Consider the following 56071-nt stretch of genomic DNA (forward strand, 5'->3'; position numbering starts at 1 on the left):
TCGTCCTGGCAGGCCGCACCGCCCTCGGCCTCACCGCCTGACCCCCCACACACCACTTCCCCCACACACCACTTCCCCCCCCCCCCACGCCACCCCCACTTGCCCCCTCGCCCCCATCGAAGCAAGAGAGTTGGAACCGTCTTGACCACAGCCGCCGCCGCCCGCACCACCGACGAGACCGTCGACGCCTTCTTCGCCGCGTTCGGCGCGGGAGACTCCGAGGCCCTGCTCGGCCAGTTCGCCGACACCGTCGACTTTCATGTCGTCGGCGCCCCGAACGTGCCCTGGACCGGCTCCCGTTCCACCAAGGACGAGATCGCCGAGTTCTTCGGGCTCTTCCCGCAACTCCTCAGCGGCCCCGAGTCGTTCGAGGTCACCACGCGGGTCACGCAGGGCGAGGACGCCGTCGTCATCGCGAACTGCGTCTTCGAGGTGATCGCCACGAAGAAGAAGTTCCACAACCGGTACGCGCTGCACTTCACCGTCGTCGACGGCCACATCGCCCGCTACCACATGTACGAGGACAGCTACGCGATCCACGAGGCGTTCACCGCCTGATCCGGCGCCTCCCCGTACCCGTCACCCCCGTAGTACCCGTCACCCCCGTAAGCGAGAGAGAGAAGCACATGTCATTCCCGGCCATGCCCAAGGCTGTCCACCAGTTCTACGCCGGTTCGCTGGCCGCCGACGCCGAGCTGTGGGGCGCGGGCTTCGCCGAGGACGCCCTGTTCTACGACCCGGTCGGCAGCGAGCCGATCCGTGGCCGTGAGGCGATCCTCGCCAAGCTGCGCAAGGTGATCCCGCTGTTCGACCCGTTCATCGGCATCACCCCGATCGAGGCGTACACCACCGGCGGCGAGACCGCCGTGTCCTGGCGCGGTGCCGTGGTGACCACCGACGGCAACCCCGTCAACTGGTCCGGCATCTCGGTCTTCCGCCTCGACGAGGACGGTCTGATCGCCGAGGCCCGTCTGTACTTCCACCACGGCGTCTTCTCCGTGCAGGCGCAGCTCGCCGGCCACTGAGCCAGCCCGCCGCCCGCGCCGGCTTGTCCGGGCCGGCGCGGGCGGCGGTCATCGAATCCGAAGGGGGAGGATTTTCATGCAGGCCGACGGCCTCATACAAGGACTTCGACTCGACAGCGTCGACGACGTCCTCGGGGAGCGCCACACGCGCTTCTTCGGGGAGGGCTTCAAGCGGGTGAGCTACTCGCTGGCCGACATCACGGTCGTACCCGATGCGACGGGTACCGGCGATGCGACAGGTACCACCGGTTCGACGGGGGCCGCGGGCTCACCGGGTGCCGAGGGCTCGACGGGGCAGGTGCATGCCACCGTGGGGATCCACCTGCCCGACACCTGGTCGCGCAAGGGCGAGACCCTTCAGCGGCCGCACCTGTCGACCCTCGACGGGATGATCGTCGCCGCACGGCTCACCGGGGTGTACGTCGCGCACGCACGACGCCTCCCGGCCGACGCGCGGTTCCGTGTCCGCGGACTGCGCATCAAGGCCGGCAACGCTCCCGACGAAGAGGGTCTCGAACGGTTCCGGGTGTCCGCCCGGCTCCGCTCGACCGTCGTCTCTCCTGACGCCCCCGGTCAGTCCATCACCACCATGGACTGCACGGTCGGCGCGATGAGTGTACAGGTCGAGGCCGAGCACCCCACGGGTGAAGAGCACTTCGCGGAGGGCTCCTACGCCGACTCCGCGGAACTCGACGGGCCCTGGAACACCGCCCCGTTCGGGGTCTCCCACCATGAGCGCGCCCAGTATCTGGAGGACGTGCGCGCGGACGCCTCCGAGGGCACGGCCGACGCCCGGCTCACCCTCGTCGACGGCCAGGACGTGGCGAAGGGCCAGGGACCCACGGCAGTCGATCTGTTCGTCTGCGCGCTCCAGCTCGGGCAGGTGCTGCTCTACGAGTTGGACGACCTGACCCGCGCCGAGTCCAACACGCTGTGGATGCGCCGGACCACGATCGAGGCCGTCCCCGCTTCCGACGGGCCCCGTTCCGACGGGCCCCGTTCCGACGACCGCTTCCGGGTCGCGCTCGGACGGAGCACCGCTCTGCCCACCGCCGAGGGCACCTGGCGCACCGCGGTGATCACCGCGTCCCTCGGGGACCTGCGGATGAGCTGCAACGTCGCCCATCTGCTGCCCTGAGCACCGCCGCCGACCCTTCAGGAAGCGATCACCGTGGACAACACAGCCGTCGCGCTGGTCGGCCTGGGCAGCTATCTGCCGCCGCAGCGCATCACCAACGAAACCCTCTGCGCCCGCCTCGACACCACCGACGAGTGGATCACCAGCCGCACCGGCATCCGGAGCAGGTACTGGGCCGGTCCCGGTGTCTCCACCGGTGACCTGGCGGTCGAGGCCGGGCACCGCGCCCTCAAGTCGGCCGGGCTGGAGGCCGGGGCCGGCGCGGTCGACCTGGTCGTCCTGGCCACCACCACACCCGACAACCCCTGCCCCGCGACCGCCCCCGACGTGGCCTCCCGGCTGGACCTCGGGCACGTCCCGGCCTACGACATCGCCGCCGTGTGCTCCGGATTCCTCTACGCGCTCGCGGCCGCCTCGTCGCACATCCACGCGGGCCTCGCGCGAAGAGCCCTGGTCATCGGCGCCGAGACCTACTCCACCATCCTCAACCCCACCGACCGCACCACCAACGTCATCTTCGGCGACGGCGCCGGAGCGGTCGTGCTCTCCGCGGTGCCGGGCGAGGAGACGGACGGGAACGGACTGCTGCTCGACATGGACCTCGGGTCCGACGGCAGCGGCCGGAACCTGATCACGATCCCGGCCGGCGGCTCACGCCAGCGTGCCACCACGCCGGCGCCCGCCGCCGACGAGCACTACTTCACGATGCAGGGCAAGCAGGTCTTCACCCAGGCCGTCAACCGGATGACCGAGTCCTCGCAGACCGTGCTCGACCGGCTGGGCTGGAGTGCCGACCAGGTCGACTGGCTGGTGGGCCACCAGGCCAACGTACGGATCCTCAACGCGGTGGCCCGCGGGCTCGGCATCCCCGAGGAGCGCGCGGTCATCAACCTCGACAAGGTCGGCAACACCTCCGCGGCATCCATTCCGCTGGCGCTCGCCGACGCGGCCGCCGACGGCTCGCTCACGCCGGGCGCCCGGGTCCTGCTGACCGCCTTCGGCGGCGGCCTCACCTGGGGATCGGTCGCGCTCACCTGGCCGGACATCATCCCCGCCTGATCCGCGGCCCGCTCCGCCCCGTCCCACCCCGCCCCCACCACGAACTCCCGTGCCCCAGAAAGGCGATCCCACATGACCACGTCCACGCTGCCCCTGGCCGACGTCCTGCTCGACATTCTGCGCACCGACTACGAGGTTCCGGAGGCCACCGACGTCGACACCAACTTCGAGAGCCTGGAGTTCGACTCCCTGGTCCTCGTCGAGTTCGCCGTGGCCCTCTCGCGCCGCTTCGACGTCGACATCGAGGACCACGAGCTCCAGGAGGCCGGCACGATCGCCGGCACCGTGGAACTCCTCAAGTCCAAGGGCATCCAGGGCTGACCGGCCCGCCGCCCCGGTCCGGCGCCGTCGTCCACGGCGCCGGACCGGGGCGGCACCTTCCTCCCGAGGAGAGACCATGAGCCCCCGCCGCCTCGCCTTCTTCGACGTCGACGGAACCCTCACCACGGCCACCACGATCTTCCGCTTCCTGCGCTACTACCTCGCCGCGCAGGGTCACGGCCCCCATGTGTACGAGCAGCGGCGCCAGGAACTGAAGGCCATGACCGCCGTGGGCGTGCCCCGCGAGGCGACGAACCGGGCCTACTTCGCCAACTTCCGCGACGCCGACGCGGCGACCGTGACCCGGCTGGCCCGCACCTGGTTCGAGGCGGAGCTGGTCCGGGGCGGTCTGCTCAACGGCAGCGCGGTCGACGCCCTGCGCGGCCATGTCTCGCGCGGCGAGACCGTCGTCCTCGTCTCGGGCTCCTTCCCCGCCGTGCTCTGGCCGCTCGCCGAGCATCTGGGGGTGACGGACATCTGGGCCACGCTGCCCGAGATCACCGACGGGCGATACACCGGGCACCTGCTGAGGGAGCCGATGATCGGCGCGGTCAAGGCCGACGCGGCCCGGCTGGCCGCCTCGGTCCACGGGGCGAGCCTCACCGACTGCTTCGCCTACGGCGACCATCTGTCCGATCTGCCGATCCTGGAGGCGGTGGGTACGCCCGTCGTGGTGGCGGGCGACGCACGGCTGGACGAGCACGCGCGGCTGCGCCGGTGGACGGTCCTGCCGGGGGCTCCCGCCGCGCCGGAGCTGGCGCTGGGCGAGTGCGTGGAGTCGTCCCGGGAGCCTTCCCCGAGCTAGCGGGGCTCGCCGTGCGGTGCGGGGCCGTCGGGTTTGTGCCGCCCCGGCGGCGGGTGGGTTCAGGGGGCCGTGGCAGGTGGGTCAGGCGGCCGTGTTGCCCAGGAGACGCATGGTGTGGGCCGCCGACGCCAGGGTCATGTGCCGGTGCCAGCCGCAGAAGGACCGTCCGACGAAGTCCCGCGTCCCCGTCCGGCCGGCTCCGAGGCTCTGGTCGAGGGCGACCCGGCGGGTCAGCTTCGTCAGCCGCATCAGCTCCGCCGGGGCCGCCTGGGCCAGGTCGGACACCCAGATCTGCGCCGGGGTCTCCTGGCCGGGGTGCCATTCGCCGAGGAGCAACAGCGGCCGGTGGGCGCCCAGCCGGTCGTCGGGCAGCCGGACCCGTACGGCGGCCACCCATGAGGTGTGCGTCAGGCCGGGGTTTCCCGGGTCCGTCCACTCGACCTCGCGCCGGGCGGAGCGGACGGCTTCGAGGATGCCGGCGGCGGACGCGGGATGCCCGGGTTCGAGGATGTTCGGGGCCGACGAGGGGTGCCCGGGTTCGAGGATGCCGGCGGCGGACGCCTGATGCCCGGGTTCGAGGATGTTCGGGGCCGGCGCGGGATGCCCGTGGACGCGGAGCGGTGCGGGGTCGTCCACGACGAAGCGGTCGGCCGCCGAGGTCCGGGCCAGCACGGGCAGTCCCGCGGTGACGAAACGGCGGGCGGACTGCCAGTTGGTGTCGCCGCGCAGATCCATGAGCACCGGCCGGGGCGGAAGCTGCCAGTCGCGGGCCGCCTCCAGGACGGCGGCGGGGCCGCACTGGTCGATGGGCGCGTAGCTGAGAGCGGGCGGGATCTCGGCGCGGCCGCGCAACTCGTCGTCGTCCATCCAATGGCGTGGCATGAACAGTTTCCAGTTGACCGGTGCGCTGAAGCCGGGGGAGGCGTACCACGCGGCGAAGGCCCGCTGGCCGCCGACGACCCGGCCCGCCCGCGCATCGAAGAAACGATCCACCCCGACCGTGTGCTCGCCGACCTTGGGAATGGTCACGGCGTGCAGTACCCAGGCCTGCGCCGGGCGCAGCCGGTCGAGGAACCCGGCGTGCGCGGCCCGCATGGGCGCCCAGTCCCAGGTCGAGCCGCTGATGAAGTGGTGCAGCCGCTGTTCCTCGTCCGGCAGGCCGAGGGAGAGGGCGATGTTGCGGACGGACTTGCGGCCGTCGGCCAGGAGCAGGCCACGCAGATAGTGCTCGCCGCGCACCCGCTGGTCCCGTCTGCTGAGCGAGGAGAAGAGCGTCTCCAGCAGTTCCTCGCGGTGCCGTCGCACCTCGTCGCGACGCTGCTGCGCGGGTGGGACGCGTCTCGGGTCACGGTGGACGGCGCTGTGCCGTACGCGTGCGGGCGTCGGGTGGACCACGGTGTGCATGACAGTTCCCCCTTTGATACCTGCCCCCGTCGGGAGCGGCCATCGTTGAAAAATATAGAGCACTCGTTTTGTTTTGGCATCCGGGATGAGGGAGGGACACGTCGACGGGTCGCCTTCGGGGTGGTACGGGGGATTTGTGCAGAGGGGCGGTGCGGTCGCCGACAGGCCCTAGGTGCGGCGGTTCGCGATGCCGCGCTGGATCAGGGACCACAGGCGGGTGACTTCGAGGCCCGGGTCGGGGCAGTGCTCCGGCCGGCGGGTGCGCGGGTATGCCTCGGCGGCCGTCATCAGACGGTCCGCCAGGGCCGTAACCAGCCCGGGTTCGACCTCGGGAGCGAGCTCGCCGCGGGTGTCGGCCTGCTCGACGAGTTCGGTGAGCCGCGGGGTCCACGCGTCGTGCCAGTGCGCGGCGATGTCCGGCCGTTCCCGGGCCAGCAGGGCGCTCGCCCGGACGACGACGTCCTCCCGCAGCAGCACGGTGAGGGCGCGCAGCAGCGTTCCCACCGCGTGCAGGGGGGAGTCGTACTCCTGGGAGGCCGCCTCGGCGGTGGCGCGCGCGGTCGCCGAGCCGGCCTCGACGACGGCCTCGGCCAGCCCGGTCTTGTCGCGGAAGTGGAAGACCAGGGCCCCGACGGAGACATCGCTCGACCGGCAGATGTCGGCGAGGCTGGCTCCCCGGTAGCCCTGGGCGTCCATACGCTCGGCGGCCCCACGGATGATGGCCTCGCGGGTACGCGCCGCCCTGACCTGCACCGTCGCACTCCTTCCCTGGGTCCGTCTGGAAGGTATACGAGCAACGCCCTGGATTCAAAGCGATCGTTCTTTATTTTTTCGCCCGGAGGGGGTTGACCCCGCTGACCCCGTAAGGGGCGCGCGGAATGCGTGGGGCAAACCGGGCGCCCCCCTCGCGGCGGCGGTCAGTGCGTGGCGGTCGCCCCGCCGTCCACCGGTACGGCCGCTCCGGTGATGAACGACGCCCGGTCGCTGCACAGCCAGGCGGCGGCCCGGGCCACCTCCACCGGGTCCGCCATCCGCCGCTGGATGGAGGCCGCGGCGAAGGTCTCCTCCAACTCCGGTGCCTGCTGGAGGACCTGGGCCATCATCTCGGTGCGGGTGGCGCCCACGACCAGGGCGTTGACGCGGATGCCCCGGTCGCCGTAGTCCGCGGCGGCCGCCTTGGTCAGGCCGATGACGGCGTGCTTGGCGGCCACGTACGCCGCCGAGGCCCCGGTGGCCGCGGTGCCCGCGACGCTGGAGGTGTTGACCACGGCTCCGCCGCGACCGGAGGCGAGCATGACGGGTATCTGGTGGCGCAGACAGTTCCAGACGCCGCGCACATTGACGTCCAGGGTCCGCTCGTACGTCTCGTCGTCGATCTCGTGGAGCGGCCGGCCCGCGGTGGCGTAACCGGCGTTGTTGAAGGCGGCGTCGAGGTGGCCGAAGGTCTCGACGGCGTGCTCGACCGCGCGGGCCACGTCCTTGGACTCGGCCACGTCGCCGGGTACGGCGAGGGCGCGGCCGCCCGCGGCCCGGATCTCCTCGGCGAGCGCCTCGAGGGGCTCCGCGCGCCGGGCCATGAGGACGACCGCGGCTCCCTCGGCGGCGAAGTGCCGGGCCGCGGCGGCCCCGATGCCGCTGGAGGCGCCGGTGATCATCGCGACTCTGCCGTGCAGCACGGTCACTCCTCCCACGTCGTGCCGGCGGCGGTGCGGGCGTCGATCCGCCGCAGCAGGTCCTCGTCGATCCGGTCGAGGCGGTCCACGAGGTGGCGTACCCCGGCCTCCCGCATCAGCCGGCGCTGGAAGCCGTGCGCGAAGGAGCTGGGCAGGCCGACGAACGGGGTGTTCAGGGCGCGCGCGGCCTCGGCGACGCGGGCCACGTCGTCGACGAAGAGGGCCTCGTCGTGCTTCAGGCCGAAGACGTCCGTGGTGATCTCGTGGATGCCGGGCCGGATGTCGTTGGTGCACACGTAGCCCGGGCCGTCGAAGAGGTCGGCGTGCTCCCCGAGGAAGCGGTCGAAGTGGTCCTTCGACAGTCCGCCGTAGCAGACGGTGCGCAGGCCCAGCCGGCGCAGGAGCCGCAGCAGTTCCACCGCGCCCTCGTTCACCACGACCGGGTGGCTCGCCACGTACCGGTCGCGGTCCTCGAAGTAGGCGGCCAGGGCCTGTTCGCCGGTCAGGCCCCCGCCGATCGCCTCCGCCATGCGCTGCCCGGCGATGTGCTGGGGCTGCGAGAAGATGGCGCGTTCCGTGTCGGCGGTGTACTCCCCGCCCCTGCTGACGACGAAGTGGTGGATGACCGGGCTGAACGTGTCGTTCAGCAGCACGCCGTCGATATTGAGTGCGGCCAGCCGCAGCTTGGTGAATTCCCCCATGTTCCCTCCCGAGAGCGTTGCTTGACGTACGGGCCTCCCGAACGACCGTGCGCACTCGTCGGTGCGCTCGGCGTTGCCCGTGCGTCGTTGCCCTGGGCAGGCGTCGGCGGCAGTCGTCGACTCCGCCGATGCCGCTGGTCACCAGGCCGCCGGAGTGCGCGGCCGGCGCGCGGGGGGCCGGTCAAGCAGTCGAACTTGCTTCCGGAAGAGTGCCATAGACGGCCGCTCGGCCGCGTTCGGGATCGATCACCACGCGGATCGCGAGGGCGGGCACGGCGATGCCCGGGAGCAGCAGCTTCCACATGCGCACGGCGCGTTGGGGGAGGTCCGCGCGGCCGCTGGCGGCGGAGGCGAAGAGCTGCATGCCGGTACAGGTCTCGACGACGAGTTCGGCCAGCTCCCGCGGATCCACCCCGGCCTGGAGTTCGCCCCGTTCCTCGGCCGTGACCAGGCACTCCTGCATGATCGTCGCCCACTCCTCATAGGGCCGGGCGGCGTCCTCCATGCCGAACGCGCTCTGTTCCGTGGTCAGGCGTACGCCGGCCCGCAACAGGGTGCTGGTCTGGAGCTGGTGCGACCAGATCATGGTGATGTCGACCAGCCGCTGGAGCCCTTCCGAGGTCAGCAGCGGGACGATCGTGTCGGACTGGGCCTGCATGACCGCGCGGGCCAGGCTCTCCTTGGAGCCGAAGTGGAAGTAGAGGGCGCCGGCGGTGGTGCCGGAGCGCTCCAGGATGCGGTTGATGCTCGCCCCGGCATAGCCCAGTTCGTCGAAGACGGCCGCCGCGGCATGCAGGATCGCCTCGCGGGTCTCCATGGCCCGTTGCTGCTTCAGCTGTCTCATTACCCCTCCAAAAACAGAACGATCGCTATATTCTCCGCGTATGGGCGTTGTGTCCAGAGGTTTCCCAGATGTCCTTGAGAAATGCGCGATCCTGCGCGTGTTCGGTGGAACGTCCATGGCCGCCGCCTTGGCAGTGTATTGGCTATGTCTTTGCCGGGCCATGGTCATGCAGAACCGAGCGCTCTTTATGTTTAGTGGGTCCCCGGCCTCCGTGTGCGGTCGGGGTTGGTCACTCAGGGGGGAAGGTTCGCGTGTCCAGTACTGCTCAGCTCACGCCGGACGTCACGGCCGGGATTCCGGTCACAGGCGAATACGTGCACAAGGTGGATGTGTCGGAGGTCCTCCTCACGGAGGCGCGGGCCACGGGGGCCGACACCTACCGGATCAGCGCCGACTGGCCGCGGAGCCACGGTTTCTACACCTCCCGTCATGGCCTGCACGACCCTCTCCTGCTCGCTGAAACGGTCCGCCAGACGGTGCCCCTGCTCAGCCACGCCGGCTATGGCGCGCCCTTCGGCCACCGCCAGTCATGGAGCAGTCTGAACTATGCGCTCACGCCCGCCGCACTGGCCGTCGGCGAGGGTGACACCGAGGTCGAGCTGCGCATCGCCTGCCAGGATGTCGTGCGCCGGTCCGGTCGGCTGGCCTCGATGAACCTCCAGATCGAGGTGTTGCGGGACGGTATCCGCGTCGGCACCGCCCGCACCCGCTTCGCCAACCACGCCCCGGCCCTCTACGAGCGTCTGCGCGGCCCCTACGCCGACCTGGCCCGGGCCACCTCCCGGGCGCTCCCGCCGGCCCCGCCGGTGGAGCCCGCGCGCGTGGGGCGCGCACACCCGGCCGATGTCGTCCTCGCCGCCTCCGACGTGCCCGGACGCAGCCGGCTGCGGGTCGACCTGAGCCACCCGGTGCTCTTCGATCACCCGGTGGACCATGCGCCGGGCATGCTCCTGCTGGAGGCGGCCCGCCAGGCCGCGCAGGCCGTGGCCCACCCGCGGCCCGTCGTGGCCGTCGGCATGGACACCCTCTTCGCCCGCTACTGCGAACTCGACGTGCCCTGCTGGATCCACGCGGGCCTGCTGGACTCGCCCGACCGGAGCACGACCCGGGCGGTGGTGTCGCTGGTGCAGAACGATCTGTGTGTGTTCTCCAGCGTCATCACCTTGATGGAGATACCGGGGGCTTAGAGGGCGGCTGCGGCGGTGGGGGCGGGGCCTTCGGGACCTGGGGGCTAGGGTCGCGGGGATTTGGGTCCTGGGGACTTGGGGTCTCGGGTCTCTGGCTCTTCGGGTCTCTGGCTCTTCGGGTCTCTGGCTCTTCGGGTCTCCGGGTCTTCGGGTCTCCGGGTCTTCGGGTCTTCGGCTCTCCAGGCCTCCGGCTCTCCGGTTTTCGGGTTTCCGTGGTGAACATGGGCCTCGTGCAGGGGAGTTGTTTCACGTGAAACGGCCTCCGGCCTGGGCGCGGCACGCCGTGGCATCCGCCGAGTGGGGGGCGCAGTTGTCCACAGACCGGGAGTTGTCCACAGGGACTGACATCTTTCGGCCGACGGACGGTACGGTCGGCACGAATTGATCGACGTTCGTGTGCGGGGGAGGCGGTCGCTGTGACTGGGTCCGGCGTGGCAGAGACGAGTGGGGCACGCAGGCTCCCCAAGGTGAGCGGCTTCGCGGAGTGGCCTCTGGCGGGGTTGCCCAAGGAAGAGGGCAAGGCCCTGCGCGACGGGGTGCCGCGGTCGTCGCACGCCGCACTCGACCTGGACCCCTCGCGCCCCGACGCGGTGGCGGCCGTCGAGGAGTCCAGCCAGGGCCGGCTCCCCGAGCTGACGCCGATAAGGGTGGGCCGGATGGCGGCCACGCCGTTCGCGTTCCTGCGCGGCTCGGCGGGTCTGATGGCGTACGACCTGGCCCGCACGCCCATGACGCGGGTCCGCGCCCAGATCTGCGGTGACGCCCACGCGGCCAACTTCGGTCTGTACGGCGACGCGCGCGGCGGCCTGGTCATCGATCTGAACGACTTCGACGAGACCGTCGAAGGGCCCTGGGAGTGGGACCTCAAGCGGCTCGCCGCGTCCCTGGTGCTCGCGGGCCGGGTGGCCGGCGCCGACGAGGACACCTGCCGCAAGGCGGCCCTCGGCGCGGCCGGTTCCTACCGGCGGACGATGCGGCTGCTGGCCAAGCTCCCGGTCCTCGACGCGTGGAACGCGATCGCCGACGAGGAACTGGTCTCGCACACCGACGCCCACGATCTGGTGGGCACTTTGCAGCGGGTCTCCGAGAAGGCGCGGGCCAACACGAGCGGGCGGTTCGCGGCGAAGTCGACCGAGCCGACCGAGAACGGCGGGCGGCGTTTCGTCGACGCCCCGCCGGTGCTGCGTCAGGTGCCGGACGAGGAGGCGGCGGCGGTGGCCGCGTCCCTGGAGGAGTACCTGGCCACGCTCTCCGAGGACCGGCACCCCCTGCTGGCCCGCCACGCGGTGCAGGACGTCGCCTTCCGGATCGTCGGCACGGGCAGCGTGGGCACGCGTTCGTACGTCGTGCTGCTGCTGGACCACCGGGGCGAGCCGCTGGTGCTCCAGGTGAAGGAGGCGCGCGCGTCGGCCCTGGTCCCGCATCTGGCGACGGCGGGCTTCGAGGCGCCGGAGGCCGGCCACGAGGGACGCCGGGTGGTGCTGGGGCAGAAGCGGATGCAGGTGGTCAGCGACGTCCTGCTGGGCTGGACGACGGTCGCCGGACTCCCCTTCCAGGTGCGGCAGTTCCGCAACCGCAAGGGCAGCGTCGACCCGGCCGCGCTCGCCCCCGACCAGGTCGACGACTACGGCCGGATGACCGGCGCGCTGCTGGCCCGCGCGCACTCCCACAGCGCCGACCCGCGTCTGATCGCCGGCTACTGCGGCAAGAACGACGAACTCGACGAGGCGATCGCCACGTTCGCCGTCGCCTACGCCGACCTCACGGAGGCGGACCACGCGGACCTGGTGAAGGCGGTACGGGCGGGCCGGATCGCGGCGGAGACGGGGGTGTGAGGACGGTGGACGCCCAGTGAGGTACGTCGATCTCGACGGGGTGGTGGGGGACCTGACCGGGGTTCTGGACCCACGGCCCTACCTGGAGCAGCTGCCCGCGCTCGTGGAGCGGCTGCCCCCGGGGGCCCGCGCCTTCGCCACCGACCCCGGCCACTACGCCTTCTCCGGCAAACGGTGCGTGAAGGACCTCAAGCCCGGCGAGGCCCGCCGCACCGGGGACGACGACATCGAGATCCGCTTCGGCCACAACTGCTGGAAGCACGACGAGGACCTGATCGTCCGCTATCGCGGCGTCGCCCGTTTCCAGGCCGATGTCCTCGATGTCTGCGCCCTCGACGATCTGGGCGACGTCGTCCTCGACGAGATCCTTCCGCACCCCCAGGGCTGCACCCACGAAATAGCCTGCCGCCCGGGCACCCTCGTCGTGGTCTGCCGGGACCTGGAGGCGGAGTGGGTACCGGCGGACTGCCCGCAGGCGCGGGGCTGAGCCGGGCCGGCGAGGATCGCCGGCCGGACCTCCGGCGAGGCTTCCCGTGGGCGAGAGCTTCCCTGGTCGGGCGAGCCGTGGCCTAGGCTGGTCGGGTGACGACCCCCGAAGCTGAGCAGCCACGGCCCGAGGAGCGGCTGGAACAGGCCGTTCGGGCCGCTGAGCAGGCGTTGATCGAGTTCGAGATCGCGGTGGAGACCTTCCGCGTCGAGGTCGAGAACTTCTCGCGGCTCCACCACCAGAAACTCGGTCCGATGTACGCCCGGCTCGACGAGCTGGACGCGCAGATAGCGGAGGCCAAGGCCGCCCGCACCGGCGACCCCGAGGACGTGCGCAAGGCCGAGGAGGCGCGCGGCCGGGTGCTGCCGATGCCCGGGGTCGAGGAGCTGTTCCACGGCTGGATGGACGAGAACGGCCTGTTCCCGGAGGCCGCGGCGATGCTCACGGACCAGTCGGTGCGCCCCCCGGAGCGGGTGCGGCCCAGCGAGGAGGCCCGCAAGCTCTACCGCGAGCTGGCCCGCAAGGCTCACCCCGACCTGGCGCAGGAGGACGACGAGCGGGCGCGCCGCGACGAGTTCATCGCCCGCGTCAACGCCGCCTACGCCCGTGGCGACGAGGCTCTGCTGCGGGAGCTGGCCGAGGAGTGGGCGGCCGGTCCGGCCCCCGCCGAACGGCGCCCGACCCCCAGCGAGGAGCTGTACGTCCGCCTCGAGTGGCTGGCCGAGCGCAAGGAACTGCTCACGATGATCGCCCGCGATCTGGAGGAGAGCGCCATCGGTTCCATGCTGCGGATGGCGCCGGACGACCCCGACACCCTGCTCGACGAGATCGCCGACAAGCTCCTGGCCGAGGTCTCCGGGAAGGAAGCGGAGCTGGCCCAGCTCGTCGGGTGATCACCCGATGCCCCATGCCCCGCCGCCCGCCGGACCCGGTCCGGTAGCGTCGGGGGTATGAGTTTCGGAGCTGGTGTGCCCACGGTCGAGGTCGGTGGCCTCAAGGACGACGACTTCCTGCTGGACGTCCGCGAGGACGACGAGTGGCGGGCGGGTCATGCCCAGGGGGCACTGCACATCCCCATCAGTGAGTTCGTCGCCCGCTACGGCGAGCTGACCGAGGCCGCCCCGCAGGACGGGCGGATCCATGTGATCTGCCGTTCCGGCGGGCGCTCGGCCCAGGTCACGATGTATCTGGTCCAGCAGGGCATCGACGCGGTGAACGTCGACGGCGGGATGCAGCTCTGGCAGGCCGTGGGCCGCCCGGTCGTGACGGACGACGGACAGCCCGGCGGCGTCCTCTAGTCCTGCGGTCCTGCCCGTACCCGTGGGGTCAGCCGAGGGGATGGGCGGCCAGCAGGTCGCCCAGCGCCTCCTCGTGCGCCGCCGCCGGCCCGAGCGACAGCTGCAGGTGCTTGGCCCAGGCGTGGTACCGGTGCAGCGGATAGTCGACGTCGGCGCCGAAGCCGCCGTGCAGATGCTGCGCGGTCTGCACGACCCGTCGTACGCCGTCGGAGGCCCAGATCTTGGCGACGGCGATGTCCCCGGAGACGGGCAGCGCGCCCGGCGCCCCGGAGGCGATCCGCCAGGCGGCCTGCCACAGGGTGACCTCCATGGCGCGCAGGTCGATGTAGCGGTCGGCGGCCTGGACGGCGACCGCCTGGAAGCTGGCGATCGGGTGCCCGAACTGCTCCCGCTTGCCGGCGTACTCGCTGGTCATGGCCAGCACCCGTTCACCGAGGCCCAGCGCCAGCGCGCAGGTTCCCGTGGTGAGCAGCGCCCGCAGGTGTTCCCAGGCGCCGTCGGCGGTGATCATGTCCTGGGCGGCGACCCGGGCCGACTCCAGCCGCAGCTCGCCCAGCCGCTCGCCGGTGGTGGAGATCTGTTCGGCCAGTGCGGTCCCCTCGTGTCCGCGTGCCACCACCGCGAGGACGCTCCGGTCGTCGCCGGTGCGTGCGGGCACGACGAGGAAGTCGGCCTCGTACGCCCACGGCACGGCCGTCTGCACCCCGTCCAGTACCCAGTCGTCGCCGTCGGGCCGGGCGGTCACGGCGAGTTCGGCCGCGTCGTGCCCGGTGCGGCCGTGGGCGGCGACGGTCAGCACGACCTCGCCCCGCCCGGCGCGGGCCAGCAGCGCGGACCGCAGCTGCGGCCCGCCGTGGGCCTGTACGGCGGCAGCGGCGGCGCCGCTCTCCAGCAGCGGTACCCGTGCCAGCACCTTGCCCGCCTCGCGCAGCACCAGGCAGAACGCGACGGCGTCCAGGCCGGCCCCGCCGTACTCCTCGTCGAGGAGCAGGCTCAGCAGGTCCGCGTCGGCGAGCCTGGCCCACAGCGTCCGGTCGAGGTCGTCGGCGACGGGGCGGCCCTGGGTGAGCGCGGGGCTGGGCACGCCGTCCGGCGCGACCCCGGCGAGCACTCCGCGCGCCGCCTCGGCCGCCGCCTGCTGCTCCTCGCTGAAGGTGAAGTCCACGGCCTGTCCTTCCGACGGGTCAGCTGATCTGACGGGTCGTCAAGATAGAACAGGTTCTAGGAGAAGGGAACGGCCGGGCGGCCACCCTCCCGCCGAAGCGCCGCCCCGCCCGGTCCGTCCGACCGCCCCGCCCGGCCCGTCCGGCCTTGCCCGACCTGTCCCGACCGATCGTTCGGTGTACGTGGTTCCCCCGACAGGCGGCCGTCGTAGGGTGGGCCCCCGCTGTGGACGAGCTGAGGGCGCCCCGTGTGGACAACCTCACGGCTCCGGGACCGACGGGCGGCACGGGAGAGGGCTGCGCCGAACGGGTGAGGGTGGGTACCGTTCGCGATTGCGCGACGCAGCGGGAAGACGACCGGAATCGGGGAACGGGGCGGAATGGACGCGTACGACTCAGGCTCGGACGCCACGCAGGGGGCGAAAGCGGCACAGGAGCCACAGGCGCCGCCCGCACCCGCCGTCCTGCCCGGCATGGCCGTCGACTCCCCCGCCACGCCCGTCGACTCCCCCGCACCCGGCGCCCCGCCCGGCTCCCCCGAGCCCCGTACCGGTGTGGCCGCGCTCTCGCCCCGCTATCAGATCGGCGCCGCCCTGGCCCTCGCCGTCGTCGCGGTCGCCGTCTGCGTCCACCTCGGGATGGTGTTCCTGCACGTCGCGCCGTCGAACACGGTCACCAAGACGCACGGCGAGGCGATCGACGACTGGATCTACCCGGAGTTCGAGCAGAACTGGAAGCTCTTCGCTCCCAACCCGCTCCAGCAGAACATCGCCGTCCAGGTCCGCGCCCAGATCCGCACCCCGGACGGAAGCTCGCGCACCACCGGCTGGTACGACCTGTCCGCGCAGGACGGCCGGGACATCGACGGCAACCCGGTGCCGAGCCACACCCAGCAGAACGAGCTGCGCCGCGCCTGGGACTTCTTCACCGCCAGCCATGACTCCGACAACCGCGCGGTCGGCCTGCGCGGCACGCTCTCCGAGACGTATCTGCGCCGGATCGTGGTGCTGCGACTGGAGCGCGGCGGCGCGACCGGCGCCGACGGTGTCGTCGAGCGGGTCCAGGTCCGCTCCAGCTCCACCAACGTGGACCCGCCGGACTGGAGCACCGAGAAGGTGTCGTCGCAGGCGGTGTACCGCGTGCTGTCGTGGTGGTCGGTGCTGCCCGGCGAGGCCGAGGGAGACGTGAAGTGAACCGGTTCACCCTGTCGGTGTCGGCCGCCATCGCCCGGGTCACCGAGTCGGCGCTCGGCCCCTACCAGAGCGCCATGATCCGCATCGGCTTCAGCGCGACCTGGCTGCTGTTCCTGCTGCGCGAGTTCATCCACCGCGGCGAGCTGTACGGCCCCGACAGCCCGTGGGGCTGGGAGCTGGCCCGGCAGCTGATCGACACCAACGGGGCGTTCACCCTCCTGCTGTGGTCGGACGGCCGGGGCTGGTTCGAGGCCGTGTACGGGCTCGCGCTGCTGTCGAGCGCGGCCCTGCTGGTGGGCTGGCGCACCCGCACCATGTCCGTGCTGTTCATGGTCGGCGTGCTGTCGCTGCAGAACCGCAGTGTCTTCATGGGCGACGGCGGCGACAACGTCGTGCACCTGATGGCGATCTACCTCGTGTTCACGCGCTGCGGCCGGGTGTGGTCGCTGGACGCCCGGCGGGAGCGCCGGGCGGCCGAGGCACGCGCGCGGGGGGAGCGGGTCACCGACGCGGTCGGGCCGGTCCTGTGGGGTGTCCTGGGGTTCGCGCTGGTCGTGCTGACCGCGACGGGCGGTTTCCACAGCGCCTGGACGGTGCCCGCGCTGCTGTGGGCGGTGTGGAGCTGCCTCGGCCTGTGGTGGGTCGTCGGGCGCCGCGCGCGCTCGGCGGAGCCGCGCATCCTGCTCGACGTGATCGGCAACATCCTGCACAACTCCGCCCTGGTCGTGATCATGGCGGAGGCCTGTCTCATCTACGCGACGGCCGGCTGGTACAAGGTCCAGGGCTCGCGCTGGCAGGACGGCACCGCGGTCTACTACCCGCTGCAACTGGACTACTTCTCGCCCTGGCCGCTCCTCGGCGACCTGCTGACGAGCAGCGGCACGATGGTGCTGCTGGTGACGTACGGGACCGTGATCGTGCAGGTCGCCTTCCCGTTCACGCTGTTCAACCGGCGGGTGAAGAACGTCCTGCTGGCGGTGATGATGCTGGAGCACGCGGCGATCGCCGTGATCCTCGGGCTGCCGTTCTTCTCCCTGGCGATGATCGCGACCGACGCGGTGTTCCTGCCGACGTCGTTCCTGCGGCGGCTGGGCCGATGGGCGGCACGCGCGCGTGCGCGGCTGTTCTCCCGTGAGGGCCGGGCCACCGTGCCGGAGCCGCGTGCCCCGGAGAACCCGCGGCCCAGCCACGTAGGCTTCGAGGCATGACCGACCCCCTTGGCCGGTGGCGGCGGCTGGCGCCCGACTCGGTGCTGCTCGACGGTTTCCACGCCCTCAAGCACGCCGTGCGCTTCGGCGCCGAGATCCCGGTGGCGGTCACCGCCGACCGGACGGCGGCGCTCGCCCTCGCCGACGAGCTGGCCCCCGATGTACGCCCCCGGCTGGACGCGCTGCTCACGGAGGTCCCGGAGGCGGTCTACGCGTCCCTGGTGCCCCGCCCGCACCCCACCGCGGTCGCCGCGCTGGCGGTGCGTCCCGCGCGCGCGGCGCACCTGGAGCGGCTGGCCCGCACCCCGCGCGGCGCGCCGGTCGTGGTCCTGGACCACCCGCGCAACCTCGGCAACGCGGGGGCGGTGATCCGGCTGGCCGCCGGTTTCGGGGCGACCGGGGTGGTCACCACCGGCACCCTCGACCCCTGGCATCCGACCGTCGTGCGCGGCGGGGCGGGGCTGCACTTCGCGACGGCCGTGGAGCGGCTGGCCGTCGACGAGCTGCCGCCGGGGCCGGTGTTCGCCCTCGACCCCGAGGGCGACGACATCCGGGGCGTGAAGCTCCCGGACGACGCCCTGCTGGCCTTCGGCTCGGAACGCAGCGGGCTCTCCGCGGACCTGCGCGCGCGGGCCGACCATCTGCTGTCGCTGCCGATGCGCCCCCAGGTCTCCAGCTACAACCTCGCGACCAGTGTGGCCATGACGCTGTACCACTGGAGCGCGACCGGGGGCGCACCCTCGTAGGGCCTACGCCTCGCGGCGCACCTCCACCACCCGGAAGCGGTTGGCGACGAACGCGCCGTCGGTGAGGGCCGCGTTGGCCGCCGGGTTGCCGCCGGAGCCGTGGAAGTCGGAGAAGGCGGCCGTCTGGTTGACGTACACCCCGCCGGTGAGGTTGAGGGACAGCTGGGCGGCCTCCTCCAGGCAGACGTCCTCGATCGCCCGCTCGACCTCCGCGTCGGTCGTGTACGCGCCGACCGTCATCGCGCCCTTCTCGCGGACCGTGCGCCGCAGCAGGGCGACGGCGTCGGCCGCCGAGTCGACGGCGACGGCGAAGGAGACCGGGCCGAAGCACTCGTTCATGTAGGCGGCCTCGTCGTCGGCGCCCTCCCAGTACTTGCGCGCCCCGTCGAGCCGCACGATCACCGGAGTGCGCACGATCGCGTCCGGGAACTCCGGGTTGACGACCTCGCGGGAGGCCAGGGCGACCTCGCCGAGGCCCGCCGCGGCCTCCAGCCGGGCCTTGACGTCCGGGTTGACGATCGCGCCGAGCAGGGCGTTCGCGCGCGCGTCGTCGCCCAGCAGGCCGTCCACGGAACGGGCGAGGTCGGTGACCACCTCGTCGTAGGTCTTCGGGCCCTCGTCGGTGCGGATGCCGTCGCGGGGGATCAGGAGGTTCTGCGGGGTGGTGCACATCTGGCCGCTGTACAGGGACAGCGAGAACGCCAGGTTGGCGAGCATCCCCTTGTAGTTCGCGGTGGACTCGACGATCACCGTGTTGACGCCGGCCTTCTCGGTGTAGACCTGCGCCTGGCGGGCGTTGGCCTCCAGCCAGTCGCCGAAGGCGGTCGAGCCGGTGTAGTCGACGATCCGGATCTCCGGGCGGGTGGCCAGGGTCTTCGCGATGCCCTCGTCCGGCCGCTCGGCGGCCAGCGCCACCAGGTTCGGGTCGAAGCCGGCCGCGGCCAGCACCTCCCGCGTGACCTGCACGGTCAACGCGAGCGGCAGCACCGCGCGCGGGTGGGGCTTGACCAGGACCGCGTTGCCGGTGGCCAGGGAGGCGAACAGGCCCGGGTAGCCGTTCCACGTCGGGAAGGTGTTGCAGCCGACGAGCAGGGCGATCCCGCGCGGGACGGCGGTGAAGCTCTTGGTGAGGGACAGCGGGTCGCGCTTGCCCTGGGGCTTGCTCCACTCCGCGGTGTCGGGGGTGCGGACCTGCTCCACGTACGCGTACGCCACCGCCTCCAGGGCGCGGTCCTGCGCGTGCGGGCCGCCGGCCTGGAACGCCATCATGAAGGCCTGGCCGGAGGTGTGCATGACCGCGTGCGCGAACTCGTGCGTGCGGTCGCTGATCCGCTTGAGGATCTCCAGGCAGACCACGGCGCGGATCTCCGCGCCCGCGTCCCGCCAGGCCCGCTGTCCGGCCGTCATGGCGGGCAGCAGCGTGTCCAGGTCCGCGTGCGGGTACGTCACGCCGAGCGGGACGCCGTACGGCGAGACCTCGCCGCCGACCCAGTCGTCCGTGCCGGGCTGGCCGAGGTCGAGGCGGGTGTCCAGGACGGCGTCGAAGGCGGCCTTGCCGGCCGCCGCGTCCAGGCTGCCGTTCTCCCCGTAGGCCTTCGGGTGCTCCGGGTGGGGTGACCAGTACGCGCGGGTGCGGATCGCTTCCAGGGCCTGGTCGAGCGTGGGCCGGTGCTGGGCGATCAGATCGTGCGTGGTCAGTTCGGCGGCGGCCATGCGGGACCAACTCCTCGTCGTGAGAACTCTGCTTCGAGCCCATGACTCGGCGGAAACCTGGGCAGGAACCACCAGTCAGAGTTAGAGTAACCGAACGATCGGTCGGGGCAAGGGGGCCTGCCGCATCTGTGGAAAACCCCGTGCGGGAGGATCGCGCACATGACAGCACTCGACCTCAGCAGCCCCGTGGCCGTCGTCGGCACCGGCACCATGGGCCAGGGCATCGCCCAGGTCGCGCTGGTCGCGGGCCACCTCGTACGGCTGTACGACGCCCTGCCCGGACGGGCCCGGGAGGCCGCCGACGCGATCGGCTCCCGCCTCGACCGGCTCGTCGAGAAGAGCCGGCTCTCCGCCGCCGACCGGGACTCCGCCCGCGCCCGGCTGCTGCCCGCCGGGACCCTCGCCGACCTCGCGGACTGCTCCCTGGTCATCGAGGCCGTCGTGGAGGAGCTGGACGTCAAACAGGACCTGTTCCGGGCCCTGGAGGACATCGTCGGCGAGGACTGTCTGCTCGCCACCAACACCTCGTCCCTGTCGGTGACGGCCGTCGGCGGCGCCCTGCGCAACCCGGGCCGCCTCGTGGGTCTGCACTTCTTCAACCCCGCGCCGCTGCTGCCGCTGGTCGAGGTCGTCTCCGGGTACGCCACCGACGTCACCTCGGCCACGCGCGCGTACGAGACCGCCCGCGCCTGGGGCAAGACCCCCGTCGCCTGCGCCGACACCCCCGGCTTCATCGTCAACCGCATCGCGCGGCCCTTCTACGCCGAGGCCTTCGCCGTCTACGAGGCCCAGGGCGCCGATCCCGCCACCATCGACGCGATCCTGCGCGAGTCGGGCGGTTTCAGGATGGGTGCCTTCGAGCTGACCGACCTGATCGGACAGGACGTCAACGAGTCGGTCACCCACTCCGTGTGGCGGTCCTTCTTCCAGGACGTGCGCTTCACGCCCTCGCTCGCCCAGCGCCGCCTGGTCGAGTCCGGCCGTCTCGGCCGCAAGACCGGCCGGGGCTGGTACGACTACTCCGACGGGACCGCGGACGCCGAGCGGGCCGAGCCGCACACCGCCGAGAAGCACCGGCCGCCCGCCTACGTCGTCGCCGAGGGCGACCTGGGCCCCGCGTCCGAGCTGCTCGCGATGATCCGCGAGGCGGGCATCCAGGTCCGCGAGGAGGAAGAGGACCACGGCACCCGCCTGGTGCTGCCCGGCGAGGGCCAGCTGGCCCTCGCCGACGGCCAGACCTCCGTGGAGTTCCGCGACGTCGTCTACTTCGACCTCGCCCTCGACTACCGCAAGGCCACCCGCATCGCCCTGTCCTCCTCCCAGGACACCTCCGCGCAGGCCCTGTCCGAGGCGATCGGCCTGTTCCAGGCCCTGGGCAAGGAGGTCAGTGTCATCGGCGACGTCCCCGGCATGATCGTCGCCCGCACGGTTGCCCGGATCGTCGACCTCGCGCACGACGCCGTCGCCAAGGGCGTGGCCACCGAGGAGGACATCGACACCGCGATGCGCCTCGGCGTGAACTACCCCCTCGGCCCCTTCGAGTGGAGCCGCCGCCTGGGCCGCTCCTGGGCCTGCTCCCTCCTCGACGACCTGCACGAACGCGACCCGTCCGGCCGCTACGCGCCCTCCCTGGCGCTGTACAGGCACTCCTACGCCACCGGGAAGCGGGAGGGTGCCGCGTGAGCACCGCCAAGCGCGACACGTACACCCCGGAGACCCTGCTCTCCGTCGCCGTCCAGGTGTTCAACGAGCGCGGCTACGACGGCACCTCCATGGAGCACCTCTCCAAGGCCGCCGGCATCTCCAAGTCGTCGATCTACCACCACGTCACCGGCAAGGAGGAACTGCTGCGCCGGGCCGTCAGCCGCGCCCTGGACCGCCTCTTCGGGATCCTCGACGAGGAGCACGCGCGCGTGGGGCACACCGCGGAGCGCCTGGAGTACGTGGTGCGCCGCATGGTCGAGGTGCTGATCGGCGAACTGCCCTATGTGACGCTGCTGCTGCGCGTGCGCGGCAACACCGACACCGAGCGGTGGGCCCTGGAGCGCCGCCGCGACTTCGACCACCGGGTCGCCGACCTGCTGAAGGCGGCCGCCGACGACGGCGAGGTGCGCGGCGACATGGAGGTCCGGCTCGCCACCCGGCTGGTCTTCGGGATGATCAACTCGATCGTCGAGTGGTACCGGCCGGGCGGCCGCGGAATGGCCGAGAAGGACGTGGCCGACGCGGTGGTGCGGCTGGTCTTCGAGGGCCTGCGCACGACCGGCTGAACGCGTCGTGGGCGCCGGATCCGGCCCCGGTCGGTCCCGGCGCCGACTCCGGCTCCGGCGCGGACCTCGGCCCGGCTCGACGCCGCCCGCTCACCCCTGCGGTTCCAGGTCCTCCTCCTCGAACACCAGCAGGGTGCGGGTGCTGAGCACCTCGGGGATCGCCTGGAGCCGGGTGAGCACCACCTCGCGCAGCGCCCGGTTGTCCGGCGTGTGCACCAGGAGCAGCACGTCGTAGTCCCCGCCCACCAGGGCGATGTGGGAGGCACCGGGCAGCCGGCGCAGCTGCTCGCGCACGGTCCGCCAGGAGTTCTGCACGATCTTCAGCGTGATGTACGCGCTCGTCCCCTGCCCGGCCCGCTCATGGTTGACGCGGGCGCCGAAGCCGCGGATCACGCCGTCCTCGATGAGCCGGTTGATGCGCGCGTAGGCGTTGGCGCGCGACACGTGCACCCGCTCGGCGACCGACCGTATCGACGCGCGGCCGTCGGTCTGGAGCATCTGGAGGATGTCCTGGTCGATCGAGTCGAGCGGACGCGGCGGCGGTATCGCGGTCGCGTCCTCGGGGTCCTCGGCCATGGAGTCCTCGGCCATTTGTTCAGGTCCCATGTCCCCCCGCCTCTCCGCCATGGACGTACTGCGTCCATCTCAGGCTGTGGAGAACCGTTTGTCCACAGCCTGAGGCCGCCTGTAGCCAAAATGTGCCGACGACCGAACAATCGGTAGGTGAGGCGTGTCACAACCGACACGTCTCCCGTAGCCGCTCCCACGAGGAGGTGCCGTCATGACGGTCATGGAGCAGCGGGGCGCTTACCGGCCCACCCCGCCGCCCGCCTGGCAGCCCCGCACCGACCCCGCGCCGCTGCTGCCCGACGCGGAGCCCTTCCGCGTCCTCGGCACCGAAGCGGCCGCGCAGGCCGACCCGGAGCTGTTGCGGCGGCTGTACGCCCAGCTGGTGCTCGGCCGCCGCTACAACGCGCAGGCCACCGCCCTCACCAAGCAGGGCCGGCTCGCCGTCTACCCCTCCAGCACCGGCCAGGAGGCCTGTGAGGTCGCCGCCGCGCTGGCCCTGGAGGACCGTGACTGGCTCTTCCCCAGCTATCGCGACACCCTCGCCGTCGTCGCCCGCGGTGTGGACCCCGTCGAGGCCCTCACCCTGCTGCGCGGCGACTGGCACACCGGCTACGACCCGTACGAGCACCGCGTGGCCCCCCTGTGCACCCCGCTGGCCACCCAGCTGCCGCACGCCGTGGGCCTCGCCCACGCCGCCCGGCTCAAGGGCGACGACGTGGTCGCGCTCGCCATGGTCGGCGACGGCGGCACCAGCGAGGGCGACTTCCACGAGGCGCTGAACTTCGCCGCCGTCTGGCAGGCCCCGGTCGTCTTCTTCGTCCAGAACAACGGCTTCGCGATCTCCGTGCCGCTGGCCAAGCAGACCGCGGCCCCCTCCCTCGCCCACAAGGCGGTCGGCTACGGCATGCCCGGCCGCCTGGTCGACGGCAACGACGCGGCCGCCGTCCACGAGGTGCTGAGCGAGGCGGTACGGCGCGCCCGTGAGGGCGGCGGCCCCACCCTCGTGGAGGCCGTCACCTACCGCATCGAGGCGCACACCAACGCCGACGACGCGACCCGCTACCGCGGGGACGCCGAGGTCGAGACCTGGCGCGAGCACGACCCGATCCTGCTGCTGGAACGCGAACTCACGGCGCGCGGGCTGCTCGACGACGACGCCCGGCAGACCGCGCGGGACGCCGCCGAGACGATGGCGGCCGACCTGCGCGCCCGGATGAACCAGGACCCCGTCCTCGACCCGGCGGACCTGTTCGCCCACGTCTACGCCGAGGACACCCCCCAGCTGCGCGAACAGCGTGCCCTGCTGCGCGCCGAGCTCGACGCCGAACAGGAAGGCGGCCACTGATGACGACCGTCGCCCTCAAGCCCGCGACCATGGCACAGGCCCTCACCCGCGCGATGCGCGACGCGATGGCCGCCGACCCGTCCGTGCACGTTCTGGGCGAGGACGTGGGCACCCTCGGCGGCGTGTTCCGGGTCACCGACGGGCTCGCCAAGGAGTTCGGCGAGGACCGCTGCACCGACACCCCGCTCGCCGAGGCGGGCATCCTCGGCACCGCCGTCGGCATGGCCATGTACGGCCTGCGGCCGGTCGTGGAGATGCAGTTCGACGCCTTCGCCTACCCGGCGTTCGAGCAGCTCATCAGCCATGTCGCCCGGATGCGCAACCGCACCCGCGGCCGTATGCCCCTGCCGATCACGATCCGCGTGCCCTACGGCGGCGGCATCGGCGGCGTCGAGCACCACAGCGACTCCTCCGAGGCGTACTACATCGCCACCCCGGGCCTGCACGTCGTCACCCCCGCCACGGTCCCCGACGCCTACGGCCTGCTGCGTGCCGCCATCGCCTCCGACGACCCGGTCGTCTTCCTCGAACCCAAGCGCCTGTACTGGTCCAAGGACACCTGGAACCCCGAGGAACCGCAGACCGTCGACCCGATCGGCCGCGCGGTGGTGCGGCGTCCGGGCCGCAGCGCCACCCTGATCACGTACGGGCCGTCGGTCCCGGTCTGCCTCGAAGCCGCCGAGGCGGCCCGCGCCGAGGGCTGGGACCTCGAGGTCGTCGACCTGCGCTCCCTGGTGCCGTTCGACGACGAGACGGTCGCCGCCTCGGTCCGGCGGACCGGCCGCGCGGTCGTCGTCCACGAGTCGGGCTCCTTCGGCGGCCCGGGCGGGGAGATCGCGGCCCGCGTCACGGAGCGCTGCTTCCACCATCTGGAGGCACCGGTGCTGCGCGTCGCCGGCTTCGACATCCCCTACCCGCCGCCGATGCTGGAGCGCCACCACCTGCCCGGCGTCGACCGCATCCTGGACGCCGTGGCCCGGCTTCAGTGGGAGGCGGGGAACTGATGGCACAGGTCCTGGAGTTCAAGCTGCCCGACCTCGGCGAGGGACTCACCGAGGCGGAGATCGTGCGCTGGCTGGTCCAGGTCGGCGATGTCGTCGCCGTGGACCAGCCGGTCGTCGAGGTCGAGACGGCCAAGGCGATGGTCGAGGTGCCCTGCCCCTACGGCGGTGTCGTCACCGCCCGCTTCGGCGAGGAGGGCACCGAACTGCCCGTCGGCGCCCCGCTGATCACGGTCGCGGTCGGCGCGCCGGCCTCCGGCTCGGAGACCGAGGGGTCGGGCAACGTGCTGGTGGGTTACGGCACGTCGGAGGCGCCCGCGCGCCGCCGGCGGGTCAGGCCGGCCCAGCCGGCACCGGCGGCACCCGCCGTACCCGCCGCACCCGCAGTACCCCCCGCGCCCGCCGCGTCCGTGGTGCGGGCCGACAGCCTCGGCCCGGCGGACGGGCCCGTCCCCGTGATCTCGCCGCTGGTGCGGCGGCTCGCGCGGGAGAACGGCCTGGACCTGAGGGAGCTGCACGGCACCGGCCCCGAGGGGCTGATCCTGCGGGCGGACGTGGAGAACGCGCTGCGGGCGGCCGTCCACGCCCAGGCCGCCCCGGCTCCCGCCGCCCCGGCCGCCCCCGCGCCGTCCGTCTCCTCCGCGCGCGCCGAGGGCCGCCGTGTCCCGCTCAAGGGCGTCCGCGGGGCCGTCGCGGACAAGCTCTCCCGCAGCCGCCGGGAGATCCCGGACGCCACCTGCTGGGTGGACGCCGACGCGACGGAGCTGATGCGGGCCCGCGCCGCCATGAACGCGGCCGGGGGCCCGAAGATCTCCCTGCTCGCGCTGCTGGCCCGGATCTGCACCGCCGCCCTGGCCCGCTATCCCGAGCTGAACTCCACGGTCGACCAGGAGGCCAGGGAGGTCGTCCAGCTCGACCAGGTGCACCTCGGCTTCGCCGCGCAGACCGACCGGGGTCTCGTCGTGCCGGTCGTCCGCGACGCGCACGCCCGGGACGCCGAGGGGCTCACCGCGGAGTTCGCCCGGCTCACCGAGGCCGGCCGGGCCGGGCGCCTCACGCCGGCCGAACTGACCGGCGGGACCTTCACGCTGAACAACTACGGCGTGTTCGGTGTCGACGGCTCCACGCCGATCATCAACCACCCCGAGGCGGCCATGCTCGGCGTCGGCCGGATCATCCCCAAGCCGTGGGTGCACGAGGGCGAGCTGGCCGTGCGCCAGGTCGTCCAGCTCTCGCTCACCTTCGACCACCGGGTGTGCGACGGCGGCACGGCGGGCGGCTTCCTGCGGTACGTGGCGGACTGCGTGGAACAGCCGGCGGTGCTCCTGCGCACGCTGTGACGGCGCCGCCGCCCCGCTCCCCCGCCGTCCCCGCACGTCGTGACGGCGGGGGAGCGGGGCGGGTCCGTCCCCGCACCCGGTGATTGCGCGGGTGCCGCCGCGTTCCCTGTGATCGAGGAGGCCCGCATACTCAGGGGGTGACCTCGTTCGAACACCCCGGCGCCCCGTACGACGCCGTCGTGCTCGCCGGTGGCGGCGCCCGGCGGCTCGGCGGTGCCGACAAGCCGGGGGTACGGGTCGGCGGGCGGGCCCTGCTCGACCGGGTGCTGGCCGCCTGCGCAGACGCGCACACCACCGTCGTGGTCGCCGGCCCCCGCCCCACCGCCCGCCCCGTGCGCTGGGCGCGCGAGGACCCGCCGGGAGCGGGCCCCGTCGCCGCCCTCGACGCGGGGCTGCGCCGCACCACGGCCGACGACGTCCTCGTCCTCTCCGCCGACCTGCCCTTCCTCGCCACGGAGACCGTACGGCGCCTGCGGGACGCCCTGCGCTCCGGCGGGGCCGAGGGCGCGCTGCTCACCGACGCCGACGGCCGTGACCAGCCGCTCGTCGCCGTCTACCGCACGGCCGCCCTGCGCCGCGAGCTGGCGGTGCTCACCGCCGGCCACGGCGGACTCACGGGGCTGCCGCTGCGCCGGCTGACCGCCGGACTCGACCTCACCCGCGTCCCCGACCCCGTCGCGTCCTTCGACTGCGACACCTGGGACGACATCGCCACCGCCAGGGCACGGATCAGGGAGCATGGCCACGTGTTGGACGAATGGATCTCCGCAGTCAAGGACGAGCTGGGTATCGACCTCGAGGTCGACACCGGCGTCCTCCTCGACCTCGCCCGGGACGCCGCCCACGGGGTGGCCCGGCCCGCGGCCCCGCTGACCACCTTCCTGGTCGGCTACGCGGCCGCACAGGCCCGGGGCGGTCCCGAAGCGGTCGCCGAGGCCGCCCGGAAGGCCACCGCGCTGGCGCTGCGCTGGGCGGCGGAGGCCGAGGAAGCAGAGAAGGCCGAGAAAGCCGAGCGGTCCGAGACGGACACCGCCGCCGGGTCCGGCGGTCCGGGACCGGACGCCGGATGAGCCGCCGCGGGATCCGGGAGGGCCTCGACGGCGAGGACCTCGACATCGAGGAGGTGCTCGCCCTGGTGAACGACGGCAACGGCCCGGCCGACCGGGCGGGCGACCGCACCCCCGCGCCCGGCCCGGAGCCCGCGCGGACCGAGGAGCACGGCGCCCGCACCTCCCCCACCCCGGACCCCGGCCGCCGCACCGCACCGTCCAAGGAGCGCCACCGGGCCACCCCCTGGCCCGAGGCCCGGACGATCGCCGCCCGGGCCGCCCGCGCGCACGCCGCCCGCCGCGCCCCGGTCTCCGTGACCCTCGGCGACGCCCTCGGCCTCGTCCTCGCCGCCCCCCTGACCGCCCTCACCGACCTGCCCTCCTTCGACACCTCCGCCATGGACGGCTGGGCGGTGGCGGGCCCCGGCCCCTGGCGGGTACGCGACGACGGCGTACTGGCCGGGAGCGCGGCGCCCGCGCCCCTCGCCGACGGGGAGGCCGTCGGGATCGCCACCGGCGCCCGGATCCCCCCGGACACCACCGCCGTCCTGCGCAGCGAGCACGGCCGGACCGACGACAACGGCCGACTGCACCCCACCCGGGACATGAGCCACGGCCAGGACATCCGCCCCCGGGGCCAGGAGTGCCGTAGCGGAGAGCAGTTGCTGCCCGCCGGGGCGGTGGTGACCCCGGCGGTGCTCGGCCTGGCCGCGGCCGCCGGATACGACACGCTGGCCGCCGTACCCCGCCCCCGGGTCGAGGTGCTCGTCCTCGGCGACGAGCTGCTCACCGAGGGCCGGCCGCACGACGGGCTCATCCGGGACGCGCTCGGCCCGATGCTGCCGCCGTGGCTGCGGGCGCTGGGCGGCGAGGTCGTGTCCGTGCGCCGGCTCGGCGACGACGCGCGGGCCCTGCACCGGGCCGTCACGGCGTCCGGCGCCGACCTGATCGTCACCACCGGGGGCACCGCCTCAGGACCCGTCGACCATGTCCACCCGACCCTGCGCCGGATCGGCGCCGAGCTGCTCGTCGACGGCGTCGAGGTGCGCCCGGGCCACCCCATGCTGCTGGCCCGCCTCAAGGACGACCAGCACCTCGTCGGCCTGCCCGGCAACCCCCTGGCGGCCGTGTCCGGGCTGCTCACGCTCGCCGAGCCGCTGCTGCGCACCCTGGCCGCCCGCCCGGCCACGGAGCCGTACGCGCTGCCGCTGCGGGAGGCCGCGCACGGCCACCCGTACGACACGCGGCTCGTCCCGGTCACCCTGCGGGGACACCATGCCGTGCCGCTGCACTACAACGGTCCCGCCATGCTCCGGGGCATCGCGGCGGCCGACGCCCTCGCGGTCGTACCGCCGGGAGGTGCGCGGGCGGGTCAGGAGACGGAACTGCTCGACCTGCCGTGGACGACGGCCGGGGTCGACGCCTGTTTCACGTGAAACATTCCCGTCCCCGCCCCGCCGCCCTGGCCACCCCTCACACCTGCTCGGCGGTGGCCTTCGCCCGGCTGACCGTGATCACCCGGTCCCCCGGCTGGAGCCGGGTGAGCCGGGGGTCGGCGTAGTCGAGGAGTTCCTTGCCCCGGACCACGGCCACCACGAGGTCCGCGCAGGCGCGGGGCGCCTGGCCGATCTCCGCCTTGGTGAGGGGGCGTTCGACGATGTCCAGGCCGCTGCCCAGGGTCATCAGGTTCTCCAGGGTGCGCGCGACGGTCGGGCTGACCATGGAGACCCCCAGCAGCCGGCCCGCCGAGCTTGAGCTGGTGACCACGGTGTCCGCGCCGGACTGCTTGAGCAGCGGCACGTTCTCGTCCTCCCGGGCGGCGACGACGATGGTGGCGCGCCGGTTCAGCTGACGGGCGGTGAGGGTGACCAGGGCGGCCGTGTCGTCGCGCTGCGGGGCGACGATCACCCGGGAGGCCTGCTGGACCTCGGCCTTCAGGAGGGTCTCCGAACGGGTGGCGTCCCCGATCACGGCCACCAGCCCGTCGTCGCCCGCGAGTTCCGCGGCCTTGCGCTGGGTGTCGACGACCACGATCCGGTCCTTGGTGATGCCCTGACCGACGAGCGTCTCGACCGCGTGGCGGCCCTTCGTGCCGTAGCCGACGACGATGATGTGGTCGTGGGTGCGCATCCGCCAGCGGTGCACACGGACCTGCTGCCGGGTGCGCTCGGTGAGGACTTCGAGGGTGGTGCCGACCAGAATGATCAGGAACAGCACCCGCAGCGGAGTGATGACCAGGATGTTGATCAGCCGGGCGGTGTCGCTGACCGGGGTGATGTCGCCGTAGCCGGTGGTGGAGAGCGTGACGGTGGCGTAGTAGGCCGAGTCGAGGAGGTCGACGGTGCCGTCGGAGTTGTCGTTGTAGCCGCCGCGGTCGGCGTAGACGATCAGCGTGGTGACGGCCAGCACCATCAGGGCGAGGGCGAGACGGCGCAGCACCTGCTGGAGCGGGGGCGTGCTGGTGCGCACGGGCATCGTGATGGTGCGGCCCGCCTCGGCGTCGTCCCGCGCCTCGACGCGCGAGCGGTACCAGAGGGACCGGAAGAGGGAGAGTCTGGCCTTGGTGGCAGGGTGTCGTTCATGGTCGTTCATCGCGCGCCCCCTGGGGTGTCGGTCCCGTCGATGGGCACCATGGTCCGGCGGGTCCACGTGCCCGATCAGAAGTGTCGCCCAGTACCCCGGAGGTCCCCTTGCGTGACCACACCGTCGTCGTCGGCTTCGGCACGAAAGGACGGTCCGCCATCCGGACCGCCTGTGCGTCCGGGCTGAGCAAGGAACACGTCGTGGTGATCGATCCCAGCGCGAAAATGGTCGAGGCGGCGACGGCCGAGGGATACGAGGGCGTGGTGGGCGACGCCACACGCAGTGACGTGCTGCGGAAGGCCGAGGTGCAGCGGGCGGGGCAGATCGTCATCGCGACCCAGCGCGACGACACGGCCGTCCTCGTGGCGCTGACGGCCCGCCAGCTCAACCCCTCCGCGAAGATCGTGGCGGCGGTGCGCGAGGAGGAGAACGCGCCGCTGCTGAAGCAGTCCGGCGCCGACGAGGTCATCACCAGCGCGGGCGCGGCGGGCCGGCTGCTCGGCGTGTCGGTGCTCAGCCCCGCGGCCGGTCTGGTCATGGAGGACCTGATACAGCAGGGCAACGGCCTCGACCTCGTCGAACGGCCCGTCACCAAGGCCGAGGCCGGGCGCGGACCGCGCGAGACGGAGGACCTGGTGGTGAGCGTCGTACGCGGCCACCGGGTCCTCGCCTACGACGATCCCGCCATCGGCGTACTGGAGCTGACGGACCGGCTGGTGGCGATCGTGCGGGTGGGGGAGGGCACCGGCAGAAGGGGCCCGGCCATCCGCGGGGTCCCGCCGCTGCCCCCGGCGTGAACACCGCCGGGGCCTCGGCCGGGACTACTTGCGGTTGTAGAGCCGCATCGTGAGCGGCCCGAAGACCAGCACGAACAGGCCCGCCCACCCCAGCGTCCAGGCGATCTCGGCCCCCGGCCAGTCGCCCGCCATCAACCCCCGTACCGCCGACGACAGATGGGTGATCGGGCTGTTGTTGACGAAGGCCTGGAGCCAGCCCGGCATGGTGCTCGGGTCGACGAACACGTTGGAGAGGAAGGTGAGCGGGAAGATCACCATCATGCTGACGCCCATCACCGACTTCTCGCTGCGCAGCATCAGCCCGAACATCGTCCAGATCCACGAGAACGCGAACGAGAAGACGATCAGCAGGGCGATCCCGGCGATGACGCCCACGACCCCGCCGTCCGGCCGGTAGCCGAGGACGAGCCCGACGACGAGCATCACCACGGACGCGATCGTGTAGCGCAGCACGTCGCCGAGCAGGTAGCCGACCATCGTCGACGGCCGCCAGATCGGCAGCGACCGGAACCGGTCGAAGACGCCCTTCTCGATGTCGGTGTTCACCGACACACCCGTGTACATCGTGATCATCACGACCGACATCACGAGGATGCCCGGCAGCAGGAACTGGATGTACTCCTCCGGGGAGCCGGCCAGGGCACCCCCGAACAGGTACGTGTACATCAGCACCATCATGATCGGGAACGCGGTGACGTCGAAGAGCTGCTCCGGCACGTGCTTGATCTTCAGGATCGCCCGCCAGCCGAAGGTCAGCGACGTGGACAGCGCGCTCGGGCGCGCGGGCCGTTCGGCCGTCACCAGCAGCGCGGCCAGCGACTCGGCGCTGACGGGGGCGAGTTCCTGGGCTTCCGTGGTCGTCGCGGTGCTCATGCCGCCACCCCGTCCTTCGTGGAGTCGGAATCCGTGTCCGTCCGGTCCGTGCCGGTGCCGGTGCCGGTGTCCGGTCCTGGGCCTGTGCCCGTGTCGTGGCCGGTCAGGGCCAGGAACACCTCGTCCAGGCTGGGCTGGCCGAGGGAGAAGTTGTCGACGACGATCCCCGACCGGGCCAGTTCGCCGAGGGCCCGGGCGGCCTGCTCGGCGGCCGTGTCCTGCGCCGCCGCGCTCAGCCGGGCGGTCAGCGCCACCGGGTCCGGATCCGGCTGGACGTCCGCGTCCAGGGCCAGCCGCAGCACCTGCTCGGCCTCCGGCCGCTGCTCCGCGTGACGCAGCCGCAGATGGACGGATCCGGCGCCCACGGACGCCTTCAGCTCGCCCTTGGTGCCCTCGGCGATCACCTTGCCGTGGTCGATCACGGCGATCCGGGACGCCAGCTGGTCGGCCTCGTCCAGGTACTGCGTGGTCAGCAGCACGGTCGTGCCCTGCGCGACCACGGCCCGCACGATGTCCCACACCTGGTTGCGGCTGCGCGGGTCGAGACCGGTGGTCGGCTCGTCGAGGAACAGCAGATCGGGCGTGCTCAGGATGGACGCGGCGATGTCGATCCGGCGCCGCATACCGCCCGAGTAGTGCTTGACCTGCTTGCCCGCCGCGTCCGTCAGCCCGAAGGCCGCCAGCAGCTGAGCGGACCGGTCCCGCGCCGTCCTCCTGCCGTGCCCGAGGAGCCGGCCCAGCAGGACCAGGTTCTCGGTGCCGGTGAGGTCCTCGTCGACGGAGGCGTACTGGCCGGTGAGACTGACCCGGCTGCGCACCTCGTCGGCCTCGCGCACGATGTCGTGGCCGAAGACATGGGCCTCGCCGCCGTCCGGTCGCAGCAGGGTGGCGAGCATCTTCACGGTCGTGGTCTTGCCGGCGCCGTTCGGGCCGAGGACGCCGTAGACCGTTCCGGCGGGCACGGCGAGGTCCACGCCGTCCACCGCCCTGGTCTCGCCGAACGTCTTGACCAGGCCCGCGGTCTCGATGGCCAGGCCGGCGGTGTGCTGGCTCATGGTGGGGTGTCCTTCCGCGTTCATGGGCTACGCATGGGGAGACCTTTACCGTCGCCGGAACTCATCGGTGATCGCATCCCCATTTCCGCGAGGACCCCGGCCGAGAGGGGAGCGGTAGCGTCCCTCTCATGCATGCGATCACGATTCCCGAACCTGGTGGTCCCGAGGCGCTGGTGTGGGACGAGGTCCCCGACCCCGTACCCGGCGAGGGCGAGGTGCTGGTCGAGGTGGCGGCCGGCGCCGTGAACCGCGCCGACATCCTTCAGCGGCAGGGCTTCTACGACCCGCCGCCGGGCGCGTCCCCCTACCCCGGTCTGGAGTGCTCCGGCCGGATCGTCGCGCTCGGCCCGGGGGCGTCCGGCTGGGCGGTCGGCGACGAGGTGTGCGCGCTGCTGGCGGGCGGTGGTTACGCCGAGAAGGTCGCCGTCCCGGCGGGCCAGCTGCTGCCCGTGCCCGAGGGCGTCGACCTCGTCCGGGCCGCCGCGCTCCCCGAGGTGACCTGCACGGTCTGGTCGAACGTGTTCATGGTCTCCCACCTCCGTCCCGGCGAGACGCTGCTGGTGCACGGCGGTTCCAGTGGCATCGGCACGATGGCGATCCAGCTCGCCAAGGCCGTCGGCGCGCGGGTCGCGGTCACCGCGGGCACCAAGGAGAAGCTCGACCGGTGTGCCGAGCTGGGCGCGGACATCCTGATCGACTATCGCGAGCAGGACTTCGTCGCCGAGCTGAAGGCGGCCACCGGCGGCGCCGGGGCCGACGTCATCCTCGACAACATGGGCGCGCAGTACCTGGACCGCAACGTCCGTGCCCTCGCGGTCAACGGCCGCCTCGCGATCATCGGGATGCAGGGCGGCGTCAAGGGCGAGCTGAACATCGGCGCCCTGCTCGCCAAGCGTGCCGCGATCAGCGCGACCTCGCTGCGGGCCCGGCCGCTGTCGGAGAAGACGGCGATCGTCGCGGCCGTGCGCGAACACGTCTGGCCGCTGATCGAGGGCGGCCATGTGCGGCCCGTCGTGGACCGCGAGATCCCGCTGCCCGACGCGGCCGCCGCGCACCGGATCGTGGAGGAGAGCGGTCACGTGGGCAAGGTCCTGCTGGTCAGGCCGTAGGCGGACACGACCTGGCGGTCCGGTCAGCCGCGGCGCAGCCGCAGGGCGGCGAGGCCGAGGGCCATCCCGAGCCCGATGAGGACCAGTCCGCTGCCCAGCGGCAGGATCCGCAGCACGGGCCCCTCGGCCCGCTCCCCCTGTGCGGCCGCCTGCCCCAACCCCTCCTGGGCCGGCGGGGAGGTCGCGGGGGCGACGGCGGCGTCGTGCGGCCCGTCGTCGCTGTCCGTCCGGCCGCCCGTCCCGCCGTCGGGGTCCGTGTCGGTCTGGGTGTCGGTCTCGGTGTCGTTGTACGTCTCCGCCGCGTCGCCGTCGTCCCGGCCGCTCTCCTCCTCGTCGCCGTCGTCCGCCCGCCCCGGCCGCTCCCGTCCCTCTCCCGCGCGGCTGCCGGCCCGGTCGGGGGAGGGAGAGGAGGAGGCCGATGCCGATGCCGAGGAGGGCGAGGCGGAGGGGAACCCCGGTCTCCCCGACGGAGAGCCGCTGCCGTACGGCGATGGGGACCCGTACGTCGATGGGGACCCGTACGTCGATGGGGACCCGTACGTCGATGGGGACCTGTAGGTCGATCCGGACCCGTGCGTCGGCGCGGGCCTTTCCGATGACGCGGACCAGTGCGTGGATCCGGACCTGGGCTGCGATCCGGACCTGTGCGGTGCCGCGGACCTGTGCGGTGCCGCGGACCGGTGTGTCGATCCGGACCCGTGCGTCGAAGCGGACCCGTGCGTCGAAGCGGACCCGTGCGTCGATCCCGACCCGTACGTCGACCCGGACCCGTACGTGGACGACGTGCCGTACGTCGACACGGCCGCGTAGGCCAAAGCGCCCCCGTACGACGGAACGCCGGCGTAGGGCGCCGCGACGATCACTCCCACCGCACACAATCCCCGCCGCCATGGAGTCACGTCCGTGACCCCCTCCCGGTGTCCAGCCGCCCAGAGAAGACGCCATAAGCCTCACATCGGCGGCATATGCCTGCATCTCGGACTGCGCCGAACGGAAACGGTGGATCACCCTGCGCAGGGGGCACCACGGTGATGAGGTGGGGGCGTGCGAGAGAATGACGGTATGGAGATGCCGAGGAACGATAGGTCGTCGGAGACCGCCCAGAAGATCCTGGTCGTGGGCCAGGACGGTATGGCGCTCGGCGGCGTCGACGCCGACGAGGACTCCCGCGAGATTCCGGTGACGGAGCAGGTCGAGCAGCCCGCGAAGGTCATGCGGATCGGCAGCATGATCAAGCAGCTGCTGGAGGAGGTGCGCGCGGCTCCCCTGGACGAGGCGAGCCGGGCCCGGCTCAAGGAGATCCACGCCAGTTCGGTGAAGGAGCTGGAGGACGGCCTGGCACCGGAGCTGGTCGAGGAGCTGGAGCGGCTCTCCCTGCCGTTCAACGAGGACTCCACGCCGAGCGACGCGGAACTGCGGATCGCCCAGGCCCAGTTGGTCGGCTGGCTGGAGGGCCTCTTCCACGGCATCCAGACCACGCTGTTCGCCCAGCAGATGGCCGCGCGCGCCCAGTTGGAGCAGATGCGCCGCGCGCTGCCGCCGGGTGTGAGCCACGAGGGCGGCGACGACCCGCGCGCGGGCGGCCGCACGGGAGGCCCGTACCTCTAGCCCGTACCGCCGGCCCGTACCTCTAGCCCGTACTTGTGCCCACGAAGGGCCCGGCAGCGACTGCTGCGGGGCCCTTTCTCATGACCGACCGGCCGACGCGGGTGTCAGGACGCCGGGTTGCCCGTCGACACGCTCAGCTCGATCTCCGGCATGTCGTCCGGGTCGACGTCCGTACCGGCGGAGGGGAACTGGTCCATGACCGCGCCCTCGCCGTACGTGTTCTCGTCGTATTCCTTGATGCTGATCCGCCAGCCGGCGGCCTGGAAGCACTCCTTGACCGAGTCGATGTACTTGAACTTGAAGTTCGGCATCCGGATCTTGTCGGGGTCGTTGTACGACTCGGACGGCTCGGAGCACTCGGTCGGGTCGATCGTCTTGGACGGGTCGGGGCCGCGGTAGTCCGCCGCCTTCGATGCTGACGCGGAGGCGGTGACCTCGACGTTCTCGCCCTTGTCGTCCGGATCGTCGCCGTTGACCGCGAGGCTGCCGATGAGCGCGCCGACCGCCACCACGGCGACGATGGCGGACCCGACGATCATCTGCTTGCCGCCCTGACGCCCGCCGCCCGAGGGAACCGAGGTCGGGGGCTGCGGGCTGAGGTTGTACGCCGGAGGCGTGTGCGGGCCCTGTTGGTGGCCGTAGGCCGGAGCGGGCGTCTGGTAGCCCTGCTGCGGATAGCCGTAGGAGGCGGGGGCCGGCGTGCCGTACGGGTTCGGGTTCGGGGCCGGCTGATACGGCGTCTGGACGTTGCCCATCGACGGCGGGGTGCCCTGGCCGACCGGCGGGAACACGGCGGAGCCGACGCCGGAACCGCTCTGCGTGGGCACGCCCGGGACGATGCTCGGCGGGGCCGCCTGGAAGGAGGCCGCCACCCGCAGACACTCGTCGCGCATGGACTCGGCGGTCGGGAAGCGCTCGTTCGGGTTCTTCTTCAGCGCGCGGGCGACGAGCGCGTCCAGCGCGGGCGGCAGCGCCCGGTTGATGGACGAGGGCGCGACCGGCTCCTCCTGCACATGGGCGTACGCGATCGCCAGCGGCGAGTCCGCGTCGAACGGCAGCCGCCCGGTGACCAGTTGGAACAGCATGATGCCGACCGAGTACAGGTCGGAGCGGGCGTCCACGGCACGGCCCAGGGCCTGCTCGGGGGAGAGGTACTGCGGGGTGCCGACGACCATGCCGGTCTGCGTCATCGAGGTGACGCCGGACTGCATCGCGCGGGCGATGCCGAAGTCCATGACCTTGACCACACCGCGCTTGGTCATCATCACGTTGCCGGGCTTGATGTCGCGGTGGACCAGCCCCATTTCGTGGCTGATCTCCAGCGCCGCCAGCACATCCGCGGTGATCTTCAGCGCCTTGTCGGCGGGCATCGCGCCCTGCTGCCGTACGTCCTCGTCGAGCACCGAGCCGAGCGGGCGGCCCTCGATGTACTCCATGACGATGTACGGGGTCGTCAGACCGCCGAGGTCGTCCTCACCGGTGTCGAAGACCGAGACGATATTGGTGTGGGTGAGCTTGGCCACTGCCTGGGCCTCGCGGCGGAAACGCTCGCGGAACGCCTGCTCACGGCCCAGTTCGGTGTGGAGTGTCTTGATCGCGACCTGCCGGTCGAGCACGCTGTCGTACGCCAGGTGGACCGAGGCCATGCCGCCCTCGCCGAGCAAGTCGCGCAGCTGATAGCGGCCGCCGGCCAGCGCCCGCCCCGCGTACCGGCCCTGTGCGCCGTCCTGGCTCATGTTCTGCGTCCCCCGTAGGCCTTCAGGCGCCGTTGACTGTCGTGCTGCCGTTGACTGCCGTTGATCGAAAGTGCTATTCCCGGCCAAGTCTGCCGCAGGGCACTGACACGTCAAGCTCGGTGCCCGTTCCGTGACCCTACGAGAAAGAAGCGTCGCGGAAGCGTTACAGGTGCCGTACGGCCGGTACACGGGATTTGCACGCCGCCCGGGAGTACGGGTTTGATGACCGGTCTGTCTCGGGCCGGCAGGGGGGCTCGTCAGGGGCTCGCCCCGGACCGGCGGCTTGCGCGGAGGCTGTAGCGTGGCCGACGGAGACCGTAACAACACCGCGCACCGCGGGCAGAAACGACGGCGAGGACTGATGGCACAGCAGCAGCGCGCCCAGGGCCCGTCCGACCCCGAGGCGACTGGCGGCGGTATGTCGGACGCGCCGGAGAACTGGGGCAACGGCGGACTGGTCGGTGACGGCCGGTACCGGCTGACGCACAGACTCGGCAGGGGCGGCATGGCCGAGGTGTTCGCGGCCGAGGACGTACGTCTGGGCCGCACCGTCGCGGTGAAGCTGCTGCGTGCCGATCTCGCCGAGGACCCGGTGTCCAAGGCCCGCTTCACCCGCGAGGCCCAGTCGGTGGCCGGCCTCAACCACCATGCGATCGTCGCCGTGTACGACTCCGGCGAGGACTTCGTGGGCGGCCAGAGCGTGCCGTACATCGTCATGGAGATCGTCGAGGGCCGCACGATCCGCGACCTCCTCCTCAACGCCGACGCGCCGGGGCCCGAGCAGGCCCTGATCATCGTCTCCGGGGTGCTGGAGGCGCTCGCCTACTCGCACCAGCACGGCATCGTGCACCGCGACATCAAGCCCGCGAACGTGATCATCACGCACAACGGCGCCGTCAAGGTGATGGACTTCGGTATCGCGCGCGCCCTGCACGGCGCGTCCACCACGATGACGCAGACCGGCATGGTCATGGGCACCCCGCAGTACCTCTCCCCGGAGCAGGCGCTCGGCAAGGCCGTCGACTACCGCTCCGACCTGTACGCGACGGGCTGCCTGCTCTACGAACTCCTCGCGCTGCGCCCCCCGTTCACCGGCGAGACCCCGCTGTCGGTGGTCTACCAGCACGTGCAGGACATCCCGGTGCCGCCGTCGCAGACCTCGCAGGGCGTGTGCCCGCCGGAGCTCGACGGGCTCGTCATGCGCTCCCTCGCCAAGGACCCGGACGACCGGTTCCAGACGGCCGAGGAGATGCGCGGCCTCGTCCAGTACGGCCTCCAGATGCTGTACGACCAGGGCGCCCACACCGGCACCTGGAACACCGGCCCGGTCACCGCGCACGACGGCCGCGGGGCGGCGGGCGGTTTCGCGAGCACGACGGCGCTCCCGCACCACGACGGCGCCCACACCTCGCAGATCCCGCAGCCGATCCTGCCGACGGGCTACGGCAACAACGACGACGGCGGCTTCGAGGGACACGGCAACCGGGGCAGCGGCCGCGGCAAGCTGTGGATCCTGGCCGTGCTCGCGGTGATCGCCATCGCCGCGGGTGTCGCGCTCGCGCTGAACAACCAGAACACGGGCGGCAGCGGCGACGCCGACACGACGCCGTCGCCGAGCACCTCGCAGTCCGCGAGCGACGACACCGAGAGCGAGACGCCGACCGACGAGGCCTCGGACGACAGCTCCGACGACACCTCGGACGACGGCACGGGCTCGGACTCCGGCTCGAACTACTCGCCGTCGTACAGCCCTTCGTACACGCCGTCGTACACGCCGTCCGATCCGGCCACCAGCGAGCCGTCGGAAGAGGAGACGGATCCGCAGCCCTCGGAGGAGCCCTCGGACCCGGAGACGAGCGACCCGGGGACGGACGGCGGCAGCGAGGGCACGTCGGAGGGCACGTCGACCGGCACGGACCAGGGCAGCACCAGCCTGGGTGCCGGACTCGGCGGCTGACCCGGCGGACGACCACTCCACGACCACGCGCGCGGGGGCCCGGAACAGGGCTCCACGCGCGCGTGGTCGTTTCCGGGGGTGCCCGGGTCAGTCCGCGAACGCTCCGCACACCGCGGCGTATTCGCGGGTCCACCAGACGGCCAGGGCCGACGCGGCCGGGAACTGGTCGTCCGCGCGGGTGTCGCCGCGCTCGTAGTGCCAGCGCAGCATCCAGAAGTCGTTGAGGCGCTCCCACCACACGCGGTGCACGGCCGCGGCCAGCTCCGAGGGGGCCGCCCCGGCCGTACGCCGGTACGCGCGCGCGTACGCCCTCGTCTTCGGCAGGTCGAGGGTGCCGTCGGGCCGGACGAAGAAGATCGCGGCGGCGCGGACGGCCTCCTCCGCGCGGGGCCGGACGCCGAGCCGGTCCCAGTCGACGATCGCGACGGGCGCGTCCCCCTGGTAGAGCAGGTTGAAGGGGTGGAAGTCGCCGTGCACCCACCCGACCCGGTCGCCGTGCGGGGGCCGTCGGTCCGCGTGCCGTTCCAGCAGCGTGCGGCGCTCCAGGAGGCGGTGGCGGGCCAGCTCGTCGAAGGAGTCGGCCGGGCGGTGCCGGCGGACGCGCGCGAGGAGGTCGTCGATGAGGGCGAAGGTGTCGGCGGGGTCGGGGACCGTGGTGGCGTGGACGGGCGGAATCCGGGGGGTCGCGGTGGCGTGGGTGGGCGGGGTGCCGGGAGCGGGCGAGGTGGGGGCGCTCGGAGCGTCGGGGGTGGTGCGCTCCCGCTCGTGCGCCTCGGAGGGCCGTTCCCCGTGGGCCGGCATCACCCGCTCCAGGCTCGCGTGCACCAGGCCGAGCAGGGCGCCCAGACGGCCGCACAGGGCCGGGGTGAGCTGGGCGCCGTTGCGGTGGCGGCCGTCGATCCAGGGGTGGAGGGCGTAGGTGTGGCCGCCGACGACGGCGACGGTGCGGCCGTCGCGGCCCGGGAGCGGGGGCGCGACCGGGACGCCCAGGCCGGCCAGGCGCTGGGTGGCACGGTGCTGGCGGGCGATCGAGGCCGGGTCGGCGGTGTCCGGGTCGACATGCTGCTTGAGGAAGTAGCGGCCCTGGGTGGTGCGCAGCCGGTAGCCGCGGTTCAGCAGTCCCTGGTCGACCGGTTCGCAGGCGAGCGGGGCGCCGGCGGCGTACCGGCGGAGCAGGGCGCCCAGAGGGGGCGCGTGGGGAAGTGGGGGTGGTACACAGGAGCGCGGCACGCGCCCGATGCTAGGGCACCGAACCCGCTCGTGAGCTGGGAGTTGTCACGGAGAGTCAATATCTGATCACGACTGATCGCCCTCCGTCACCCGTGGTCGTGCGGCCCGCGCTCGTCGCCGCTTCCGCGTGCGCGCGGCGATCACTACCGACCGGTAGGGGTCCGCCTTCGCCGGTTCATGGTCATGTCGACTCTTCCCGTGACCTGGGTCACCGATATAACGTGCCGTTGTTCCGGCCCCCTGCAAGGCTGTGACCAGGAAGAGTTCCTGATTTCGCGATTTACTTGGAAATCCAAGCAAAAACGCAGGTCAGGAGGGGTTTCACAGAAATGTGGAGCACTGGGTAACGTGCCTGTTGCAGGGCGCTCGCCGGGGCACCTGTCACGCCTGCTCCCGACCGGGCCGCACCCACCCTGTGCGTCGGTGGGGGTGCAGGTGAGCCTCCCCCAGGCTCCTGAACGGAGCTGGGGGGACCCCCAGGCCCCCCGGCGAACCCGGGTAGCCGGACCGACGGAGGAGCACACGTGACCGTGGAGAGCACTGCCGCGCGCAAGCCGCGACGCAGCGCCGGTACCAAGAGCACGGCCGGCAAGCGGACGACCGCGACGACGCCGGGCACCGAACCGGAGCTCGTACAGCTGCTGACGCCCGAGGGCGAACGCGTCAAGAACGCCGAGTACGACAAGTACGTCGCCGGCGTCACCCCCGAAGACCTCCGCGGCCTGTACCGCGACATGGTGCTCACCCGCCGCTTCGACGCCGAGGCCACGTCCCTCCAGCGTCAGGGCGAGCTGGGCCTGTGGGCGTCGCTGCTGGGCCAGGAGGCCGCACAGATCGGCTCCGGCCGTGCACTGCGCGACGACGACTACGTCTTCCCGACCTACCGCGAGCACGGTGTCGCCTGGTGCCGCGGGGTCGACCCCACCAACCTGCTCGGCATGTTCCGCGGCGTGAACAACGGAGGCTGGGACCCGAACGGGAACAACTTCCACCTGTACACGATCGTCATCGGCTCGCAGACCCTGCACGCCACCGGCTACGCGATGGGCGTCGCCAAGGACGGCGCGGACAGCGCGGTGATCGCCTACTTCGGCGACGGCGCGAGCAGCCAGGGCGACGTCGCGGAGTCCTTCACCTTCTCCGCGGTCTACAACGCGCCCGTGGTGTTCTTCTGCCAGAACAACCAGTGGGCGATCTCCGAGCCGACCGAGAAGCAGACCCGCGTGCCGCTCTACCAGCGCGCGCAGGGCTACGGCTTCCCGGGCGTCCGGGTCGACGGCAACGACGTCCTGGCCTGCCTCGCGGTCACCAAGTGGGCGCTGGAGCGAGCCCGCAGCGGTGAGGGCCCGACCCTCGTCGAGGCGTTCACGTACCGCATGGGCGCCCACACCACCTCCGACGACCCCACCCGCTACCGGGGCGACGAGGAGCGACTCGCCTGGGAGGCGAAGGACCCGATCCTGCGCCTGCGCCGGTTCCTGGAGGCCTCGAACCACACGGACGAGCGATTCTTCGAGGAACTCGAGACCGAGAGCGAGGCGTTGGGCAGGCGAGTGCGCGAAGCGGTCCGTGCCATGCCGGACCCGGACCACTTCGCCATCTTCGAGAACGTCTACGCGGACGGGCACGCGCTCGTCGACGAGGAGCGGGCCCAGTTCGCCGCCTACCAGGCGTCGTTCGCCGACGAAGAGGGGGGCAACTGAGATGGCGGAGACCGTGACGTCCAAGAACATGGCACTGGCCAAGGCGATCAACGAATCGCTGCGCCGCGCCCTGGAGTCCGACCCCAAGGTCCTGATCATGGGTGAGGACGTCGGCAAGCTCGGCGGCGTCTTCCGTGTGACGGACGGGCTGCAGAAGGACTTCGGCGAGAGCCGGGTCATCGACACCCCGCTCGCCGAGTCCGGCATCGTCGGCACCGCCATCGGCCTCGCCCTGCGCGGCTACCGCCCGGTGGTGGAGATCCAGTTCGACGGCTTCGTCTTCCCCGCGTACGACCAGATCGTCACGCAGCTCGCGAAGATGCACGCGCGCTCGCTGGGCAAGGTCAAGATGCCGATCGTCGTCCGCATCCCCTACGGCGGCGGCATCGGCGCGGTCGAGCACCACTCCGAGTCCCCGGAAGCCCTGTTCGCCCACGTGTCGGGCCTGAAGGTCGTCTCCCCGTCCAACGCGTCCGACGCGTACTGGATGATGCAGCAGGCCATCCAGAGCGACGACCCGGTGATCTTCTTCGAGCCCAAGCGGCGCTACTGGGACAAGGGCGAGGTCAACACCGAGGCCATCCCCGGCCCGCTGCACAAGGCCCAGGTCGTCCGCGAGGGCACCGACCTGACCCTCGCCGCCTACGGCCCGATGGTGAAGCTCTGCCTGGAGGCCGCCGCCGCGGCCGCCGAGGAGGGCAAGAACCTCGAGGTGCTGGACCTGCGCTCGGTCTCCCCGCTGGACTTCGACACGATCCAGACGTCCGTCGAGAAGACCCGCCGGCTGGTCGTCGTCCACGAGGCGCCGGTGTTCTTCGGCTCGGGCGCGGAGATCGCCGCCCGCATCACGGAGCGCTGCTTCTACCACCTGGAGGCCCCGGTGCTCCGGGTCGGCGGCTACCACGCCCCGTACCCGCCGGCGCGCCTGGAGGAGGAGTACCTGCCGGGCCTGGACCGGGTACTCGACACCGTCGACCGCGCCCTGGCGTACTGAGGAGAGGGTCGTGACGACGATGACGGAAGCGTCCGTACGCGAGTTCAAGATGCCCGACGTGGGCGAGGGCCTCACCGAGGCCGAGATCCTCAAGTGGTACGTCCAGCCCGGCGACACGGTGACCGACGGCCAGGTGGTGTGCGAGGTCGAGACGGCCAAGGCCGCCGTCGAGCTGCCCATCCCCTACGACGGTGTGGTCCGCTCGCTGCACTTCCCCGAGGGCACCACGGTGGACGTGGGCATGGCGATCATCGCGGTGGACGTGTCCGGCGGCGCCGAGCCGCCGGCCCCGGCCCCCGTGGAGAAGCCCGCGGAACCGCAGGCGGAGGAACCGAAGTCCGTGGGCTCCGGCCGCCAGCCGGTGCTCGTGGGATACGGCGTGGCCGCCTCCTCCACCAAGCGCCGCCCCCGCAAGGGCACGCAGATCCCCGCCCAGGAGCCCGCGACGGCCGCCGTCCAGGCGGAGCTGAACGGCCACGGGAGCGCCCCGGCCGTACAGGAGCGACCGCTGGCCAAGCCGCCGGTGCGCAAGCTGGCCAAGGACCTGGGCGTCGACCTGACGACGGTCACCCCGACCGGCCCGGACGGCATCATCACCCGTGACGACGTCCACGCGGCCGCGGCCCCCGCGCAGGCGCCCGCGCCCGCGCCGGTCAGCGCCCCGGAGCCCGTCCCCGCGGCGGCAGCTCCGGCGCCGGCCGTCCCGTACGACACGGCCCGCGAGACGCGTGTCCCCGTCAAGGGCGTCCGCAAGGCGACCGCGGCGGCGATGGTCGGCTCGGCCTTCACGGCGCCGCACGTCACGGAGTTCGTGACGGTCGACGTCACCCGCACGCTGAAGCTCGTCGAGGAGCTGAAGCAGGACAAGGACATGCAGGGACTGCGGGTCAACCCGCTGCTGCTGATCGCCAAGGCCCTGCTGGTCGCCATCCGCCGCAACCCGGAGATCAACGCCTCCTGGGACCAGGCGGCGCAGGAGATCGTCCAGAAGCACTACGTCAACCTGGGCATCGCCGCGGCCACCCCGCGCGGGCTGATCGTGCCGAACATCAAGGACGCGCACGCGAAGACGCTGCCGGAGCTGGCCCAGTCGCTCGGCGAGCTGGTGGCGACGGCACGGGAGGGCAAGACGTCCCCCGCCGCGATGCAGGGCGGCACGGTCACCATCACCAACGTCGGCGTCTTCGGCGTCGACACCGGCACACCGATCCTCAACCCCGGCGAGTCCGCGATCCTCGCCATCGGCGCGATCCGGCTCCAGCCGTGGGTCCACAAGGGCAAGGTGAAGCCCCGCCAGGTCACCACCCTGGCCCTGAGCTTCGACCACCGCCTGGTCGACGGAGAGCTGGGCTCCAAGGTGCTGGCCGACGTGGCGGCGATCCTGGAACAGCCGAAGCGGCTGATCACCTGGGCCTGAGCCACCGGTACCACCCCAGGGCGGAAGCGCCCTGGGCCCGCAAGGAGCCGCGCACCCGGAAACGGGGGCGCGGCTCCTTGCGGTCGGCCACCGGCTGACCGGCCGGACGACGTACCCGGGACCGGACGGAGAGCGGGCCGCAGGTCAGCCGGACACTCTCGGGTCCGGGCGGAGCCAGTGCTTTCCGGTCGTCCAGCCCAGCAGCCGTCGGCCCTCCCCGTCGTCCGCCGCTCCCCCCTCGTCCACCTGGCGCAGGCCGGTCAGCGCTGGAGCCAGACGGGCGCCGACATGCGCGGGGTGGCGCCCGGCCTCCTCGGTGAGCCACCGCAGGGTGTCCTTCCGCTCCCGCGCGGAGCACAGGGAGAGGTGGAACACCATCTGCCGCCAGGCGTAGGCCGCGTCCTTGATCGTGCCCAGCGGCCGCGCGTTGCCCTGCACCCGGGCGGTCAGCAGGCACACCGTGGTGAAGCAGCGGCGCGCCAGGTCCTCCCAGCCGGGGGCCGGGGCGATGCCGACCCGGTGGACCAGAGTGGCCAGGTTGTGCGTGGTGAGGATCTGCGCCTGCTCGACCACGGTGCCGTTCGCGGCCGGTGACCCGAAGCCGTACCGGGACGAGGGGGCACCGGCCCGCTCCGCGCACAGTGCCGCGAACCCCGGTGAGGTGCGCGGCCCCGACCCCGGCCGCGCCTCGGCGTCCGCCAGCTCGCGGACGGCCCCGTAGTCGACGGCGTAGTAGCGCTCGTACAGCGAGCCGCCGCCCAGGAGTTCCGCCGCGATCCGGGCCGCGACGAGGAACTTCGGGGTGAACGAGCCCATGAAGATGTCGGTGGCCAGCTCCTCGACCAGCGGCACGTCGAGGTCCGCCGCACGGGCGAGGACGGACAGCTCGCGCACCAGCGGGTTGGGCAGGATCGTGCCGGGGAACGCCTGCACGGCCAGCTCACCCAGCTGCCGCAGCGCCCCGGCCGACACCTCCCGTGCCGTGTCGGTGGACCGCTGTCCGGCCACCGCCCGCACCCAGGGCAGCTCCTCCATCCGCACCTGCCGCTGGAAGTTGAGCAGCAGCAGCGAACGGCGGTCGGCGAACGCCCGGTGATGGGCGGCCGCCAGGGTGCGCAGGGCCGGGTCCGGGTGGGCCTGGGCGGTGCTCGCGGCGACGAGCTGGGGGACCAGCTCGGCCAGCACCTCCGCCGACGGCACCACACCGCGCTCCACCAGCGTGCCCAGCGGCGCGCTCAGCGCGGCTTCGACGGGCCGGCGGACGGCGGCCGGGACCGCCGCGCCGACGGGCAGGCCGGTCGCCCGCGCCTCCCCCTCGCCCACCGGCACCAGCAGCGGCTCGACCTCGGCCACGCCCGCCCCCTGGTCCAGCTCCGCGAGCCGGCGCAGCACCAGCTGGGCCAGCGCGTGGTGGGAGGGGAGCGCGGCCTGGACGGCCTGCTCGCGGCGCAGCGCGGTGTGCGGGGCGGAACCGGGCACACCGCGCCGTCGCACCATCGCGGTGACGGCGTGCCGCAGCAGCCCGAGCCGACGCGCGTCCGGCGTCCGCCCGGCGACGGCCTCCTCCAGCACGCCCCGCAGGATCGCCAGGTTCTGCTTCGGGTCGAGGTGCTTGGTGCAGTACGTGTGCCGCTCGGCGAGGTCCCGGTAGCGGAGCAGCAGTAGGGAACCCCGTTCGTACCAGCCGGCCGCGGTGTCGCGGGCCGGGACGCGGACGGCTGCGTCGGCGTCGGCCGTCTCCAGCCAGTGCGTGAGGAGCGCGTCGCCGAAGGGCTGCCAGACGGTCAGCGCCTCCCGCTGGGTCTCCACCGCCCGGCTCGGCCGGCGCCGGGCCAGGGTCTCGCCGGCCTCGGCGACGGTGCGCCGGTGCACGGCACCGGGCGAGGGCGCCGGGCGGGTGGAGGGACGCGGGGTGAACCGCAGCCGTCCGGCGAAGGGGGCCAGTTCCTCGACGAGCTCGATCGCCGCGTCGGTCTCCCCGGTGCGGGCCAGCCAGGCCACGGTGAGCAGGGCGGCCTCCTCCGGGACCGTGATCTCGTACCGCCCGCTGTCCAGCAGCTCGCCCAGCCGGACCAGCCCGTCCTCGGTCAGCCAGTACGCGAACAGGGCCTGCCGCTCGCGCGGTACCCCTGCCAGGCGCGCGGCCTCGGCCTCGTACTCCGTCAGCGGTCCCCCGGCGCTGGGCTCGCCGGTGGCGAAGCCGCCGCGCAGGACCTGGAGGGTCACCCACGCCGGGAGCCCGGACACGGGCGTGCGGGAGCCGATCGCCAGGCGTCCGTTCGCCATGCCGGCCAGGAGGGCCCGCCAGGAGCGGCCCCGTTCCGCGGCCCGGCGGCGGGTGTCGGGGTCGGGGTGCGTGGTCGCGGTGGTGAGCGCCCCGGCCAGCCGGCCGGCCGCGTAGCCGGGGGAGGCCTCTGCGAAGTGCTGCTGGTCAGCGTTGTCGTTCATAAGCCGGCACGGCGGGTGCTGCCCCCGCCCCCTCCGGGTCCCGAGCCCGGTGCTCTGCTGCTGAGCTACATGCCGAGGAGCCGACGTGGCGGGTGCCGCCCCCGCTCCCTCCGGGTTAGGAGCCCGGTGCTCTGCTGCTGAGCTACACGTCGAAGACCGACGTGGCGGGTTCCGCCCCCGCGCCCCCCGGGTCTGAAGCCCGGCGCTCTGGCTACTGAGCTACACGTCGATGCGCCGACGCTAGACGCGGGACGCCCGTACGAACAACTGGATTTCGCCTGAACATCCGCGAGCCGGGGCCTGCCGGTCAGGGCCCACTCCCCGGCGCCCGCGCCGCCGGCCCCCGGCAGCCCGGTCCGCACCCCTGGACCTACGCCGGCACGTGCACCGTCTCCACCCGGCTCGCCACCAGCCGCTCCCGTTCCCGGCGGGCCGCTCGGGTGCGGAGTCGCAGGATCTGGCTGACGCCCAGTGCCTGGAGGACGAACACGCAGGAGAAGGCGACCCGGTAGTCGTCACCGGTCGCGTCGAGCAGCACGCCGATCGCGAAGAGGGTGGTCATGGAGGCGACGAAGCCGCCCATGTTGGTGATGCCGGACGCGGTGCCCTGCCGCTCGGGCGGGTTCGCGGGGCGGGCGAAGTCGAAGCCCAGCATGGACGCGGGCCCACAGGCGCCGAGCACCGCGCAGAGCGTGATCAGCAGCCACATCGGGGCGTGCTCGCCGGGGTGGGCCAGCGTGCCGGCCCACACCAGCGCGGTCGCGCCGACCGTGCCCAGGGCCAGCGGCAGCCGCGCCTCGTGGTGCCGGGCGACGATCTGGCCGTACACCAGTCCGACGACCATGTTGGACAGGACGACCAGGGTCAGCATCTCCCCGGCCGTGGCGCGCGACAGGCCCTGTGCCTCCACCAGGAACGGCAGGCCCCACAGCAGCAGGAACACCATCGCCGGGAACTGGGTGGTGAAGTGCACCCACAGGCCCAGCCGGGTCCCCGGCTCCCGCCAGGACGCGGCGATCTGACGGCGGACGTACGCGGCGCCGTGGTGCGGGAAGGGCTCCGGCTCGTGCCCCTCGGGGTGGTCCTTGAGGAACAGCAGGAGCAGGACCAGGACGACGACACCGGCGAGCGCGCTGCCCGCGAACGCGGCCGTCCAGCCGACCCCGTGCAGCAGCCGCGCCAGGACGAGCGTGGAGACGAGGTTGCCCGCCATACCGGCCAGCCCGGCCATCTGCGCCACCATCGGCCCCCGCCGCGCCGGGAACCAGCGGGTGCCCAGCCGCAGCACGCTGATGAACGTCATCGCGTCCCCGCACCCCAGCAGCGCCCGCGAGGCGAGCGCCATGCCGTACGAGGGGGAGAACGCGAAGCCCAGCTGCCCGGCCGTGAACAGCACGACGCCGATGGTCAGCACCTTCTTGGTGCCGAGCCGGTCGACGAGCAGCCCGACCGGTATCTGCATGCCGGCGTAGACCAGCAGCTGGAGGATCGAGAAGGTGGACAGGGCCGAGGCGTTCACGTGGAAGCGGTCGGCGGCGTCGAGGCCGGCCACCCCCAGCGACGTACGGAAGATGACGGCGACGAAGTAGACCGAGACACCGATCCCCCAGACGGCTACCGCACGCCGCCCGCCGGGCGGGTCACCCGGAAGAGTGGAGTTCGGGCCGGTCCGGCCGGCGCTCATCGGACCTCGCCCCGGGCCAGGTGCGAGAACCAGCTGATGTGCCGGTGGACGATGCCGACGGCCTCGTCGGAGTCGCCGCGGCGCAGGGCCTCCAGGATCTCCTGGTGCTCGGTGAGCGTCTTGGCGATCCGGTCGGGGTGGGAGTGCAGTACCGCGACGCCCATCCGCAGCTGGCGGTCGCGGAGCTGGTCGTAGAGCCGGGACAGGATCTCGTTGCCGCCGCTGCGGACGATCTCCGCGTGGAAGCAGCGGTCCGTGACCGCGGCACCCGCCAGATCGCCGGCGGCGGCCTGTTCCCGCTGCCGTGCCAGCAGTTCCTCCAGCCGCTCGATCAGCCCGGCCGGCGCGGGCACGGCCTTGCGGGCCGCGTGCTCCTCCACCAGCAGCCGGGTCTCCACGACGTCCGCGATCTCCTGCGCGGAGACCGGGAGGACCAGCGCGCCCTTCTTCGGGTAGAGCCGGATCAGCCCCTCGACCTGGAGCCGCAGCAGCGCCTCGCGCACCGGGGTCCGCGAGACCCCCACGGCCTCGGCGAGTTCGCCCTCGGTCAGCAGTGTGCCGCCTTCGTAGCGGCGGTCCAGAACGCCCTGTTTGACGTGGGCGTACACGCGATCGGCGGCGGGCGGCTGCTTGAGGGTGGTGGGCGAGGGGGCGGTCGCGGGGGCCGGCGCGGGCGGAGCGGAGGACGGCATGTCCACAGGATAGATACAACACGTACGCAAGGGCGGGAACCGTCCAGCATGCGGGACTCGTCCAGGGAGTTGGGGCGACGTCCGCGCACAGCGTTTCGAAAAGTCGGCCCAGCAGACGCACAACCTTCTGTGCTACTTACGTGTCACACACGTGCGGCCCCACTCTTCTTTCCCCCTCAACTCGGCCGCACCTTCAGGGGCATTCGACGTAATCGGGGTATTTCAGTTGATAACCGCTAGCAAGGGTTTCCGGTTCCGCAGAGCCGCAGGCGTCGCCGTGACGACCGCCGCAGTGCTCGCGGGCGGGGTCCTCACCGCGGCTCCCGCTCAGGCCGTTACCACGCCCACCATCACGTCCAAGGGCGCGTACCTGATGAACAGCGTGACGGGCAAGGACCTCTACAAGAAGTCCGCCGACGTCCCGCGGCTCACGGCCTCCACCACGAAGATCATGACGGCGAAGGTCGTGCTGTCGCAGACGAACCTGAACCTGGACACCAAGGTCACGATCAAGCAGGCGGTCAGTGACTACATGGTCCGGCAGGGGTACCCCTCGTCGGCCAAGCTGATCGTCGGCGACAAGGTGACCGTCCGTCAGCTGCTGTACGGGATGATGCTGCCGTCCGGCTGCGACGCGGCGATGGCTCTCGCCGACAAGTTCGGCACCGGTACGACGGTCGCGGCCCGGACCAAGAACTTCATCGGCAAGATGAACACCATGGCCAAGACCCTCGGCATGAACAACACGAAGTTCGACTCGTTCGACGGCCTGAGCAACGGCGCCAACGCTTCGACGCCGCGGGACCTGACCCTGCTCGCCCGCAGCGTGATGAAGAACTCCACGTTCAAGGCCGTGGTGAAGACCAAGTCGTACACGGCCAAGACGATCACCAAGACCGGTGCCACCCGCACCATGGGCGCCTGGACCAACACCAACACGCTGCTGGGCTGGAACGGCACGCTCGGTGTGAAGACCGGGTCCGGCACCCAGGCCAAGTACTGCCTGGTGTTCGCCGCCACGCTCAACGGCGAGTCGGTCATGGGTACGGTCCTCACGGCTCCGGACGCGACGAACCGTACGGCCGACGTGAAGAAGCTCATCAACTTCGGCTACGCGAAGATCAGCTGACGTTCGAGCACGCGCACAGCAACGGGCCCGTCGTGATCATCACGACGGGCCCGTTGCGTCAGCCCTGCCCCCCTGTGTCCTACGGCTACCTGGTGACCGCGAAGTTCCGCAGGATCGCCGCCGTCAGCCGCGGGTCGCCCTCCGCCTTCACCCGGTCCGCGACCGCCTCCGGCGTCACCCGGCCGCAGGCCAGCCGGACGAACGTCTCCCAGTCGAGGGAGAAGGCGGCGGCGGGGCCCAGCGCGGGCACCGTCTCCAGCGTGCCGCGGCCCTGGATGTCGACGCGGATCGTGCGCAGGAACTCGATGGGGCCGTGCACGTCGAAGACGACGGCGGAGCTGCGCGGCGCGTCCGCCCGCTCGGCGACCACGGCCGGCAGCTCGCCGAGCAGCACGTCCCGCGCGATGTGCGCACCCGGGGAGTCGAGGTTGCCGGGACGGCCGAGGGCGGCGCGCAGGTCCTGCTCGTGCACCCACACATTGAACGCGTGGCTCCGCATCGACTCCTCGAGCGTCAGCTCCGTGCCCAGCGGGCCGCGCACCACCGTGCCCGGCTGGCGCGTCTCGTTCCGCAGCTGGCGGTTGCGGCGGATGATCGACAGCTCCAGCTCGGACGTCATCTCCGGCGCCGTGTGGTGGCGGCGGACGTCGACCTGCATCTCCATGTACCGCTGGAATTCGGTGGTGACGTGGTAGAGGTCGCGGGGGAGTGAGTGGATCGGGCGCGGATCGCCGTACATCTCGGTGTCCAGGCCGATCACGTGGGAGACGACATCGCGGACCGACCAGCCCGGGCAGGGCGTCCGCCAGTTCCACTCGCCCTCCACAAGCGGCTGCACCAGCTCGGATATCCCTTCGATGGAGTGGGTCCAGGCGTCGGCGTAGGGCTGGAGAGTGGGATGCAGACTCACGGAACGGGACCCCTCGGCGGTCGGTACACGGGCGGTTGTGGCGGCGGGTGGCGGCGTTGCCAGCGGGAGGCGGTGACGGTCGGCGGCTGTCGGCGGGTGTCGTGAAACGTTAAGTTACGCTGCTGTGAGGCACCCCGGCAGTGCTTTCGTGTGACGATCGTAGGCCCGTGTGGACGGCTCGAATGCCAGGACGGTGGTAGTGTGCGCGCCTCTCTGATCCAAGTCGCCGTGGAAGAGGGCGAATCGGTCGCCTCAAGGCGACTTCGGATGGCCTCACTCGTGCGGGAGCAGGCCGGTGCCGCCGATCTCGTGGTGCTGCCGGAACTGTGGACGACCGGGGCGTTCGCCTACGAGGAATTCGCCACCGAGGCGGAGCCCCTCGACGGGCCGACCTGTGAGGCGATGGCCAAGGCCGCGAGCGACGCGGGCGTGTGGCTGCACGCGGGCTCGATCCCCGAGCGGGACCCCGAGGGCCCCCTCTACAACACGTCTCTCGTCTTCTCCCCCTCCGGTGAGCTGGCCGCCGCCTACCGCAAGATCCACCGTTTCGGCTTCGACAAGGGCGAGGCCGTGCTGATGGGCGCGGGCGAGGACCTGGTGACGGTCCGCCTGCCGGACACGACCGTCGGCCTGGGCACCTGCTACGACCTCCGTTTCCCCGAACTCTTCCGCGGTCTCGTCGACGCCGGAGCCGAGACCTTCGTCCTCCCCGCGGGCTGGCCGGAGCGCCGCCGGGCGCACTGGACGCTGCTGGCCCGGGCGCGGGCGGTCGAGAACCAGGCGTTCGTGCTCGCTTGTGGAACGGCCGGGACGCATGCCGGAGTTCCGCAGGCGGGTCACTCGATCGTGGTGGATCCCTGGGGCGAGGTGCTGGCCGAGGCCGGTCCCGGCGAGGAGATCCTCACGGTCGACTTCGACCCGGCGAGGGTGGCGGCGACCCGCGAGCAGTTCCCGGCCCTGAAGGACCGGGTACTGGGGCTCGACCGGCCCGGCTCCCGGCCGCGGTACCGGGACGGGGCCTGACGGCCCGCTGCTTGCCGCCCGCCGTCTGACGCCCGCCGCCCGCCGTCTGACGCCTGACGCCTGACGCCTGACGCCTGACGTACGAGGTGTCGGGGGTGTCACCCCCGGTACCGGGGCGCGGGCGGGTAGAAGTCGCCGTATCCGCCGAGCCATTTCTCGTGCAGGGCGCGGAGCGTGCCCGAGGCGCGCAGGTCGGCCAGGACGCCGTTGACGAAACGGATCAGCTCGGGCGCGTCCTCGGCCACGGCGATGCCGTGCGGCTCGTAGGTGAACCGGGGGCCGGTGATACGGGTGGTGGGATCCTGGGCGCACAGTCCGGCGAGGACGTTGTCGGTGGTGGACACGGCGGCCACGTCACCCAGCTGGAGCAGGACGAGGCAGTCGGTCCAGTCGGCGACGGTCACCGGTTCCACGTTCGGCCGGGCCCGGCGCAGCTCGGCCAGCGACGTGGTGCCGTCGGCCGTGCACACCCGCCGGCCCGCGAGGTCCGCCAGGGTCTTCGCCGGGGAGGCCTCGGGGACGAGGACGCGCTGGCCCGAGTCGAGGTAGTCGCTGCTGAACAGGACGCGTTCCATGCGTTCGCAGGTGATCGTCATCGAGTGGGCGACCAGGTCGACCTCGCGCTGTTCCAGCACCTCGATCCGCCGCCGGGACGGCACGGTCTTGAACTGCACCCGGTCCGGCCTGCCGAACAGGGCGGTCGAGATCTCCCGCACCAGGGCGATGTCCAGCCCGTCCAGCCGGCCGGTGGTGGGGTCCCGGTAGCCGAAGAGGTACGTGTTCTGGTCCACGCCCACGACGAGCCGTCCCCGCGCCAGGATCCGTTCCATCGCCGATCCGCCCGGCATCGGTCCGCCCGGCTCCGGCATCCGGGCCGGCGGCTTCAGCGACCGCAGCGGATCGCAGTCGGCCGCGTCGGCGAGCTCGGCGGACGCGGTCCGGGCGGGCGGATACGACGACGTGGCCGCCGACCCGCCGACCGGGGGCGGCGCGTCCGGGGACGACGCCGTCAGCGCCGCCGCGGCCGTCAGCGCCATGGCCGCCACGAGCACGCGCGACCGTAACGCGCCCCGCCGCGACGCGCCCCGATCCGCTGCGCTCCGCCCCGGCGCACGTCGCTCCGCCCCGGGTCCGTGCCGCCCGTTGTCCCCCACGCCCGCCCCCCTGCCGCCGTGGCACGACGCCGGCCGTGCCGCACGTCTGTTCCAGAGTGACGCCTGGAGCGGCTCCCCCGCCACCCCTCATCGGGCGCCGGTCATGGTGTCCGGTCATGCGCCCCGGTCGGGCCCCGGGTCATCGGCACAGCACAGCTAGGGCCTGTCGTTTGGATCATGCCGCGCGCCGCGGGGTGTGGTGCGCGCTCCCCCAGAGGGGGGACCCCCAGCGGCGTTGTCGTCGGTTGCCGACGTCCCCCAGCCTCCGGCCGGGGGTGCCCCACCGCGTCGACGCCCTCCTCCGCCTTGCAGCTGCACGCACCACACCCCGCTCGGGTCGGCGACAAGGCACCGTCACGCATAGCCGACCTGATCCAAACGACAGGCCCTAGTCGTCGCCCCGTTCCTTCTCGGCGAGGTGGATCACGCACACCGTCACCGCGATCAGCAGCGCCGGATCCGCGTCCTCGCGTACGACATCCACGCCGTACGTCTCCCGCACGTGCAGCCGGCGCCGGGAGATCACGGCGAGCAGTTCGCCGTCGTACTCGACGGCGAACTCGCGGTCGAAGATCTTGCCGCTGACGTCCAGCTCCGTGCGGCCGTCCGTCAGGGACACCCGGTAGTGGTTGCGCAGCAACGACAGCCGCTTGCGCCGGACCGTGGCCAGCGGCTCGCCGTCCCGCTCGATCACCATCGTGTCGCGCAGGGCGAGCATCTTCTGGCGGATGTCGATCAGGACCCGCCCGCGCGTGTCCTTCAGCTCGAACGTGTCGCGCAGCCGGATCGCCTTGCCGTCGACCAGGAACACCTTGTTCCCCTGGTCGTCCTCGATCCAGTAGTCGTCGCCGAAGGCCAGCAGCCGGTCGCGTACAAGGAATCTCATGTCCTCAGCGCTTCCCCGGCGGCCGGTCCGAAACGCCGTCTGTAGGCCGACGGGCTGAGGCCGGTCTCGCGCCGCACGCGCGCGCGGAGGTTCGCCGCGGTGCCCAGACCGCTGCGCGCCGCCACCATGTCCAGCCGCTCCTCCCCCCGCTCGATCAGGCGGCAGGCCAGCGCCACCCGTTCGCCGGTCAGCCAGGCCAGCGGGGTCGTGCCGAGCTGGGACCGGAAGCGGCGGTGCAGGGTCGCCGGGCTCACCGCCGCGCGGGCCGCGAGGCCGGCCACCGTCAACGGCTCCCCCAGCCGTGCCTGCGCCCACGCCAGCAGCGGCGCCAGCGACTCGTCGGGCACGTCCGGCAGGGGCCGCTCCACGAACTGCCGCTGGCCGCCGTCCCGGTGGGCGGCGAACACCAGCCGCCGCGAGACGGCGTTGGCGATCTCGGCGCCGTGGTCGCGGCGTACGACATGCAGGCCGAGGTCCAGCGCCGAGGCGCTGCCCGACGCGGTGAGGATGTCGCCGTCGTCGACGAAGAGGACGTCCGGTTCGAGACACACGCGCGGGAAGCGGGTCCGGAAGGAGTCCGCCCACATCCAGTGGCAGGCCGCGCGGCGGCCGTCCAGCAGTCCGGCCTCGGCCATCGTGAACGCGCCCGAGCAGAAGCCGACCAGCCGGGCGCCACGCGCGTGTGCCCGTCGCACCGCGTCCAGGACGCGGGGGGAGCGGGGGGTGTCCGTGTCGGGCCGGTTCGGCACGATCAGCGTGTCCGCGTCCTCGGCCGCCTCCAGCCCGGCGACCCCGGTGAGCGTGAAGAAGCCGTCCCGCATCCGGGTGACCGGCCCGTCCGCGCACAGCCGGAAGTCGTACAGCTCCCGGCCCAGCTCGGGGCGGCGCAGCCCGAAGACCTCGATGGCGCAGCTCATCTCGAAGGGGTTCGAGTTCTCGTCGACGATCAGCACGACACGGTGCGGCTGAGAGGATCCTTGCGGCATGTGCGATTCCTAGCACTCGTCGGCTCCGGTGCCCACCCCCACGATGAGGTCATGACCAACGAACCCGTCTCCCTCTCCGCCGCCCTCGCCTCCTTCACCGACCGGTGGAGCCCGCGCATCGTCACCACGGTCAACGACTACGACGTCCGCGTCACCCATGTCGAGGGCGAGCACCTCTGGCACGTCCACGACCACACCGACGAGTTCTTCCTGGTCCTGGAGGGCGAACTGCACATCGCCCTGCGCGAACCGGCCGGCGAGCGCACGGTCGTCCTGCCCAGGGGCAGCGTCTTCACGGTCCCGCGCGGCACCGAGCACAAGCCGTACGCCCCCGTCCCCACCCAGATCCTCCTCCTCGAACCGACCGGCACCTCCACCGTCGGCGATCACCACGACGAGATCCCGGACCACGTGGACGCGACGACGGGCCACGCGCTGACCTGAGACGCGCCGACCTGAGACGCGCCGACCTGAGCCCGGCGTGACGGGCGCCGACGCTGAAGCCGCTGAAGCCGCTGAAGCCGCTGAAGCCGCCGGAGCCGCCGCAGCCGTCGACGCCGAAGCCTCCGAGGTGACTGTCGGTGGCGGATGGCACCCTTGAGGCATGACCGCCCCCGCACCCCGCCGCGTCCGTGTCCGCGCCCCCGAGCTGATCGGCAAGGGCGGCTGGCTGAACACGGGTGAGCAGCAGTACACCCTCGCCGACCTGCGAGGACGTATCG

General features: G+C 72.4%; 54 protein-coding genes, 2 tRNA genes and 1 pseudogene (1 of these 57 cut by a window edge). 34 read left to right on the top strand and 23 right to left on the bottom strand.

Translation table 11 applies throughout. The features are described from left to right. Positions 1-141: 141 nt before the first annotated feature. The 6 genes from IE275_RS29990 to IE275_RS30015 all read left to right on the top strand — a co-directional run bounded on the left by IE275_RS29990 (position 142) and on the right by IE275_RS30015 (position 4348). Entirely contained in the window at positions 142-558 is a 417-nt protein-coding gene (locus IE275_RS29990) for a nuclear transport factor 2 family protein (protein WP_189714860.1), read from the top strand. Between the two features lie 83 nt (positions 559-641). Continuing rightward, positions 642-1025: a nuclear transport factor 2 family protein gene (locus IE275_RS29995; protein ID WP_189714862.1), complete on the top strand. Its 384-nt coding sequence runs from the start codon at positions 642-644 to the stop codon at positions 1023-1025. Between the two features lie 76 nt (positions 1026-1101). Next, positions 1102-2163: an AvrD family protein gene (locus tag IE275_RS30000; protein ID WP_189714864.1), complete on the top strand. Its 1062-nt coding sequence runs from the start codon at positions 1102-1104 to the stop codon at positions 2161-2163. 33 nt (positions 2164-2196) lie between these two features. Further along, complete coding sequence (locus tag IE275_RS30005) at positions 2197-3222, top strand: beta-ketoacyl-ACP synthase III (protein WP_189714866.1); 1026 nt, start codon at positions 2197-2199, stop codon at positions 3220-3222. 72 nt (positions 3223-3294) lie between these two features. Continuing rightward, entirely contained in the window at positions 3295-3543 is a 249-nt protein-coding gene (locus IE275_RS30010; RefSeq protein ID WP_189714868.1) for an acyl carrier protein, read from the top strand. A gap of 76 nt (positions 3544-3619) precedes the next feature. Beyond that, entirely contained in the window at positions 3620-4348 is a 729-nt protein-coding gene (locus IE275_RS30015) for an HAD family hydrolase (protein ID WP_189714871.1), read from the top strand. An 81-nt stretch (positions 4349-4429) separates the two neighbouring features. Here the strand turns inward: IE275_RS30015 and IE275_RS30020 are convergent, their stop codons facing one another. From IE275_RS30020 to IE275_RS30040, 5 genes are all read right to left on the bottom strand, one after another. Next, positions 4430-5752: an IS701 family transposase gene (locus IE275_RS30020; protein ID WP_189714873.1), complete on the bottom strand. Its 1323-nt coding sequence runs from the start codon at positions 5750-5752 to the stop codon at positions 4430-4432. Positions 5753-5920: 168 nt separating this feature from the next. Next, entirely contained in the window at positions 5921-6505 is a 585-nt protein-coding gene (locus IE275_RS30025) for a TetR family transcriptional regulator (RefSeq protein ID WP_189714875.1), read from the bottom strand. A 164-nt stretch (positions 6506-6669) separates the two neighbouring features. Next, a complete protein-coding gene (locus tag IE275_RS30030) occupies positions 6670-7428 on the bottom strand; it encodes an SDR family NAD(P)-dependent oxidoreductase (RefSeq protein WP_268255304.1) in 759 nt (252 codons plus the stop codon). Positions 7429-7430: 2 nt separating this feature from the next. Then, positions 7431-8126: an HAD family phosphatase gene (locus IE275_RS30035; protein WP_189714879.1), complete on the bottom strand. Its 696-nt coding sequence runs from the start codon at positions 8124-8126 to the stop codon at positions 7431-7433. A gap of 181 nt (positions 8127-8307) precedes the next feature. Continuing rightward, positions 8308-8970 (bottom strand): ScbR family autoregulator-binding transcription factor, encoded by a 663-nt coding sequence (locus IE275_RS30040; RefSeq protein WP_189714881.1) that lies wholly within the window; start codon positions 8968-8970, stop codon positions 8308-8310. A gap of 251 nt (positions 8971-9221) precedes the next feature. On the opposite strand from IE275_RS30040, the gene IE275_RS30045 reads away from it, so the two are divergent. The 5 genes from IE275_RS30045 (at position 9222) to IE275_RS30065 (ending at position 13777) form a co-directional block, all read left to right on the top strand. Then, positions 9222-10157 (top strand): ScbA/BarX family gamma-butyrolactone biosynthesis protein, encoded by a 936-nt coding sequence (locus tag IE275_RS30045; protein ID WP_189714883.1) that lies wholly within the window; start codon positions 9222-9224, stop codon positions 10155-10157. Between the two features lie 416 nt (positions 10158-10573). Next, complete coding sequence (locus IE275_RS30050; RefSeq protein WP_229870712.1) at positions 10574-11992, top strand: DUF2252 domain-containing protein; 1419 nt, start codon at positions 10574-10576, stop codon at positions 11990-11992. Positions 11993-12008: 16 nt separating this feature from the next. Continuing rightward, the gene (locus IE275_RS30055) at positions 12009-12479 is read left to right on the top strand and encodes a hypothetical protein (protein ID WP_189714885.1); all 471 of its coding nucleotides are present in this window, start codon (positions 12009-12011) and stop codon (positions 12477-12479) included. 95 nt (positions 12480-12574) lie between these two features. Beyond that, positions 12575-13372, top strand: a complete 798-nt coding sequence (locus IE275_RS30060) for a J domain-containing protein (RefSeq protein WP_189714887.1) — start codon at positions 12575-12577, stop codon at positions 13370-13372. A gap of 75 nt (positions 13373-13447) precedes the next feature. Then, the gene (locus IE275_RS30065; RefSeq protein WP_189715231.1) at positions 13448-13777 is read left to right on the top strand and encodes a rhodanese-like domain-containing protein; all 330 of its coding nucleotides are present in this window, start codon (positions 13448-13450) and stop codon (positions 13775-13777) included. Positions 13778-13805: 28 nt separating this feature from the next. On the opposite strand, the gene IE275_RS30070 is transcribed toward IE275_RS30065, so the two are convergent. Beyond that, on the bottom strand, positions 13806-14942 hold the full coding sequence (locus IE275_RS30070) for an acyl-CoA dehydrogenase family protein (RefSeq protein WP_189714889.1): 1137 nt from the start codon (positions 14940-14942) through the stop codon (positions 13806-13808). 378 nt (positions 14943-15320) lie between these two features. On the opposite strand from IE275_RS30070, the gene IE275_RS30075 reads away from it, so the two are divergent. Genes IE275_RS30075 through IE275_RS30085 form a run of 3 tightly spaced genes read left to right on the top strand, consistent with a single transcriptional unit; the run spans position 15321 to position 18087 of the window. Further along, positions 15321-16133, top strand: a complete 813-nt coding sequence (locus IE275_RS30075; RefSeq protein WP_189714891.1) for a DUF5819 family protein — start codon at positions 15321-15323, stop codon at positions 16131-16133. Next, a complete protein-coding gene (locus IE275_RS30080; RefSeq protein ID WP_189714893.1) occupies positions 16130-17341 on the top strand; it encodes an HTTM domain-containing protein in 1212 nt (403 codons plus the stop codon). The genes IE275_RS30075 and IE275_RS30080 overlap by 4 nt, the downstream gene beginning before the upstream one ends. Continuing rightward, positions 17338-18087 carry a TrmH family RNA methyltransferase gene (locus IE275_RS30085; protein WP_189714895.1) on the top strand — a complete coding sequence of 250 codons (750 nt, stop codon included), beginning with the start codon at positions 17338-17340 and terminating at the stop codon, positions 18085-18087. The genes IE275_RS30080 and IE275_RS30085 overlap by 4 nt, the downstream gene beginning before the upstream one ends. Positions 18088-18090: 3 nt before the next feature. Here the strand turns inward: IE275_RS30085 and paaN are convergent, their stop codons facing one another. Then, the gene (paaN, locus tag IE275_RS30090) at positions 18091-19800 is read right to left on the bottom strand and encodes a phenylacetic acid degradation protein PaaN (protein ID WP_189714896.1); all 1710 of its coding nucleotides are present in this window, start codon (positions 19798-19800) and stop codon (positions 18091-18093) included. A 159-nt stretch (positions 19801-19959) separates the two neighbouring features. Between paaN and IE275_RS30095 the strand changes: the two genes are divergently transcribed. Together IE275_RS30095 and IE275_RS30100 are read left to right on the top strand one after the other, a co-directional pair. Then, complete coding sequence (locus IE275_RS30095; RefSeq protein ID WP_189714898.1) at positions 19960-21483, top strand: 3-hydroxyacyl-CoA dehydrogenase; 1524 nt, start codon at positions 19960-19962, stop codon at positions 21481-21483. Further along, on the top strand, positions 21480-22070 hold the full coding sequence (locus IE275_RS30100) for a TetR/AcrR family transcriptional regulator (protein ID WP_189714900.1): 591 nt from the start codon (positions 21480-21482) through the stop codon (positions 22068-22070). Before IE275_RS30095 ends, IE275_RS30100 begins: the two co-directional genes overlap by 4 nt. Positions 22071-22160: 90 nt before the next feature. Here IE275_RS30100 and IE275_RS30105 read toward each other — a convergent pair whose 3' ends face one another. Further along, positions 22161-22646, bottom strand: a complete 486-nt coding sequence (locus IE275_RS30105) for an Lrp/AsnC family transcriptional regulator (protein ID WP_189715234.1) — start codon at positions 22644-22646, stop codon at positions 22161-22163. A 205-nt stretch (positions 22647-22851) separates the two neighbouring features. Between IE275_RS30105 and pdhA (IE275_RS30110) the strand changes: the two genes are divergently transcribed. The 5 genes from pdhA (IE275_RS30110) to IE275_RS30130 all read left to right on the top strand — a co-directional run bounded on the left by pdhA (IE275_RS30110) (position 22852) and on the right by IE275_RS30130 (position 28811). Next, on the top strand, positions 22852-23985 hold the full coding sequence (gene pdhA, locus IE275_RS30110) for a pyruvate dehydrogenase (acetyl-transferring) E1 component subunit alpha (protein ID WP_189714902.1): 1134 nt from the start codon (positions 22852-22854) through the stop codon (positions 23983-23985). Continuing rightward, positions 23985-24989, top strand: a complete 1005-nt coding sequence (locus tag IE275_RS30115; protein WP_189714904.1) for an alpha-ketoacid dehydrogenase subunit beta — start codon at positions 23985-23987, stop codon at positions 24987-24989. The genes pdhA (IE275_RS30110) and IE275_RS30115 overlap by 1 nt, the downstream gene beginning before the upstream one ends. After that, positions 24989-26326 (top strand): dihydrolipoamide acetyltransferase family protein, encoded by a 1338-nt coding sequence (locus IE275_RS30120; protein WP_189714906.1) that lies wholly within the window; start codon positions 24989-24991, stop codon positions 26324-26326. The genes IE275_RS30115 and IE275_RS30120 overlap by 1 nt, the downstream gene beginning before the upstream one ends. Before the next feature lie 137 nt (positions 26327-26463). After that, complete coding sequence (locus IE275_RS30125) at positions 26464-27396, top strand: NTP transferase domain-containing protein (RefSeq protein WP_189714908.1); 933 nt, start codon at positions 26464-26466, stop codon at positions 27394-27396. Further along, positions 27393-28811: a molybdopterin molybdotransferase MoeA gene (locus IE275_RS30130; protein WP_189714910.1), complete on the top strand. Its 1419-nt coding sequence runs from the start codon at positions 27393-27395 to the stop codon at positions 28809-28811. Before IE275_RS30125 ends, IE275_RS30130 begins: the two co-directional genes overlap by 4 nt. Positions 28812-28848: 37 nt before the next feature. Here IE275_RS30130 and IE275_RS30135 read toward each other — a convergent pair whose 3' ends face one another. After that, positions 28849-29967 carry a potassium channel family protein gene (locus IE275_RS30135; protein WP_189714912.1) on the bottom strand — a complete coding sequence of 373 codons (1119 nt, stop codon included), beginning with the start codon at positions 29965-29967 and terminating at the stop codon, positions 28849-28851. Between the two features lie 95 nt (positions 29968-30062). Between IE275_RS30135 and IE275_RS30140 the strand changes: the two are divergent. Further along, positions 30063-30755 (top strand): annotated as a pseudogene (locus IE275_RS30140) (potassium channel family protein); the annotation flags it as partial. 24 nt (positions 30756-30779) lie between these two features. On the opposite strand, the gene IE275_RS30145 reads toward IE275_RS30140, so the two are convergent. Both IE275_RS30145 and IE275_RS30150 read right to left on the bottom strand, forming a co-directional pair. Continuing rightward, the gene (locus tag IE275_RS30145; protein ID WP_189714916.1) at positions 30780-31628 is read right to left on the bottom strand and encodes an ABC transporter permease; all 849 of its coding nucleotides are present in this window, start codon (positions 31626-31628) and stop codon (positions 30780-30782) included. After that, the gene (locus IE275_RS30150; protein ID WP_189714918.1) at positions 31625-32683 is read right to left on the bottom strand and encodes an ATP-binding cassette domain-containing protein; all 1059 of its coding nucleotides are present in this window, start codon (positions 32681-32683) and stop codon (positions 31625-31627) included. Before IE275_RS30150 ends, IE275_RS30145 begins: the two co-directional genes overlap by 4 nt. 128 nt (positions 32684-32811) lie before the next feature. Here IE275_RS30150 and IE275_RS30155 point away from each other — a divergent pair, with 128 nt between their 5' ends. Further along, entirely contained in the window at positions 32812-33792 is a 981-nt protein-coding gene (locus tag IE275_RS30155; protein WP_189714920.1) for an NAD(P)H-quinone oxidoreductase, read from the top strand. Between the two features lie 23 nt (positions 33793-33815). Here the strand turns inward: IE275_RS30155 and IE275_RS46880 are convergent, their stop codons facing one another. Then, positions 33816-33950, bottom strand: a complete 135-nt coding sequence (locus tag IE275_RS46880) for a hypothetical protein (RefSeq protein ID WP_268255305.1) — start codon at positions 33948-33950, stop codon at positions 33816-33818. Between the two features lie 97 nt (positions 33951-34047). Between IE275_RS46880 and IE275_RS30160 the strand changes: the two genes are divergently transcribed. The 3 genes from IE275_RS30160 (at position 34048) to IE275_RS30170 (ending at position 35400) form a co-directional block, all read left to right on the top strand. Continuing rightward, entirely contained in the window at positions 34048-34350 is a 303-nt protein-coding gene (locus tag IE275_RS30160) for a hypothetical protein (protein WP_189714922.1), read from the top strand. Positions 34351-34404: 54 nt separating this feature from the next. Next, entirely contained in the window at positions 34405-34602 is a 198-nt protein-coding gene (locus IE275_RS30165; protein ID WP_189714924.1) for a hypothetical protein, read from the top strand. A 252-nt stretch (positions 34603-34854) separates the two neighbouring features. Then, entirely contained in the window at positions 34855-35400 is a 546-nt protein-coding gene (locus tag IE275_RS30170; protein ID WP_189714926.1) for a bacterial proteasome activator family protein, read from the top strand. A gap of 104 nt (positions 35401-35504) precedes the next feature. Here the strand turns inward: IE275_RS30170 and IE275_RS30175 are convergent, their stop codons facing one another. Then, positions 35505-37136 (bottom strand): protein kinase domain-containing protein, encoded by a 1632-nt coding sequence (locus IE275_RS30175; RefSeq protein ID WP_189714928.1) that lies wholly within the window; start codon positions 37134-37136, stop codon positions 35505-35507. A 361-nt stretch (positions 37137-37497) separates the two neighbouring features. Here IE275_RS30175 and IE275_RS30180 point away from each other — a divergent pair, with 361 nt between their 5' ends. Then, entirely contained in the window at positions 37498-39093 is a 1596-nt protein-coding gene (locus IE275_RS30180) for a protein kinase domain-containing protein (protein WP_189714930.1), read from the top strand. A gap of 87 nt (positions 39094-39180) precedes the next feature. On the opposite strand, the gene IE275_RS30185 is transcribed toward IE275_RS30180, so the two are convergent. Then, the gene (locus tag IE275_RS30185; protein ID WP_189714932.1) at positions 39181-40323 is read right to left on the bottom strand and encodes a phosphotransferase; all 1143 of its coding nucleotides are present in this window, start codon (positions 40321-40323) and stop codon (positions 39181-39183) included. 524 nt (positions 40324-40847) lie between these two features. On the opposite strand from IE275_RS30185, the gene pdhA (IE275_RS30190) reads away from it, so the two are divergent. From pdhA (IE275_RS30190) to IE275_RS30200, 3 genes are read left to right on the top strand one after another with little or no spacing between them, the layout of a single operon-like run. Further along, complete coding sequence (gene pdhA / locus IE275_RS30190) at positions 40848-42026, top strand: pyruvate dehydrogenase (acetyl-transferring) E1 component subunit alpha (RefSeq protein WP_189714935.1); 1179 nt, start codon at positions 40848-40850, stop codon at positions 42024-42026. Between the two features lies 1 nt (position 42027). Further along, positions 42028-43020: an alpha-ketoacid dehydrogenase subunit beta gene (locus IE275_RS30195; RefSeq protein ID WP_189714937.1), complete on the top strand. Its 993-nt coding sequence runs from the start codon at positions 42028-42030 to the stop codon at positions 43018-43020. A 10-nt stretch (positions 43021-43030) separates the two neighbouring features. Then, positions 43031-44437, top strand: coding sequence for a dihydrolipoamide acetyltransferase family protein (locus IE275_RS30200; RefSeq protein ID WP_189714939.1), 1407 nt, complete (start codon positions 43031-43033; stop codon positions 44435-44437). A 144-nt stretch (positions 44438-44581) separates the two neighbouring features. Here IE275_RS30200 and IE275_RS30205 read toward each other — a convergent pair whose 3' ends face one another. The 5 genes from IE275_RS30205 to IE275_RS30225 all read right to left on the bottom strand — a co-directional run bounded on the left by IE275_RS30205 (position 44582) and on the right by IE275_RS30225 (position 49261). Then, a complete protein-coding gene (locus IE275_RS30205) occupies positions 44582-46885 on the bottom strand; it encodes a hypothetical protein (protein WP_189714941.1) in 2304 nt (767 codons plus the stop codon). Positions 46886-46888: 3 nt separating this feature from the next. Next, positions 46889-46960 (bottom strand) — tRNA-Pro (locus IE275_RS30210). A gap of 5 nt (positions 46961-46965) precedes the next feature. Beyond that, positions 46966-47037 (bottom strand) — tRNA-Arg (locus IE275_RS30215). 218 nt (positions 47038-47255) lie between these two features. Beyond that, positions 47256-48569, bottom strand: a complete 1314-nt coding sequence (locus tag IE275_RS30220) for an MFS transporter (protein WP_189714943.1) — start codon at positions 48567-48569, stop codon at positions 47256-47258. Beyond that, positions 48566-49261, bottom strand: a complete 696-nt coding sequence (locus tag IE275_RS30225; protein WP_189714945.1) for a GntR family transcriptional regulator — start codon at positions 49259-49261, stop codon at positions 48566-48568. Before IE275_RS30225 ends, IE275_RS30220 begins: the two co-directional genes overlap by 4 nt. A 277-nt stretch (positions 49262-49538) precedes the next feature. Here IE275_RS30225 and IE275_RS30230 point away from each other — a divergent pair, with 277 nt between their 5' ends. Next, positions 49539-50390, top strand: a complete 852-nt coding sequence (locus tag IE275_RS30230; protein WP_189714947.1) for a D-alanyl-D-alanine carboxypeptidase family protein — start codon at positions 49539-49541, stop codon at positions 50388-50390. Between the two features lie 85 nt (positions 50391-50475). Here IE275_RS30230 and IE275_RS30235 read toward each other — a convergent pair whose 3' ends face one another. Then, entirely contained in the window at positions 50476-51300 is an 825-nt protein-coding gene (locus tag IE275_RS30235) for a maleylpyruvate isomerase family mycothiol-dependent enzyme (protein ID WP_189714949.1), read from the bottom strand. Positions 51301-51501: 201 nt separating this feature from the next. On the opposite strand from IE275_RS30235, the gene IE275_RS30240 reads away from it, so the two are divergent. Next, positions 51502-52323 (top strand): carbon-nitrogen family hydrolase, encoded by an 822-nt coding sequence (locus IE275_RS30240; RefSeq protein WP_189714950.1) that lies wholly within the window; start codon positions 51502-51504, stop codon positions 52321-52323. A gap of 98 nt (positions 52324-52421) precedes the next feature. Here the strand turns inward: IE275_RS30240 and IE275_RS30245 are convergent, their stop codons facing one another. From IE275_RS30245 to IE275_RS30255, 3 genes are all read right to left on the bottom strand, one after another. Then, positions 52422-53375 carry a glutamate ABC transporter substrate-binding protein gene (locus IE275_RS30245; protein WP_229870713.1) on the bottom strand — a complete coding sequence of 318 codons (954 nt, stop codon included), beginning with the start codon at positions 53373-53375 and terminating at the stop codon, positions 52422-52424. A 490-nt stretch (positions 53376-53865) separates the two neighbouring features. After that, positions 53866-54363 (bottom strand): LURP-one-related/scramblase family protein, encoded by a 498-nt coding sequence (locus IE275_RS30250; RefSeq protein WP_189714951.1) that lies wholly within the window; start codon positions 54361-54363, stop codon positions 53866-53868. Further along, entirely contained in the window at positions 54360-55349 is a 990-nt protein-coding gene (locus IE275_RS30255; RefSeq protein WP_189714953.1) for a GlxA family transcriptional regulator, read from the bottom strand. Before IE275_RS30255 ends, IE275_RS30250 begins: the two co-directional genes overlap by 4 nt. Positions 55350-55400: 51 nt before the next feature. On the opposite strand from IE275_RS30255, the gene IE275_RS30260 reads away from it, so the two are divergent. Together IE275_RS30260 and IE275_RS30265 are read left to right on the top strand one after the other, a co-directional pair. Beyond that, positions 55401-55793 carry a cupin domain-containing protein gene (locus IE275_RS30260; RefSeq protein WP_189714955.1) on the top strand — a complete coding sequence of 131 codons (393 nt, stop codon included), beginning with the start codon at positions 55401-55403 and terminating at the stop codon, positions 55791-55793. A 160-nt stretch (positions 55794-55953) separates the two neighbouring features. After that, positions 55954-56071 carry the 5' end (the start) of an NHL domain-containing thioredoxin family protein gene (locus tag IE275_RS30265; protein WP_189714957.1) on the top strand. Its footprint extends 1715 nt past the window's final position, so the window shows 118 of its 1833 coding nt (coding positions 1-118); it begins with the start codon at positions 55954-55956; its stop codon lies off the right edge, out of view.

Source organism: Streptomyces phaeofaciens, assembly GCF_014648915.1.
In the GTDB taxonomy this organism is placed as follows: Bacteria; Actinomycetota; Actinomycetes; order Streptomycetales; family Streptomycetaceae; genus Streptomyces; species Streptomyces phaeofaciens.

What these genes read in the sequence shown, in the direction of transcription:
- IE275_RS30130 (WP_189714910.1), top strand. Translation starts at nt 27,393, where the DNA reads ATGAGCCGCCGCGGGATCCGGGAGGGCCTCGACGGCGAGGACCTCGAC.
- IE275_RS30075 (WP_189714891.1), top strand. Translation starts at nt 15,321, where the DNA reads ATGGACGCGTACGACTCAGGCTCGGACGCCACGCAGGGGGCGAAAGCG.
- IE275_RS30120 (WP_189714906.1), top strand. Translation starts at nt 24,989, where the DNA reads ATGGCACAGGTCCTGGAGTTCAAGCTGCCCGACCTCGGCGAGGGACTC.
- IE275_RS30000 (WP_189714864.1), top strand. Translation starts at nt 1,102, where the DNA reads ATGCAGGCCGACGGCCTCATACAAGGACTTCGACTCGACAGCGTCGAC.
- IE275_RS30255 (WP_189714953.1), bottom strand. Translation starts at nt 55,349, where the DNA reads ATGCCGCAAGGATCCTCTCAGCCGCACCGTGTCGTGCTGATCGTCGAC.
- IE275_RS30225 (WP_189714945.1), bottom strand. Translation starts at nt 49,261, where the DNA reads ATGCCGTCCTCCGCTCCGCCCGCGCCGGCCCCCGCGACCGCCCCCTCG.
- IE275_RS30220 (WP_189714943.1), bottom strand. Translation starts at nt 48,569, where the DNA reads ATGAGCGCCGGCCGGACCGGCCCGAACTCCACTCTTCCGGGTGACCCG.
- pdhA (WP_189714902.1), top strand. Translation starts at nt 22,852, where the DNA reads ATGACGGTCATGGAGCAGCGGGGCGCTTACCGGCCCACCCCGCCGCCC.
- IE275_RS29995 (WP_189714862.1), top strand. Translation starts at nt 642, where the DNA reads ATGCCCAAGGCTGTCCACCAGTTCTACGCCGGTTCGCTGGCCGCCGAC.
- IE275_RS30035 (WP_189714879.1), bottom strand. Translation starts at nt 8,126, where the DNA reads ATGGGGGAATTCACCAAGCTGCGGCTGGCCGCACTCAATATCGACGGC.
- IE275_RS30135 (WP_189714912.1), bottom strand. Translation starts at nt 29,967, where the DNA reads ATGAACGACCATGAACGACACCCTGCCACCAAGGCCAGACTCTCCCTC.
- IE275_RS30095 (WP_189714898.1), top strand. Translation starts at nt 19,960, where the DNA reads ATGACAGCACTCGACCTCAGCAGCCCCGTGGCCGTCGTCGGCACCGGC.
- IE275_RS30105 (WP_189715234.1), bottom strand. Translation starts at nt 22,646, where the DNA reads ATGGCCGAGGACCCCGAGGACGCGACCGCGATACCGCCGCCGCGTCCG.
- IE275_RS30170 (WP_189714926.1), top strand. Translation starts at nt 34,855, where the DNA reads ATGGAGATGCCGAGGAACGATAGGTCGTCGGAGACCGCCCAGAAGATC.
- IE275_RS30205 (WP_189714941.1), bottom strand. Translation starts at nt 46,885, where the DNA reads ATGAACGACAACGCTGACCAGCAGCACTTCGCAGAGGCCTCCCCCGGC.
- IE275_RS30155 (WP_189714920.1), top strand. Translation starts at nt 32,812, where the DNA reads ATGCATGCGATCACGATTCCCGAACCTGGTGGTCCCGAGGCGCTGGTG.
- IE275_RS30150 (WP_189714918.1), bottom strand. Translation starts at nt 32,683, where the DNA reads ATGAGCCAGCACACCGCCGGCCTGGCCATCGAGACCGCGGGCCTGGTC.
- IE275_RS30085 (WP_189714895.1), top strand. Translation starts at nt 17,338, where the DNA reads ATGACCGACCCCCTTGGCCGGTGGCGGCGGCTGGCGCCCGACTCGGTG.
- IE275_RS30145 (WP_189714916.1), bottom strand. Translation starts at nt 31,628, where the DNA reads ATGAGCACCGCGACGACCACGGAAGCCCAGGAACTCGCCCCCGTCAGC.
- IE275_RS30040 (WP_189714881.1), bottom strand. Translation starts at nt 8,970, where the DNA reads ATGAGACAGCTGAAGCAGCAACGGGCCATGGAGACCCGCGAGGCGATC.
- IE275_RS30260 (WP_189714955.1), top strand. Translation starts at nt 55,401, where the DNA reads ATGACCAACGAACCCGTCTCCCTCTCCGCCGCCCTCGCCTCCTTCACC.
- IE275_RS30015 (WP_189714871.1), top strand. Translation starts at nt 3,620, where the DNA reads ATGAGCCCCCGCCGCCTCGCCTTCTTCGACGTCGACGGAACCCTCACC.
- paaN (WP_189714896.1), bottom strand. Translation starts at nt 19,800, where the DNA reads ATGGCCGCCGCCGAACTGACCACGCACGATCTGATCGCCCAGCACCGG.
- IE275_RS30175 (WP_189714928.1), bottom strand. Translation starts at nt 37,136, where the DNA reads ATGAGCCAGGACGGCGCACAGGGCCGGTACGCGGGGCGGGCGCTGGCC.
- IE275_RS30020 (WP_189714873.1), bottom strand. Translation starts at nt 5,752, where the DNA reads ATGCACACCGTGGTCCACCCGACGCCCGCACGCGTACGGCACAGCGCC.
- IE275_RS30010 (WP_189714868.1), top strand. Translation starts at nt 3,295, where the DNA reads ATGACCACGTCCACGCTGCCCCTGGCCGACGTCCTGCTCGACATTCTG.
- IE275_RS30115 (WP_189714904.1), top strand. Translation starts at nt 23,985, where the DNA reads ATGACGACCGTCGCCCTCAAGCCCGCGACCATGGCACAGGCCCTCACC.
- IE275_RS30195 (WP_189714937.1), top strand. Translation starts at nt 42,028, where the DNA reads ATGGCGGAGACCGTGACGTCCAAGAACATGGCACTGGCCAAGGCGATC.
- IE275_RS30250 (WP_189714951.1), bottom strand. Translation starts at nt 54,363, where the DNA reads ATGAGATTCCTTGTACGCGACCGGCTGCTGGCCTTCGGCGACGACTAC.
- IE275_RS30180 (WP_189714930.1), top strand. Translation starts at nt 37,498, where the DNA reads ATGGCACAGCAGCAGCGCGCCCAGGGCCCGTCCGACCCCGAGGCGACT.